This is a genomic window from Kitasatospora sp. RG8, from assembly GCF_017813315.1.
GTDB lineage: Bacteria > Actinomycetota > Actinomycetes > Streptomycetales > Streptomycetaceae > Kitasatospora.
This window is the reverse complement of sequence record NZ_JAGIYX010000022.1, coordinates 56,393-113,641: the sequence shown is the minus strand read 5'-3', so window position 1 is coordinate 113,641 and position 57,249 is coordinate 56,393. Positions and strand designations below refer to the sequence as shown.

The 57,249-nt window shown below is 73.7% G+C and carries 50 protein-coding genes (1 of these 50 running past the window's edge); 14 read left to right on the top strand and 36 right to left on the bottom strand.

The annotated features are described in order from the left end of the window. Positions 1–44: 44 nt before the first annotated feature. Positions 45–965, top strand: a complete 921-nt coding sequence (locus J5Y04_RS28075; protein WP_209415198.1) for a lytic polysaccharide monooxygenase — start codon at positions 45–47, stop codon at positions 963–965. Positions 966–1,138: 173 nt separating this feature from the next. Here the strand turns inward: J5Y04_RS28075 and J5Y04_RS28070 are convergent, their stop codons facing one another. From J5Y04_RS28070 to J5Y04_RS28055, 4 genes are all read right to left on the bottom strand, one after another. Continuing rightward, a complete protein-coding gene (locus tag J5Y04_RS28070) occupies positions 1,139–2,293 on the bottom strand; it encodes a DUF2510 domain-containing protein (protein ID WP_209415197.1) in 1,155 nt (384 codons plus the stop codon). A 293-nt stretch (positions 2,294–2,586) separates the two neighbouring features. Then, positions 2,587–3,393, bottom strand: a complete 807-nt coding sequence (locus J5Y04_RS28065; protein WP_148647652.1) for a 3-oxoacyl-ACP reductase — start codon at positions 3,391–3,393, stop codon at positions 2,587–2,589. Between the two features lie 8 nt (positions 3,394–3,401). Next, positions 3,402–4,784: an aldehyde dehydrogenase family protein gene (locus J5Y04_RS28060; protein WP_209415244.1), complete on the bottom strand. Its 1,383-nt coding sequence runs from the start codon at positions 4,782–4,784 to the stop codon at positions 3,402–3,404. Between the two features lie 5 nt (positions 4,785–4,789). Then, positions 4,790–6,196, bottom strand: coding sequence for a glutamine synthetase family protein (locus J5Y04_RS28055; RefSeq protein WP_209415196.1), 1,407 nt, complete (start codon positions 6,194–6,196; stop codon positions 4,790–4,792). A 155-nt stretch (positions 6,197–6,351) separates the two neighbouring features. Here J5Y04_RS28055 and J5Y04_RS28050 point away from each other — a divergent pair, with 155 nt between their 5' ends. Then, positions 6,352–7,101, top strand: a complete 750-nt coding sequence (locus J5Y04_RS28050) for a gamma-glutamyl-gamma-aminobutyrate hydrolase family protein (protein ID WP_209415195.1) — start codon at positions 6,352–6,354, stop codon at positions 7,099–7,101. Between the two features lie 79 nt (positions 7,102–7,180). Here the strand turns inward: J5Y04_RS28050 and J5Y04_RS28045 are convergent, their stop codons facing one another. From J5Y04_RS28045 to J5Y04_RS28015, 7 genes are all read right to left on the bottom strand, one after another. Next, on the bottom strand, positions 7,181–8,050 hold the full coding sequence (locus tag J5Y04_RS28045) for a GDSL-type esterase/lipase family protein (protein WP_209415194.1): 870 nt from the start codon (positions 8,048–8,050) through the stop codon (positions 7,181–7,183). 96 nt (positions 8,051–8,146) lie between these two features. After that, positions 8,147–9,370 (bottom strand): beta-ketoacyl synthase, encoded by a 1,224-nt coding sequence (locus J5Y04_RS28040; protein WP_209415193.1) that lies wholly within the window; start codon positions 9,368–9,370, stop codon positions 8,147–8,149. Continuing rightward, positions 9,367–9,609, bottom strand: coding sequence for an acyl carrier protein (locus J5Y04_RS28035; protein WP_209415192.1), 243 nt, complete (start codon positions 9,607–9,609; stop codon positions 9,367–9,369). The genes J5Y04_RS28040 and J5Y04_RS28035 overlap by 4 nt, the downstream gene beginning before the upstream one ends. Before the next feature lie 14 nt (positions 9,610–9,623). Next, on the bottom strand, positions 9,624–11,087 hold the full coding sequence (locus J5Y04_RS28030) for an MFS transporter (RefSeq protein WP_209415191.1): 1,464 nt from the start codon (positions 11,085–11,087) through the stop codon (positions 9,624–9,626). A 10-nt stretch (positions 11,088–11,097) separates the two neighbouring features. Next, on the bottom strand, positions 11,098–12,000 hold the full coding sequence (locus tag J5Y04_RS28025) for a cyclopropane-fatty-acyl-phospholipid synthase family protein (protein ID WP_209415190.1): 903 nt from the start codon (positions 11,998–12,000) through the stop codon (positions 11,098–11,100). Positions 12,001–12,034: 34 nt separating this feature from the next. Next, positions 12,035–13,018: an acyl-ACP desaturase gene (locus tag J5Y04_RS28020; RefSeq protein ID WP_307853332.1), complete on the bottom strand. Its 984-nt coding sequence runs from the start codon at positions 13,016–13,018 to the stop codon at positions 12,035–12,037. 140 nt (positions 13,019–13,158) lie between these two features. Then, on the bottom strand, positions 13,159–14,400 hold the full coding sequence (locus tag J5Y04_RS28015; protein ID WP_209415189.1) for a chromate transporter: 1,242 nt from the start codon (positions 14,398–14,400) through the stop codon (positions 13,159–13,161). A gap of 173 nt (positions 14,401–14,573) precedes the next feature. Here J5Y04_RS28015 and J5Y04_RS28010 point away from each other — a divergent pair, with 173 nt between their 5' ends. Then, the gene (locus J5Y04_RS28010; RefSeq protein ID WP_209415188.1) at positions 14,574–15,617 is read left to right on the top strand and encodes a cation diffusion facilitator family transporter; all 1,044 of its coding nucleotides are present in this window, start codon (positions 14,574–14,576) and stop codon (positions 15,615–15,617) included. A 65-nt stretch (positions 15,618–15,682) separates the two neighbouring features. Continuing rightward, entirely contained in the window at positions 15,683–16,585 is a 903-nt protein-coding gene (locus tag J5Y04_RS28005) for a 5'-3' exonuclease (protein ID WP_209415242.1), read from the top strand. A 664-nt stretch (positions 16,586–17,249) separates the two neighbouring features. Here J5Y04_RS28005 and J5Y04_RS28000 read toward each other — a convergent pair. From J5Y04_RS28000 to J5Y04_RS27990, 3 genes are all read right to left on the bottom strand, one after another. Further along, positions 17,250–19,319 (bottom strand): hypothetical protein, encoded by a 2,070-nt coding sequence (locus tag J5Y04_RS28000; RefSeq protein WP_209415187.1) that lies wholly within the window; start codon positions 19,317–19,319, stop codon positions 17,250–17,252. Between the two features lie 25 nt (positions 19,320–19,344). Then, positions 19,345–19,701: a hypothetical protein gene (locus tag J5Y04_RS27995; RefSeq protein WP_209415186.1), complete on the bottom strand. Its 357-nt coding sequence runs from the start codon at positions 19,699–19,701 to the stop codon at positions 19,345–19,347. A 148-nt stretch (positions 19,702–19,849) separates the two neighbouring features. Then, the gene (locus tag J5Y04_RS27990) at positions 19,850–22,705 is read right to left on the bottom strand and encodes an RNA helicase (RefSeq protein WP_209415241.1); all 2,856 of its coding nucleotides are present in this window, start codon (positions 22,703–22,705) and stop codon (positions 19,850–19,852) included. A gap of 269 nt (positions 22,706–22,974) precedes the next feature. On the opposite strand from J5Y04_RS27990, the gene J5Y04_RS27985 reads away from it, so the two are divergent. Together J5Y04_RS27985 and J5Y04_RS27980 are read left to right on the top strand one after the other, a co-directional pair. Next, positions 22,975–23,349: a hypothetical protein gene (locus J5Y04_RS27985; RefSeq protein WP_148647657.1), complete on the top strand. Its 375-nt coding sequence runs from the start codon at positions 22,975–22,977 to the stop codon at positions 23,347–23,349. A 29-nt stretch (positions 23,350–23,378) separates the two neighbouring features. Beyond that, positions 23,379–23,708 (top strand): metalloregulator ArsR/SmtB family transcription factor, encoded by a 330-nt coding sequence (locus J5Y04_RS27980; protein WP_148647658.1) that lies wholly within the window; start codon positions 23,379–23,381, stop codon positions 23,706–23,708. Positions 23,709–23,764: 56 nt separating this feature from the next. Here J5Y04_RS27980 and J5Y04_RS43285 read toward each other — a convergent pair whose 3' ends face one another. Continuing rightward, entirely contained in the window at positions 23,765–24,943 is a 1,179-nt protein-coding gene (locus J5Y04_RS43285) for an aminotransferase class V-fold PLP-dependent enzyme (RefSeq protein ID WP_209415185.1), read from the bottom strand. A gap of 105 nt (positions 24,944–25,048) precedes the next feature. Between J5Y04_RS43285 and J5Y04_RS27970 the strand changes: the two genes are divergently transcribed. The 3 genes from J5Y04_RS27970 to J5Y04_RS27960 all read left to right on the top strand — a co-directional run bounded on the left by J5Y04_RS27970 (position 25,049) and on the right by J5Y04_RS27960 (position 30,264). Continuing rightward, positions 25,049–27,115, top strand: coding sequence for a prolyl oligopeptidase family serine peptidase (locus J5Y04_RS27970; RefSeq protein ID WP_209415184.1), 2,067 nt, complete (start codon positions 25,049–25,051; stop codon positions 27,113–27,115). An 88-nt stretch (positions 27,116–27,203) separates the two neighbouring features. After that, the gene (locus J5Y04_RS27965; RefSeq protein ID WP_209415183.1) at positions 27,204–27,581 is read left to right on the top strand and encodes a YrdB family protein; all 378 of its coding nucleotides are present in this window, start codon (positions 27,204–27,206) and stop codon (positions 27,579–27,581) included. A 310-nt stretch (positions 27,582–27,891) separates the two neighbouring features. Beyond that, entirely contained in the window at positions 27,892–30,264 is a 2,373-nt protein-coding gene (locus J5Y04_RS27960) for an immune inhibitor A domain-containing protein (RefSeq protein WP_209415182.1), read from the top strand. 600 nt (positions 30,265–30,864) lie between these two features. On the opposite strand, the gene J5Y04_RS27955 is transcribed toward J5Y04_RS27960, so the two are convergent. The 5 genes from J5Y04_RS27955 to J5Y04_RS27935 are packed head-to-tail and all read right to left on the bottom strand — an operon-like array spanning position 30,865 to position 36,602. Next, positions 30,865–31,899 (bottom strand): ABC transporter ATP-binding protein, encoded by a 1,035-nt coding sequence (locus J5Y04_RS27955; protein WP_209415181.1) that lies wholly within the window; start codon positions 31,897–31,899, stop codon positions 30,865–30,867. Next, complete coding sequence (locus tag J5Y04_RS27950) at positions 31,896–32,894, bottom strand: ABC transporter ATP-binding protein (RefSeq protein WP_209415180.1); 999 nt, start codon at positions 32,892–32,894, stop codon at positions 31,896–31,898. Before J5Y04_RS27950 ends, J5Y04_RS27955 begins: the two co-directional genes overlap by 4 nt. Further along, complete coding sequence (locus tag J5Y04_RS27945) at positions 32,894–33,880, bottom strand: ABC transporter permease (protein ID WP_209415179.1); 987 nt, start codon at positions 33,878–33,880, stop codon at positions 32,894–32,896. Before J5Y04_RS27945 ends, J5Y04_RS27950 begins: the two co-directional genes overlap by 1 nt. Beyond that, positions 33,877–34,836, bottom strand: coding sequence for an ABC transporter permease (locus J5Y04_RS27940; protein ID WP_209415178.1), 960 nt, complete (start codon positions 34,834–34,836; stop codon positions 33,877–33,879). Before J5Y04_RS27940 ends, J5Y04_RS27945 begins: the two co-directional genes overlap by 4 nt. A gap of 14 nt (positions 34,837–34,850) precedes the next feature. Next, on the bottom strand, positions 34,851–36,602 hold the full coding sequence (locus tag J5Y04_RS27935; protein WP_209415177.1) for an ABC transporter substrate-binding protein: 1,752 nt from the start codon (positions 36,600–36,602) through the stop codon (positions 34,851–34,853). A gap of 212 nt (positions 36,603–36,814) precedes the next feature. On the opposite strand from J5Y04_RS27935, the gene J5Y04_RS27930 reads away from it, so the two are divergent. Next, the gene (locus J5Y04_RS27930) at positions 36,815–38,290 is read left to right on the top strand and encodes an aminopeptidase P family protein (RefSeq protein WP_307853331.1); all 1,476 of its coding nucleotides are present in this window, start codon (positions 36,815–36,817) and stop codon (positions 38,288–38,290) included. A gap of 93 nt (positions 38,291–38,383) precedes the next feature. On the opposite strand, the gene J5Y04_RS27925 is transcribed toward J5Y04_RS27930, so the two are convergent. The 3 genes from J5Y04_RS27925 to J5Y04_RS27915 form a co-directional block, all read right to left on the bottom strand. Next, positions 38,384–39,430 (bottom strand): nitronate monooxygenase, encoded by a 1,047-nt coding sequence (locus J5Y04_RS27925; RefSeq protein ID WP_307853330.1) that lies wholly within the window; start codon positions 39,428–39,430, stop codon positions 38,384–38,386. Between the two features lie 113 nt (positions 39,431–39,543). Continuing rightward, positions 39,544–40,194 (bottom strand): response regulator transcription factor, encoded by a 651-nt coding sequence (locus tag J5Y04_RS27920; protein WP_148647669.1) that lies wholly within the window; start codon positions 40,192–40,194, stop codon positions 39,544–39,546. A gap of 139 nt (positions 40,195–40,333) precedes the next feature. Then, positions 40,334–41,554: a sensor histidine kinase gene (locus J5Y04_RS27915; RefSeq protein WP_209415176.1), complete on the bottom strand. Its 1,221-nt coding sequence runs from the start codon at positions 41,552–41,554 to the stop codon at positions 40,334–40,336. Positions 41,555–41,719: 165 nt separating this feature from the next. On the opposite strand from J5Y04_RS27915, the gene J5Y04_RS27910 reads away from it, so the two are divergent. Further along, complete coding sequence (locus J5Y04_RS27910; RefSeq protein WP_209415175.1) at positions 41,720–42,796, top strand: ABC transporter permease; 1,077 nt, start codon at positions 41,720–41,722, stop codon at positions 42,794–42,796. Next, the gene (locus tag J5Y04_RS27905) at positions 42,793–43,473 is read left to right on the top strand and encodes an ABC transporter ATP-binding protein (protein ID WP_209415174.1); all 681 of its coding nucleotides are present in this window, start codon (positions 42,793–42,795) and stop codon (positions 43,471–43,473) included. The genes J5Y04_RS27910 and J5Y04_RS27905 overlap by 4 nt, the downstream gene beginning before the upstream one ends. 1 nt (position 43,474) lies before the next feature. On the opposite strand, the gene J5Y04_RS27900 is transcribed toward J5Y04_RS27905, so the two are convergent. From J5Y04_RS27900 to J5Y04_RS27890, 3 genes are all read right to left on the bottom strand, one after another. Then, complete coding sequence (locus tag J5Y04_RS27900; RefSeq protein ID WP_209415173.1) at positions 43,475–44,071, bottom strand: Uma2 family endonuclease; 597 nt, start codon at positions 44,069–44,071, stop codon at positions 43,475–43,477. A gap of 100 nt (positions 44,072–44,171) precedes the next feature. After that, the gene (locus J5Y04_RS27895; RefSeq protein WP_209415172.1) at positions 44,172–44,882 is read right to left on the bottom strand and encodes a GntR family transcriptional regulator; all 711 of its coding nucleotides are present in this window, start codon (positions 44,880–44,882) and stop codon (positions 44,172–44,174) included. 190 nt (positions 44,883–45,072) lie between these two features. After that, positions 45,073–45,957 (bottom strand): NAD(P)-dependent oxidoreductase, encoded by an 885-nt coding sequence (locus tag J5Y04_RS27890; protein ID WP_209415171.1) that lies wholly within the window; start codon positions 45,955–45,957, stop codon positions 45,073–45,075. 99 nt (positions 45,958–46,056) lie between these two features. Here J5Y04_RS27890 and J5Y04_RS27885 point away from each other — a divergent pair, with 99 nt between their 5' ends. Together J5Y04_RS27885 and J5Y04_RS27880 are read left to right on the top strand one after the other, a co-directional pair. Continuing rightward, positions 46,057–46,635 (top strand): TetR/AcrR family transcriptional regulator, encoded by a 579-nt coding sequence (locus tag J5Y04_RS27885; protein WP_209415170.1) that lies wholly within the window; start codon positions 46,057–46,059, stop codon positions 46,633–46,635. 265 nt (positions 46,636–46,900) lie between these two features. Further along, the gene (locus J5Y04_RS27880) at positions 46,901–47,233 is read left to right on the top strand and encodes a hypothetical protein (protein ID WP_209415169.1); all 333 of its coding nucleotides are present in this window, start codon (positions 46,901–46,903) and stop codon (positions 47,231–47,233) included. Positions 47,234–47,240: 7 nt separating this feature from the next. Here the strand turns inward: J5Y04_RS27880 and J5Y04_RS27875 are convergent, their stop codons facing one another. The 10 genes from J5Y04_RS27875 to tatA form a co-directional block, all read right to left on the bottom strand. Next, complete coding sequence (locus tag J5Y04_RS27875; RefSeq protein WP_245205564.1) at positions 47,241–48,110, bottom strand: ornithine cyclodeaminase family protein; 870 nt, start codon at positions 48,108–48,110, stop codon at positions 47,241–47,243. Between the two features lie 179 nt (positions 48,111–48,289). After that, a complete protein-coding gene (locus J5Y04_RS27870; protein ID WP_209415168.1) occupies positions 48,290–49,318 on the bottom strand; it encodes a proline racemase family protein in 1,029 nt (342 codons plus the stop codon). Continuing rightward, positions 49,318–50,682 (bottom strand): aldehyde dehydrogenase family protein, encoded by a 1,365-nt coding sequence (locus tag J5Y04_RS27865; protein WP_307853329.1) that lies wholly within the window; start codon positions 50,680–50,682, stop codon positions 49,318–49,320. Before J5Y04_RS27865 ends, J5Y04_RS27870 begins: the two co-directional genes overlap by 1 nt. 45 nt (positions 50,683–50,727) lie before the next feature. After that, positions 50,728–51,732: a proline racemase family protein gene (locus tag J5Y04_RS27860; RefSeq protein ID WP_148647680.1), complete on the bottom strand. Its 1,005-nt coding sequence runs from the start codon at positions 51,730–51,732 to the stop codon at positions 50,728–50,730. Positions 51,733–51,814: 82 nt separating this feature from the next. After that, positions 51,815–52,678, bottom strand: a complete 864-nt coding sequence (locus J5Y04_RS27855; protein ID WP_245205562.1) for a dihydrodipicolinate synthase family protein — start codon at positions 52,676–52,678, stop codon at positions 51,815–51,817. A 123-nt stretch (positions 52,679–52,801) separates the two neighbouring features. Further along, on the bottom strand, positions 52,802–54,319 hold the full coding sequence (locus tag J5Y04_RS27850; RefSeq protein WP_209415166.1) for an NAD(P)/FAD-dependent oxidoreductase: 1,518 nt from the start codon (positions 54,317–54,319) through the stop codon (positions 52,802–52,804). Further along, on the bottom strand, positions 54,300–54,614 hold the full coding sequence (locus J5Y04_RS27845; protein WP_148647683.1) for a (2Fe-2S)-binding protein: 315 nt from the start codon (positions 54,612–54,614) through the stop codon (positions 54,300–54,302). Before J5Y04_RS27845 ends, J5Y04_RS27850 begins: the two co-directional genes overlap by 20 nt. A 119-nt stretch (positions 54,615–54,733) precedes the next feature. Next, a complete protein-coding gene (locus J5Y04_RS27840; RefSeq protein WP_209415165.1) occupies positions 54,734–55,903 on the bottom strand; it encodes an FAD-binding oxidoreductase in 1,170 nt (389 codons plus the stop codon). Positions 55,904–56,043: 140 nt separating this feature from the next. Further along, positions 56,044–56,934 carry a twin-arginine translocase subunit TatC gene (tatC, locus tag J5Y04_RS27835; RefSeq protein WP_209415236.1) on the bottom strand — a complete coding sequence of 297 codons (891 nt, stop codon included), beginning with the start codon at positions 56,932–56,934 and terminating at the stop codon, positions 56,044–56,046. 144 nt (positions 56,935–57,078) lie between these two features. After that, positions 57,079–57,249: the 3' portion of a Sec-independent protein translocase subunit TatA gene (tatA, locus tag J5Y04_RS27830; protein ID WP_209415164.1), read on the bottom strand. Its footprint extends 129 nt past the window's final position; only the last 171 of its 300 coding nucleotides appear in the window; its start codon lies off the right edge, out of view; it ends in the stop codon at positions 57,079–57,081.

Sequence of the window (57,249 nt, the reverse complement as noted above, 5' to 3'; positions counted from 1 at the left end):
CCCCCACGCATCGGCCCGGAACACGGTCAAGGAGTCCCCACCCCATGTCCATCAAGCGAACTGCCCTGTCCGTCGGCGTGATCGGCGCCGCGGTCCTCGCCGTGTCGGCCACCACCGCCGGCACCGCCGGCGCCCACGGCACGATGACCGGACCGGTCAGCCGGGTCGCCGCCTGCTACGCCGAAGGCCCGGAGACCCCCAAGTCCCAGATCTGCAAGGACCTCGTGGCAATGAGCGGCACCCAGCCGCTCTACGACTGGAACGAGGTCAACATCGCCAACGCGGACGGCCACCACCAGGCGCTGATCCCGGACGGCAAGCTCTGCTCGGCCAACCGGGACAAGTACAAGGCGCTCGACCTGCCGCGCGCCGACTGGCCCGCCACCCCGGTGAGCGCCGGCAGCCTCGCCTTCAAGTTCCGCGTCACCGCGCCGCACCAGGGCAACCAGACCGTCTACATCACCAAGCAGAGCTGGGACCCGACCCAGCCGCTGAAGTGGTCCGACCTGGACCCGACCCCGGTCGCGGTGGTGCCGACCAGCCGGACCTCCGACAACGGCTACTACAACTACACCGGCACGCTGCCGCAGCGCACCGGCCGCCAGCTGCTGTACACGGTCTGGCAGCGCACCGACAGCCCCGAGGCCTTCTACAGCTGCTCCGACATCGACTTCGGCAAGGCCGCCACCGCCGGGCAGCCGGTCTCCGCCCTGGCCGCGCAGGCTCCGGCCGCGCCGAGCGAGGACCAGATCACCGCGGGCCTCGCCAAGTCGACCGTCTCCCACCACGGGCACGGCGGCAACGCCAACGAGCCGGCCGGCGCGGTCGTCCCGACCGCCAGCGCCGCCGTCGGCGGCTCGGCCACCGGCCCGCTGCTGCTCGCCGGCGCCGCCGCCATCGGCGTCGGCTGGGCCGGCATGGTGCTCCGGCGCCGTCGCTTCGAGGCTGTTCGACGCGACGCCTGACCGCCGGAACCGGGGCCGGACCGCCCACCGACCCCCGTGCGGTCCGGGCCCGGTGACCCACCCCTGCGCAGAAGGGCGGTCCCGTCCCGCCGGACGGGACGGGACCGCCCGACACGACGGCGGCCCACCCGGACGTTCCGGGTGGGCCGCCGTGCGTGAGCGGAGCAGCGCGGTCAGGTGTTGCCGGACCCGTCCGGGCCGGAGCCACCCCCGCCGCCCGGGAAGGGGGGCACCTTGCCGGTGTAGTCGGCGATGCCCTTGACGATGGTGTCCATCACGGCGACGTCCGGCGCCTTGTCGGCGATGTCGAAGCCCAGGTGGACGGAGACCAGCGCCTTGCCGTCCGCGGACGGGAAGACCACGGTCTGCACGTAGCCGTCGTTGCCCTTCGCCGCGTCGACCTTCCAGCGGACCAGGTAGCCGTCCCGGCCGTCGACCTTTATCGCCTCCGACTTCAGCTCCTCGTGCGAGTTGAGGTCGTTGTACGAGTCCTTGGCCGCCTTCTCGATGTCGGCCTTGGCCGCCGCCCGGACGTCGGTGCCACCGCCGTCGATCACACCGGTGTTGGCGCCGCCGAGCGAACAGGAGCCGCCGCCGTCGCAGGTGTACGCGCCCACGCTCAGCGCCGCGAAGCCCTCCTTGGTGGTGCCGCCCTCCCAGCCGGCCGGGACGGGCAGGGTGATCCGGTTCACCAGGTCGGCGGCGGTGCCGGCCTTGCCGTTCCCCTTGCCCTTCCCGGTGCCGTTGCCGTTGCCGTTGCCGTTGCCGCCGCCCTTGCCGTCCCCGCTGCCGCCGTTGCCGCCCGGGCCGCCGAGGTCGGGCAGATCGCCCCAGGGGGCGTCCTGGCCGTACGGCGCGGGCCGGGCGGTGCGGTGCGAGGCCCGCGTCTCCCCGTGGCCGTCCATCGCCAGGTAGGTGACGCCGGAGCCGACGGCCAGCCCGAGCACCGCCGCCACGGCGGTCGCGGCCACCAGCTTCGACGGCTTGCGGCGCCGCTTCGGCGACGGTGGTGCGGGCGTGCCGTAGGCGGTGCCGAAGGGGGGCGGCTCGGGGTAGCGGACCGTCGGCCCGCTCCCCAGCACCTCCCCCTCCAGCACCGGGGTCTCGGCGGTCGCGTCCGGCCCCGGGGCCTGCGCCACCGCGGGCTCCGGCGCCGGGGGCTCCGACGGCGGGGGCTCCGACGGCGGGGGCTCCGACGGCGGGGCGTCCGAGGGTGCGGGCCGGGTGCTGGCCGTCCAGCCGGTGCCGTCCCACCAGCGCTGTGGCCTCGGATCGCTGGTGATGTCCTTCGGGTCCGGGTACCACCCGGCAGGGATCTGCTCACTCACGACAGAGAATCTAAAGGCAGCCGGATAAACGCGATATCAGCGGGACGCCCAATTCCCGGCATTTTCCATGAGATTCCGGTGAGAAGCCGCGGCCCCGCCCTCAGCACCCCTCCCGCCCGGCCGGCGGGGGCGTCCGGTGCCAGGCCCCTCCGGGTCGTCGTACGCCGCGAGGTAGTCGGCCGAGGCGACGGCCACCCCCTCGAAGGACTCCTCCGGCACGGCGAACGCCTCCACCAGGGCCCCGGCGTGCAGGCCGGCCGCAGCCCCGGCCCCGGCCCCCGGACCGGGCGGGCCTAGAGGGGCGTCACATAGGCCCCCGTGATGCCACCGTCGACCAGGAACTCGCTCGCCGTGATGAACGAGGAGTCGTCGCTGGCCAGGAAGGCGACCGCGGCGGCGATCTCCTCCGGGCGGGCGAAGCGGCCGAGCGGGACGTGCACCAGCCGCCGGGCCGCCCGTTCCGGGTCCTTGGCGAAGAGCTCCCGCAGCAGCGGCGTGTCCACCGGCCCGGGCGAGAGCGCGTTGACCCGGATGCCCTCGCGGGCGAACTGCACGCCCAGCTCCCGCGACATCGCCAGCACCCCGCCCTTGGACGCGGTGTAGGAGATCTGCGAGGTCGCCGCGCCCATCCGGGCCGTGAAGCTGGCGGTGTTGATGATCGAGCCGCGCCCGTGCCGTCGCATGTAGGGCAGCGCCGCCCTGCAGCAGAGGTACACGGAGGTCAGGTTGGCCTCCTGGACCTTCCGCCAGGCGTCCAGCCCGGTGGTCAGGATGGAGTCGTCCTCCGGCGGCGAGATCCCCGCGTTGTTGAACGCGACGTCGACACTGCCGTACGTCTCGTAGGCCTCGTCGAAGAGCGCCTCGACCATGTACGGGTCGGTGACGTCGGTGTGCACGAAGAGGCCGCCGGTCTCCTTCGCGGCGGCCCGGCCCGTCACCTCGTCGATGTCGGCGCAGACCACCTTCGCGCCCTCGGTGGCGAGCCTGCGGGCGGCGGCCAGGCCGATGCCGCTGCCCGCGCCGGTGATCACGGCGGTGCGGCCGGCCAGGCGCCGGCAGACCGGGCCGCCCTGCTCCGGCTTCGGGGCCTTCTCGGTCATGCCGGCTCCTACTCCTCGCTCTGGATGAAGACGTTCTTGGTCTCGGTGAAGTGCGCCAGCGCGTCCGGCCCCAGCTCCCGGCCGATCCCGGACTCGCCGAAGCCCCCGAAGGGCGTCCAGTAGCGCACCGAGGAGTGCGAGTTGACCGACAGGTTGCCCGCCGCGACGCCGCGGGCCATGCGCAGGGCCCGGCCGACGTCCCTGGTCCAGATGGAGCCGGAGAGGCCGTAGCGGGTGGCGTTGGCGAGGCGCAGCGCGTCGGCCTCGCCGTCGAAGGGCAGGACCACGGCGACGGGGCCGAAGATCTCCTCGGTGACGACGGGCGCGTCGGCCTGCGCGGGCGCCAGCACCGTGGGCGGGTACCAGAAGCCGGGGCCGTCGGGCACCGCGGCGCGGGCCAGCACCGGCAGGTCGGGGGTGACGTAGGAGGCGACCCGGCGGACCTGGGCGGCGGAGATCAGCGGGCCGAGCTGCGTCCGCGGGTCGGCCGGGTCGCCGGTGCGGACGGCCTCGACGGCGGGCAGCAGGTGGGCCAGGAAGTCGTCGTAGACCTCGCGCTGGACCAGGATGCGGCTGCGGGCGCAGCAGTCCTGGCCGCTGTTGTCGAGGAAGGACATCGGGTCGGCGGCGCGGGAGAGGTCGGCGTCGGCGAAGACGATGTTCGGGCTCTTGCCGCCGAGTTCGAGGGTGACCCGCTTGGCGCGGGCGGCGCAGCGGGCGGCCACCTCCTTGCCGACCACGGTGGAGCCGGTGAAGACGATCTTGCGGACCGCCGGGTGGTCCACCAGTGCCCGGCCGGTGGTGCCGCCGGCGCCGGGGACGACCTGGAGGAGCCCCTCCGGCAGCCCGGCGGCCAGGGCGAGTTCGGCCAGCCGCAGCGCGGTCAGCGGGGTCGCCTCGGCGGGTTTGAGCAGCACCGCGTTGCCCGCGGCGAGGGCGGGGGCGAAGCCCCAGGCGGCGATCGGCATCGGGAAGTTCCACGGGGCGATGACGCCGACCACCCCGACCGGCTCGTGGAAGGTGACGTCCAGACCGCCGGCCACCGGGATCTGCCGGCCGGTCAGCCGCTCGACTCCCCCGGCGGCGTACTCCAGCAGGTCGCGGACGTTGCCGGCCTCCCAGCGGGCGTTGCCGACGGTGTGGCCGGCCTCGGTCACCTCCAGGGCGGCCAGCTCCGGGACGTGCACGTCGACCTGGTCGGCGAACCGCCGCAGCAGCCGGGCCCGTTCACCCGGGGCGAGGGCGGCCCAGCCCTGCTGGGCCTTGACGGCGCGCTGGACAGCGGCGTCGAGCCGCTCGGGCGTGGTGTCCGGGACGTCGGCGACCGGCTCGCCGGTGGCGGGGTTGCGGACGGTGCTGGTGCCGGGCTCACCGGTGCCGGTCGCGTTCACGGTGCTCACATCCGTTCGAAGGATCGGTAGCGCTCCCAGTCGGTCACGGCGTCGTCGTAGGCGGCCTGCTCGACCCGGGCCATGTGCAGGTAGTGCTCGACCACGTCGGCGCCGAAGGCGGTCCGGGCCAGCTCGCTCTCGGCCCAGAGGTCGGCGGCCTCGCGCAGCGAGCCGGGCACCCGGGCGTACTCGTCGGCCGAGTAGGCGTTGCCGAGGCAGGGCGCGGGCAGGTCGAGCTTGTGCTGGAGGCCGTACAGACCGGCCGCGATCATGCCGGCCACCGCGAGGTACGGGTTGACGTCGCCGCCGGGCACCCGGTTCTCCATCCGCAGGCCGGGACCGCGCCCCACCACCCGGTAGGCGCAGGTGCGGTTGTCGCGACCCCAGGCGACGGCGGTGGGGGCGAACGAGCCCGGGCGGTAGCGCTTGTAGGAGTTGATGTTGGGCGCGTAGAGCAGGCTGAACTCGCGCAGGGCGGTGAGCTGCCCGGCGAGGAAGTGCCGCATCGTGTCGGTCATCCGCCCGTCGCGGTCGGCGAAGGCCGGGACGCCGCGCGGGCCGGCCGAGGAGTCCCGCAGGTCGCGCAGCGAGAGGTGGATGTGGCAGCTGTTGCCCTCGCGCTCGTTGTACTTGGCCATGAAGGTGAGCGCGCAGCCCTGTTGGGCGGCGATCTCCTTGGCGCCCGTCTTGTAGACGCTGTGCTGGTCGCAGGTGGTGAGGGCGTCGGCGTAGCGGAAGGCGATCTCGTGCTGGCCGAGGTTGGCCTCGCCCTTGGCCGACTCCACGACCAGGCCGGCGCCGGCCATCTCGATGCGGATCCGGGAGAGCAGCGGCTCGACGCGGGCGGTGCCGAGCATCGAGTAGTCGACGTTGTACTGGTTGGCCGGGGTCAGGCCGCGGTAACCGCCGGACCAGGCCTGTTCGTAGGTGTCGCGGAAGACCAGGAACTCCAGCTCGGTGCCGATGTCGGCGGCCAGCCCGTACTCGGCGAGCCGCTCGATCTGGCGGCGCAGCAGCTGCCGCGGTGCGGCGTCGACCGGCCGGCCGCCGTGCCGGGCGAGGTCGGCGGTGACCTGTGCGGTGCCGGGCTGCCACGGGGTGAGCCGGAGGGTGGAGAGGTCGGGGCGCATCGCGAAGTCGCCGTAGCCGGTCTCCCAGGAGGAGAGGGCGTAGCCGTCCACGGTGTTGAGGTCGACGTCGACGGCCAGCAGGTAGTCGCAGGCCTCGGCGCCGTGCTCGGCGACCTCGTCGAGGAAGAACCGGGCGGCGAAGCGTTTGCCCTGCAACCGGCCCTGCATGTCGGTGAAGGCGAGCGCGACGGTGTGGATCTCGCCGGCGTCGACCAGGGCGCGCAGCTCGTCCAGCGTGAGCGGCGCACGCCGGGGTGCGTCCGCGGTGGCGTTGTCGGGCATGCCGGAAGCCTCCTCCTCGATCACTCAGCGAGAGCGGGCGGTCACAGCGAACCGTACGGCCTGGCACGGACGGCGCGGAAGAGGGCGGACGGGTGTGGCGCGCCGAGAGTCGGGATTGACGGGTTATCAGGAGTGACGGGAGGAGAATGCCCGCCATGGATCGCAGGCCTTTCATCGGCGTCAGCACCTATCTGGTGGACGCGAGTTGGAGCGACTGGCGGAGCCGCCGGGTGGCGCTGGTGCCCGAGCGGTACACCGCGTACGTACGGGACTCGGGCGGGATCGCGGTGCTGCTGCCGCCGGACGCCCCCGAGCGGGCGCCGGAGGTGCTGGCCCGGCTGGACGCCCTCGTCATCGCCGGCGGGCCGGACATCGACCCGGCCTACTACGGGCAGACCCGGCACCCGCTGACCGACGTGGACTCGCCGGAGCGCGACGTCTGGGAGACGGCGCTGGTCCGGGCGGCACTGGCGGCCGGCATGCCGATGCTGGGGATCTGCCGGGGCATGCAGGTGCTGAACGTGGTCTGCGGCGGCACGCTGGTGCAGCACCTGCCGGACGTGGTCAGCCCGGACGTCCACGCCGGCTCGCCCGGCAGGTACGGCGCGCACAGCGTCCGGCCGGTGCCCGGCACGCTGCTCGGCGGGCTGCTGCCGGAGAGCGAGCTGGTCGTGCCGACCTTCCACCACCAGGCCGTCGACCGGCTCGGCGACGGACTGCGGGTGAGCGCGCACGCGCCCGACGGCACCGTGGAGGCGGTCGAGGGGCCCGGGTTCGCGCTGGGTGTGCAGTGGCACCCCGAACAGGGCGAGGACCTGCGGGTGATGCAGGCGCTCGTCCGGGCGGCGACGGCGGCCCGCACGGTGCCGTTGGAGGCCGTTCCGCTGGAGGCCGTGTCGGGGTGACCCGGGCCGGGGCCCGGCCCCGGGCGCCGGGCCCTGCGCGGGGGCCCTGCGCCGGGCCCGTACGGCCGCCGGAGGCGTCCTACGCCTGCACGGGCTCGGCGTCGGCGAGCAGGCCGGCCGCCGTGAGGACGGCCGGCAGCATCCGCTGGGCGTACTCGGCGTAGCCCTGCGGCGACGGGTGGACGCCGTCCGGGCTGAGGAGTTCGTCCGCCCGCTCCCGGAAGTAGCCGCCGGAGGAGGGCGCCAGCACCGCGCCCACGCGCTGGGCGGCCCGGATGTGCAGCCGGGCCAGGCGCCGGGCGCGGCGGCCGCCCGCCCAGCGGGCCGGGGCGCGGAAGCCGGGTCCGTGGGCGGGGTCGGGACAGGGCACCACGACCGGCTGCCAGCCGGCCTCGCGCAACGCCCGCACCAGGTGCGCGAACCCGCGGGCGGAGCGGCCGAGGGGCAGCGGGAGCAGCATGTCGTTGCTGCCGACGATCAGGACCGCGATCCCCGGCCCCAGTCGGGCGGCCCGGGTGGCCTGCCGCCGGGCGCCGGTCGTGGTGGCGCCCGCCCGTGCGAGGACGCGCAGGTCCACCGGCCGGCCGAGCTGCTCCCCGAGGGCCTGGGCGAGCCGGGCGCCGAGCGTCTCCTCGGCGTGGCCGGCGCCGAGGCTCTGGGCGAGCGAGTCGCCGAGCATCAGCAGGGCGAGCGGCCGGTCGTCGGCGGGGGCGGGAGGTCCGTACCGGCCGTCGGCGCGCGGGACGGACCAGTCGGCGGGCGGGCGTCGCATCAGCAGGCGGCTGTAGAGCCGGGCGGCGGCGGGCCTGGCCCGGCCGAGCAGGCCGGCGGGGCGGCGCGGACGGGCGGACGGACCGGTGGGGCGGGCCTCGGGTGGGGCGCTCGGGGCGGGGGTGGCGGGGGTGGCGCTCGGGGTGGGAGGGGCGCTCGGGGCGGGGCCGGCGGGCATGGCGGGACTCCGGGGCGGATCGGGGGCGGCGAGGGGGCGAGCACGGCAGGGGCGGGCGGACGAGGGCGGGAGCCGTCGGCTGCCGTCGGGCGGTGGTCAGGCGGCGGTCAGTACGACGGCCGCGTTCTGTCCGCCGAAACCGCAGGAGACCGAGACCGCCGCCGGAACGGCGAGCGGCCGGGGCACCTTGGTGACCACGTCCAGCTCGATCCGCTCGTCCATCCGGTCGAGGTTGGCGGTCGGCGGGATCAGCCGGTTCTGGAGCGCCAGGACGGTCAGCGCCGCCTCGATCGCGCCGGCCGCGCCCATGGTGTGCCCGATCACGCTCTTGTTGGCGGTGACCGGCGGCGGGCGGAGGAAGACCTGCCGCAGCGCCGCCGCCTCCGCCACGTCGTTCAGCGCGGTGCCGGTGCCGTGCGCGTTGACGTGCCCGATCTCGTACGGCGCCAGCCCGGCGTCGGCGAGCGCGGTGCCGAGCGCGCGGGCGAGGCCCGCACCGTCCGGGTGGGGGGCGGTGAAGTGGTACCCGTCGGCGGCGGAGCCGTGCCCCGCCAGGTGGGCGCGCGGGCGGACCCCGCGCGCCCGGGCGTGCTCCGCCCGTTCCAGGACCAGCACACCGGCGCCCTCGCCGAGCACGAAGCCGTCCCGGTCGGCGTCGAACGGGCGGGAGGCGCCGGCCGGGTCGTGCCCGCGGCGCGAGAGCGCGCCCAGCCGGTCGAAGGCCGTCGCCACCATCGGGAACCGCGGGCTGTCGGTGCCGCCGGCCAGCACCAGGTCGCAGGTGCCGGCCCGGACGAGGTCGCAGGCCAGCGCGAGGGCGGTGGTGCCGGACGCGCAGGCGGTGCTGGTGACCAGGCTGGGCCCGAGGGCCCCGAGGTCCAGGCTGACCTCGCCGGCCGCCATGTTGGGGATGCTGCGCGGGAGCATCAGCGGGGAGACCTGGTCGGCCCGGCCCTGCTCCAGCCTGGCGTACTCGGCCCGGTAGCTCTGCACGCTGTTGGCGCTCACCCCGAGGACGACGCCGACCCGGGTGCCGTCCCACTGCGCCGGGTCGAGCCGGGCGTCGGCGACGGCCTCGCGGGCGGCCAGGACGGCGAGTTGGGCGAAGCGGTCGAGCCGGCGGGCCAGCCGGCCGCCGAGCAGCCCGGCGGCGTCGTACTCGTCCACCGGGCAGGAGAAGTCGACGTTCAGCCCGGCCAGCCAGGGGTCGGGCCGGGCGGTCGGCCCGCCGCCCAGGAAGTGCTCCCAGGTGGCCGCCGCCCCGAACCCGGCCGGGGTGACCAGGCCGAGCCCGGTGACGGCCACCGCGCGTCCGCTCAACTGACCGCACCCGCGGCCAGGCCGGCGTCCGCGAACGCGGCGAGCTCGCCGAGGGTGCCGTCCGGCCGGATGTCGGTGACGGTGACGCCGATCCGCTCCTCGACCATCAGCGAGAGCTCGACGAGCGCGAGGCTGTCGAGCTCCAGCGAGGCGAGGGTGGCGTCGGGGCCGACGCGGTCGGCGGCGACGTCGAACTCCTCGACCAGGCAGTCGCGGAGGATCTCGTAGGACTGGGACATGGCGGTGGGACCTTTCATCGGCCGAGCAGGCTCGGTGGCGGGGACGCCCGGTCGAGCTCCGGGACGGGAACGGGGGCCTGCGCCGGGCGCCGCCCGGGCAGGCGGTACCAGGCGAGGACGGCGGCGAGCAGGGCGACGCCGGCGCCCACCCGGGAGGCGGCGGCGAGGCCGTCGGTGAACGCGGCCGCGCCGGCCACCGGGGCACCGGCGGCCACGGTGGCCAGGACGGAGCCGAGCACGGCCACACCGAGGGTCGAACCGACCTGCCGGGTGGCGTCGTTGAGCGCGGAGCCGACGCCGGCCATCGCCGCCGGCACCGCGCTCATCACCAGTTCGGTGGCGACGGGCGCCAGCAGGCCCGCACCGAACCCGCAGACGCCTTCGAAGAGCAGCACCGGCGCGTCCCCCGAACCGGCCGTCAGCCGGCCCAGCTGGGCGAAGCCGGCGACGATCAGCAGCAGCCCGCCGGCCACCGGGACGCGGGCGCCCAGCCGGCGCGCCACCACCGGGCCGAGCACCGCGCCGGCCGCCAGCCCGAGCGAGAGCGGGACCATCCGCTGCCCCGCCGCCCACGCGGAGAGGCCGCGCACCTGCTGGAGGTAGAGGGTGAGCAGGAACATCGCGCCGAACATGGCGAAGGACATCAGCGCCAGGCAGAGCGTGGCCGGCCAGACCGGTCCCCCGCGCAGCAGCCGGACCGGCACCATCGGTGCGGCGCAGCGCAGTTGCCACAGCGTGAAGCCGGTGAGCAGCAGCGCCGCCGCCCCGAAGGCGGCGAGCACCCCGGCGCTGGTCCAGCCGCGCCCGGGCGCCTCGATGACGCCCCAGACCAGCGCCAGCAGTCCGCCGCAGGAGAGCAGCGCACCGGGGTGGTCCAGCCGCCGCGGGTCGGGGTCGCGGGACTCCGGCAGCACCGGAACCGCCGCCAGGATCGCTGCCGCCACCGGGACGTTGAGCCAGAACGCGGCCTGCCAGCCGTACCGCTCGACCAGCCAGCCGCCGGCGACCGGGCCGAACAGTGCGCCGACGCCGGCCACCGCCGCCCAGACGCCGATCGCCCGCCGCCGGTCGGCCCGTCCGGGCAGGACGTGCACGATGGTGGAGAGCGTGGCGGGCATGAAGAGCGCCGCGCCCAGCCCCATCGCGCACCGGGCGGCGACCAGCCGGGCGGGCCCGTCGCCGGTGGCGCCGGCCACCGAGGCGAGCGCGCAGAGCGCGAGGCCCGCGGCGAACGCCCGGCGGCGGCCGTGGCGGTCGCCGAGGGCGCCCGCGGCCAGCACGCAGCCGCCGAGCGCGAGCGCGTAGCCGTCGACGATCCACTGGGTCTCGGCCAGGGTCGGGCCGAGCTCGGCCCGCAGGCCGGGGACCGCCACGTTGAGGACGGTGAAGTCCAGTCCGAGCAGGAACAGCGCGGCGCAGACGACGGCCACCGCCGCCCACGCCCGCCGCCTGGTCACCGGTGCGCTTGCGAGCTCCACGCGCCCGGCCTCAGACCGGCAGCCGCAGCGGCTCGTCACGCCGCACGAAGCCGAACCGGTACAGGGTGGCCGCGCCGCGCAGGAAGGTCACCTCGCAGGCCCGGAGGTAGCGGCGGTAGCGGCGGAAGCCGTCCTCGCCGACCAGCGCCCGCGCCTCGGCGCGGGCCCGCAGCAGCCGGGCCGACCAGGCGCCCAGGGTGCGGGCGTAGTCCTCGGCCGAGGCACGGAGCACGGCGACGGAGAAGTACGGGTCGCAGGCGGTGGCGATCTCGTCCAGCCGGGGCAGCACGGCGCCGGGGAAGACGTCGGCGGCCACGAAGGAGCCGACCGGGCCGTCCCCGCCGGCGACGCCGTCGTACGCGATGGTCTGCAGGGACATCCGGGCGCCGGGGCGCAGCCAGCCGTGGCAGTGCTCGAAGTAGGCCCGGTAGGCGGCCACCCGTTCGGGGCGGCTGAGGCCGGCGGTGGCGAAGTGCTCGAAGGCGCCGACCGAGACGATGGCGTCGTACGGCCGCTCGGGGCGGTGGGCCTCCCAGCTCTCCAGCCGGACCTCGACGCCGGGCAGGCCGAGGCCTGTGACGTGGGCGTGCTGGGCCCGGGAGAGGGTGAGCCCGGTGGCCTCGGCCACCCTCCGCCCGGCGACCGCGTGCGCCAGCAGCCCGCCCCAGCCGCAGCCGACGTCCAGTAGGCGCAGGCCCGCGCCGGGGGCGGCGCCGGCCAGGTCGAGGTGGAGGGCGAGCTTGGCCCGCTGGGCCCGGGGCAGTGCGGTGGTGTCGGGTTCGTCGCGGGCGATGCCGTCCCAGACCGCCGCCGAGTAGCTCAGCGTCTCGTCCAGCCAGAGGGCGTAGAAGTCGTTGCCGAGGTCGTAGTGGAACTCGATGTCGGCGGCGGGGGTGCCGGTGGTGGTGGTCATGCTGCTCCTGTGGTCGGCCGGTCGGGTGGGCGGCTCACGCGGTCTCGGGGGCGGCGCCGTCCGTGCCCGCCGGGTCGTGCCCGGCCCGGCCGGCGCGGGCGGCGAGGGCCCGGGCGCGGCGTTCGACGAACCGGGTGGCCCTGGCGTCCACCTGTGCGAGGTGGTCCGCGAGCCGGTCGCGGGCCTGTTCTCCGGCCGGGCCGAGGCCGGTCAGCTCGAAGACCCTCAGCGAGCGCAGCAGCGGCACCAGCACCTCGTCGTGGTGGACCCGCAGGTCGTAGACGCCGGCCACCGCGACCTCGGCCGCCATCCGGGCGAAGCCGGGCATGCCCTGGCCGGGCATGGCGAAGTCGCGGACGGCGGCGTCGAGCACGGTGAGGACGGGGTCGGGGTCGATCTCCAGGGCGGCGCGCAGCAGTTCGCGATAGAAGACCATGTGCAGGTTCTCGTCCTGGGCGACCCGGGCGAGGAGCCGCTCGCAGACCGGGTCGCCGCTGAGCCGCCCGGTGTTGCGGTGGCTCACCCGGGTGGCCAGCTCCTGCACGGAGACGTAGGCGACCAGGTCGATCACGCCGAGGGGCTCCGGGACGGCGCCGGTGCCGACCTGCGCCATCCTGGCGCGCTCCAGCGCGACCGGGTCGACGGCGCGGGCGGCGTGCAGGTAGGCGCGGATGGAGGCGGCGTGCCGGTCCTCCTCGGCGGTCCAGCGGTGCAGCCAGGCGCCCCAGGCGCCGTCGCGGGAGGTCCGTGAGGCGATCGTCCAGTGGTAGCCGGGCAGGTTGTCCTCGGTGAGCAGGTTGACCACCAGGGCCGAGCGCACGGCGGGGCTCAGCGCGGACTGCTCCGGCCGCCACGGCTCCCCGCCGAGCGGGCCGTCGAAGTCCCGGCCGAGACTCCACGGCACGTACTGGTGGGGGAACCACTCGCGCGCCGCGCCGAGATGACGGTTCATCAAGTCTTCGGCGACCGGCTCAAGTTCGGCGAGCCAGCGGACGACCTCCGCCGTGTCGATCTTCACGGACGGTGATCATGGCGGGACCGTGAGCGATCCTGCAAGCCGGTGTCACCCGATCGGGGCGGGCGCTCCTCCGGACGCCACCGCCGCTCACCCGGCCGGCGGCGGCGCCCGCCCGGCGGCAGCCCGGCGCCGGACCGGCCTCAGGCCGGCGGCAGGCCCGCGGCGACGGCGAGGACCCCGGCCGCCCCGGCCGCGAGCAGGGCGGGCACCACACCCCGGCGGGCGACGGCCAGCCAGAGCAGCGCCGCCGCCAGCACCACCCACTGCCAGCCGTAACCGAGCGCGGTGGCCAGCGGCACCGCCGAGCCGGCGATGGCGCCGATCACGGCCGGCCCGGCGCCGGTGAGGAAGTCCTGCACCCGCCGGTCGGCCCGGAGCCGGTCGAAGTGCCGGCCGCCGAGGATCACGAAGAGGAAGGACGGCGTGAAGGCGACGGCCGCCGCCAGCAGTCCGCCACCGATCCCGGCGGCCGCGTAGCCGACGACCGCCACGGTGTGCACGACCGGACCGGGGGTGACCTGGCCGAGGGCGACGGCGTTGAGGAACTGTCCGTCCGTCATCCAGTGGTGGCGGCCGACGGCGTCCTCCTGCATCAGCGGGATGATCACGAAGCCACCCCCGTAGGAGAGCGCACCCACCTTGAACGCCACCCAGGCCAGTGCGCCGAGCCCGCCGAGTGCGGGCAGCACGGCGGCCACCGGCAGCGAGACGCGGCGGTCCCGGCCGGGGCGCTCCCGGCCGGGGTTGCGGTCGGGGCCGGGGCCGGGGCCGGGGTTGCGGTCGCGGTCGCGGTCGGGACCGGGGTCGCGCGGTCGGGGCCGGGCGCGGACGGCTGCCTCGGTCAGCCCGGAGGCGACCACCACCAGGACCAGCCACGGGCCGGTGAGGACCGCGGCGGCCGCGCCGGCCAGCGCGTACCCCGTCCAGCGGGCCCGGGCCGCGCGCCCCCGGCCGGCCCGGGTGAGACTGCCGGGGACCAGCGAGGTGGCGGCCTGCACGGCCACCGCCGGGACGGCCGCGCCCGCGCCGGCCGCGGCACCGAGCACCCACAGGGGCGGGTCGCCGGCCAGGAAGAGCACCGACAGGGCGAGGATCAGCAATAGCCCGGGCGCGATGAAGCAGAATCCGCCGACCAGCGCCCCCGGGGTGCCGCGCAGGCGCCAGGCGGTGAGGATCGCCAGCTGGGTGGAGGCCGGGCCGGGCAGCAGGTTGGTGGCCGCGATGCCGTCCTCGAACTCGTCCGGCGTCAGCCACCCGCGCCGCTCCACGCAGAGCCGGCGCAGCAGCAGGATGTGCGCGGGCGGTCCGCCGAAGCCGAGCACCCCGATCCGGCCCCACTCCCCGGCGATCGTCGCGAGGCCGACCCGCCCGGACCGTTCCATGCTGTTTCTCCCCTGCTCAGTGGCGGCGCGACGATACCGGACGGGGGTTACGCGTCGGCAATGACAACGGTCTCCAGTGCAGCCTTTGGATCTTCGTTCGATCTGCGGTTCACTTCGGGTGCAGGGCAGTTGCGCCCATCCCCCTACCCCCGTACGTCCAGGAGAGGACTTCGATGGCCGGGCACGAGCACTCCCACGATGATCATGCACATGATCATGGGCACTCCCACCGGGGCGGCGGCCACGGCGGCCACTCGCACGGCGTCGCCGCCGACGCCGACCGCCGCTGGCTGGTGAGCGCGCTCGCGCTGATCGTGGTGTTCATGGCCGGCGAGGTCGTGGTCGGCTTCGCCGCCCAGTCGCTTGCCCTGATCTCCGACGCCGCGCACATGCTCACCGACGCCGCGTCGATCGTGCTCGCCCTGGTCGCGATGCGGCTGGCCGCCCGGCCGGCCCGCGGCGGGTACACCTACGGGCTCAAGCGGGCCGAGATCCTCTCCGCGCAGGCCAACGGCGTCACGTTGCTGGTGCTGTCGGCCTGGCTCGGCTACGAGTCGGTCACCCGGCTGCTCGAACCGCCGGAGGTGGCCGGCTCGCTCGTGCTGGTCACCGCACTGGTCGGGATCGTCGTCAACCTGGCCGCCGCCTGGTGCATGTCCAGGGCCAACCGCAGCTCGCTCAACGTCGAGGGCGCCTTCCAGCACGTCGTCACCGACCTGTACGCGTTCATCGCCACCGCCGTCGCCGGCGTGGTCATGCTGACCACCGGCTTCGTGCAGGCCGACGCGATCGCCTCGCTGATCGTGGTGGCGCTGATGCTGAAGGCCGGCATCGGCCTGGTCCGCGACTCCGGGCGGATCTTCCTGGAGGCCGCCCCGGCCGGCATCGACCCGGACGCGGTGGCGGACCAGCTGGTCGCCCAGCCCCTGGTGGAGGAGATCCACGACCTGCACATCTGGGAGATCACCTCCGGCCAGCCGGCCCTGTCGGCGCACATCCTGGTGACCCCGGGCGGCGACTGCCACGCCGTGCGCCGCAAGCTCCAGCGCCGGCTGGCCGGCGAGTACGGGATCACCCACAGCACCCTCCAGGTCGACCACGTCGGCGAGGACGAGGCGGGAGCGCTGCTCCAGATCACCACCCCGGGGGACCTCTCCCCCGAGCACTGCGCCGACGCGCACGGCCCGGTCCACCGCGCCGGACCGCACGAGCACTGAGCCCCGTGCGGCGCCCGGGTGTCGGCCCGGTACGGCATGATCGGAGGGTGACCGCACCGCGACTGATGCTGCTCGACTCCGCCAGCCTGTACTTCCGGGCCTACTACGGCGTACCGGACTCCCTGCGCTCCCCGCAGGGCGAGCCGGTCAACGCCGTCCGGGGCCTGCTGGACTTCATCGCCCGGCTGGTCCAGGACCACCGGCCCGACCAGTTGGTCGCCTGCATGGACGCCGACTGGCGCCCGCAGTGGCGGGTGGACCTCATCCCCACCTACAAGACGCACCGGGTCGCCGAGGCGGCCGTGGACGGCGAGGAGGAGGTGCCGGACACGCTGGCACCGCAGGTGCCGGTGATCGAGCAGGTGCTGGACGCGCTCGGCATCGCCCGGGTCGGTTCCCCCGGCTACGAGGCGGACGACGTGATCGGCACCCTCACCGCGCGGGCGAAGGGCCCGGTGCAGATCGTCACCGGGGACCGCGACCTCTTCCAGCTGGTCGACGACGCCCGCGCGATCACCGTGCTCTACCCCGTCAAGGGCATGGGGAACCTCCAGGCCACCGACGACGCCGTGCTGCTGGAGAAGTACGGCGTCCGCGGCGCGCAGTACGCCGACATGGCCGCCCTGCGCGGGGACCCGAGCGACGGCCTGCCCGGCGTCAAGGGCATCGGCGAGAAGACCGCCGCCCAGCTGATCAACGAGTACGGGGACCTCGCGGGCATCCGCGCCGCCGCGCTGGACATCGGCTCGAAGCTCACCCCGGCCCGCCGGCGCAACATCGTCGAGGGCGCGGCCTACCTGGACGTGGCGCCGACGGTGGTGCGGGTCGCCCCCGACGCGCCGCTGCCGGACTTCGACCCGGCGCTGCCGCACGAGCCGCTGGACCCGATGACCCTGGAGGAGCTCTCCACCCGCTGGGGCCTGGGGACGTCACTGGACCGGGTGCTGGCCGTCCTGGCCACCCGCTGAACAGCGGACGGGGGCCGGCCGCGGTGAACGCGGCCGGCCCCCGTCCTCCGTGCGCAGCAGTTGCGTTCGTAGGCCTTGTGATCCTTCATCCCCGTCAAGGTCTTGCCCGAGTGTGATGCCACCAGCCAGTGCGCCGTCTCACCGAATAGCCGGTCACGTTGGGTGCAGCCTTCCGGTCACCGAGCAAATCGAAGCCCGGCGCTGCCCCTACCGTGCTATCCGGCCATGACAGCACGGACGTGCAACTCGTCATCGATGCCCTCCACGCCGTCTGGCCCTTAGCAGCGCTGAACCGGGTGCGCTGCAACTCCCCGACGCCCTGCTGCACAACACCGGTGTCGGCTGTGCAAAGGAGGCTCTCGTCAACACTCGCGCCACGATCCTGGTCTTCCCCAACGTCGAGCACATCCGCCTCAAGGCCGTCGCCGAGCACTCGATACTCCAGTCGAGTACCAGACGACCGAGGCGTACACCCGCTACGAGGGATGAACAACCACATCAACCAGGACCTCGCATCCTCCGCTGCAAGGGTCGCGGTCTCGCGCCAGACCGAACCCACCAAGCACGCGGCAACCGCAGAAGAGACGCTCTCCGAGCAAGGATCACGCATGGCCGCAAGAGTTTGCATGGCAAGCCGTGGCGATAATTCGACTGCCGGGGCCCATCAGTCAAAGCGCATCGTCCAAATAGCCATCAGTGCCTCGGCGACGTCATTGGTCAGGTCGGTGAGAAACTGCCGATCCACGCCCGCCCGCTCGCCTTCCATAACGAGCGGATCACCAGTCACCGCGATCAGCCATTCCAACAGGTATTCCTTGGTCAGCCGCTCGGGACCCTGCGCGCCGGAGAGAAAAATGAGCACCAACCCGGCACAGTTCTCAAGGTCCGCACCCGCCGTGAGGTACCAGGGCCAGCTCGGGTGGCGCTTCGCCATCTCCCGGAGGTACGTCGTGACGGCGTCGACGCGCCAGAGTTCCATCCCGTGCGCCTGATACGAGTCAAAACGCAGGTCAACGCTGCGCACATTGTCGAGCGGGGCAGCCCGAAGGGCCGCAAAGAAATCGTCGATTCTGGCAAAGTCCAGGCGTTCGACCTCCTCACGTCGAACGATAAAGACCTCGCGCTCCCTGCGGATCAGGGGTTTTACGATATCCCGGGCTACCGGTGACACCGGCGGGGTCTCTTCGTCGTCACCAAACCCGATTGCCCGGCTGCCGAACTCAGGTAGCCCCGTCGTGGCCTCCAACCCCCCTAGAACCTGCTTCTGGAAGCCTTCGTGTCGGAGCAGCTCCAACGGAAGTACCGCTGGCAAATCAATCGTGCCGGAGGTGACCACCGCCTCCTTCATGCAATGGAGCACGCTCTTCTCTATGACAAAGGACGCAGCTGCAGCCTCCGACAAGACGCCCCAAGAAAAGTCGTCCCCGGTCCACTGCATTGGCGTTGTGGCAACCAGGGAAAACTCCCCGATTATCGCGGACAAAACATCTCTGCCATCAAAAGCAATATAGTTCAGCGAGGGCATCGCCCAATGAAGTGGATTCGTGCGTCGAAACTCATCAAAAGACTCCATAACCCAGATCAGATAGTCGAAGTACGAGAGCTTCTCGAGGATCGGATCGCCGGACTCCACCGATTTGAAGAACGGGGCGGAGAATCTATCATGCTGGAAACTCCGACGGTCCGAGTGTCCGATCACCAATTCCGCCTGCCCACAGACGCGATCCCGATAGTCCGCATATGAGGCGTTTCCGGGAAACTCGTCCAACAGCCCCACCTGCCCTACTGCCTCCACCGCAGCCATGAACCGATGTGGCGGGTAGAGTTCCTCCCAGCTTATTGCCGAGGGCACGCAGAGGGGGAGCACCGGCGGATTGAGTGCAATATCGAAGCAGCAAGCCAAGGCAGGGAGCGCCCTGGCAAAGTGCCCGGCCGTGTCACATTCAGACTGGCCTCTAAACCGGTCCTGCCATCGATCGAAGGCAAAGTCAAAGCAGAGCCGGTACAGCTGCGTCAGCGCTCCGAAAGCGTCCATGAGGATGTATCGGCTCTCTACCGACAGTCCCTGGTACCGCGCCCCCGACACCGGGGGCCCCTCACCCCAACCGCCTGCGGCCAACAGCGACCACTGATTGAGAAAGGCGCCCGCCTCCATGACATGACGCGTGGTCAGCTCTCGCTCTCCGACCAGGGAAGCCTTCGGATCCAGCAATCCGCGACGGTGAGCTGTTCGGGCTGCCCAGGGGCCCCAGTGGCGGCGACCGCCGGTGTGGATGGCGTAGGTGTGATCGGCAGTCACCAATGCGTCCGCCAACAGCTCACCGGGTGGACGGGGCAACTGCGAGCGTCGCACTGAGTCGGTGAGAAGCAGCCGGGACAGACGCAGTTCCGTGAAAGTGTCGACCAAATTGCGAATCTGATGGGGCACAACCCCGGCCCTCGCTCGTAACGCCTTATTCCGGCGTAGGCATTCCTGCACATGCGCCACAGCGGCAGCTTCCAAGTCGCCCTCGGTGAACCAGCGCAGAAGGGTGATCTCCTCAGCACGATGCAAGGTCAGCAACACCGCGCCGACGGTCGAGCCGGCGAACTGGAACCAGTGCGCCCGCTCGTGATGGAGAGATAGCTGACCTGCCAGGAGAAGGTTCTCCCGAGAATAAGGCGGACGCCGCTGGATCAGCATTGCGGGGTTGAATTCGTAAGCACCGTTGAACGATTGAAAAAAATCGCCCATCACTAGCTCCTGAGGTGCACCACTATCAGTTCTCCAGCTCTCCCGGGTCAACTTCGTCCTGGCCGCGCGCCACCTCGTCGTCCGCCTCCTCAGGTGCCGACAATTCAACCCTGGAGATCAGCATATGACGCCGCTCCGCGCGGTAGCGGCGGAACCGGTCGGCCACTATGTCGTAGGCGGCATTGGTGCCGAGACCAGTGGCAATGCTCACCAGCAAATCAATGATCTCCCCGGCGCCGAACGGCCTGTCCGTAAGGGGATCCTCAGGCCCGACGATCACGGCCCTGGAGATGACCCTCACGTCAGCCTCGTACTCCAGGCTGCGCAGAAAGCCACCCAGCTCAGCCTCCGTGCCAGTGATTTGCACACTCAGATTCGGCATCCGCGCGAGCCTCTCCAGTCGTGGTGATGACTAGGCGATCCAGTTGACAGTCATCGTATGGGCGGAGCGGCGACAGCACAGTCGAATTCGGCGATCCGGCCCCGGCCGTTTAGTGGCCAGGGCCGGTAACACTCACCCTCAGAACGCGTCAGCCCACCGAGGAGTAGGCGATGATGCCGCGGCGCAGGCCGTCGACCGCCTTGCGGGCGGTCTTGCGGAGCTCGGCGTCCTCGCCGGCGGCGTCCTGGATCTGGCCGAGCACGTCGATCAGCTGCTTCGTCCACCGGACGAAGTCGCCGGCCGGCATGTCGGCGTCGCGCAGCACCTGGTCCAGGCTGTGGCCGAGCGCCCAGCGGTACGCGGCCCAGGCGAAGCCGAGGTCGGGCTCGCGCTGGCCGACGCCCTCGGCGGTGTTGATCCGGTGCTGCTCCTCCAGGGCGTCCAGGTGGCCCCAGATCCGGACCATCTGGCCGAGCGCCTCCTTGGCCGCGCCCTCGGGGACCCGGGGGGCGGCGGCGTCGTCGGACTGCCGGGCCTCGTAGACCAGCGCCGAGGCGCAGGCGGCGAGCTCGGCGGCGGCCAGGCCGCTCCAGACGCCCTCGCGGATGCACTCGGAGGCGAGCAGGTCCAGCTCGCCGTAGAGCCGGCCGAGCCGCTTGCCGTCGGCGGTGACGGTGTCGCCGCTGAGGTAGCCGAGGTCGGCGAGCAGGCCGCAGACCCGGTCGAAGGTGCGGGCGATGGTGTGGGTGCGGGAGCGCATCCGGCGCTCCAGCTGCTCGGTGTCGCGGTGCAGCCGGTGGTAGCGCTCGGACCAGCGGGCGTGGTCCTCGCGCTCGTCGCAGCCGTGGCAGGGGTGCTGGCGCAGGACGGCGCGCAGCCGGGTGATCTCGGGGTCGTCGGCGGCGGCCGCGCGGCCCTTGCGGAACCGCTCGGGCTCCAGGTGGCCCGCCTTGGTGCGCAGCGCCGAGGCCAGGTCGCGCCGGGACTGCGGGCTGCGCGGGTTGAAGGACTTGGGGATGCGCAGCCGCTCGACGGCGGTGACCGGGTGCGGGAAGTCGATCATGGCGAGCCGCTTGACCTGCCGCTCGGCGGTGAGCACCACCGGGCGCGGGCCGTCCTGGTAGTCCGGGTGGCGGGTGGCGCCCCGGCCGTTGCGGCTGACCGGGGGCAGGCCCGGGTCGAGGACGAGGGCGAGGCCGGCGAACTTGCCGGTGGGGACGTGGATGACGTCGCCCGGCTTGAGCTGCTCGATGGACTCGACGGCGGCGGCCCGGCGCTGGCTGGTGCCCTCGCGGGCGAGCTCGTTCTCGCGGTCCTTGAGCTCGCGGCGCAGGTTCATGTACTCGTCGAAGTCGCCGAGGTGGCAGGTCATCGACTCGCGGTAGCCCTCCAGCCCCTCCTCGTTGCGCTGGACCTGCCGGGCGATGCCGACCACCGAGCGGTCGGCCTGGAACTGCGCGAACGACGTCTCCAGCAGCTCGCGCGAGCGGTGCCGGCCGAACTGGGAGACCAGGTTGACGGCCATGTTGTAGGACGGCCGGAACGAGGACTTCAGCGGGTAGGTGCGGGTGCCGGCGAGGCCGGCCAGTGCCTCCGGGTCGAGGCCGCGCTGCCAGAGCACCACGGCGTGGCCCTCGACGTCGATGCCGCGCCGCCCGGCCCGGCCGGTGAGCTGGGTGTACTCGCCGGGGGTGATGTCGGCGTGCGTCTCGCCGTTCCACTTGACCAGCTTCTCCATGACCACCGAGCGGGCGGGCATGTTGATGCCGAGCGCCAGGGTCTCGGTCGCGAAGACGGCCTTGACCAGGCCCTTCACGAAGAGCTCCTCGACCACCTCCTTGAACCGGGGCAGCATCCCCGCGTGGTGGGCGGCGATGCCGCGCTCCAGCCCGTCCAGCCACTCGAAGTAGCCGAGGACGTGGAGGTCCTCGTCGGGGATGTCGGCGCAGCGCTCCTGGACGATGTCGCGGACCAGGGCGCGGTCGGCCTCCTTGTTGAGCCGCAGGCCGGAGGAGAGGCACTGCTGGACGGCGGCCTCGCAGCCGGCCCGGCTGAAGATGAAGGTGATCGCGGGCAGCAGGCCCTCGGCGTCGAGGCGGTCGATGACGTCGACGCGGCCCGGCGTCCAGACCCGGCCGGGGCGCCCGTTGGGCATGGAGCGGCCGCGGCCGCGGCCGAACTTGTCCCGCGGGTTGCGGTCCAGCTCGGAGCGGGCGAGGCGGACCAGCTCGGGGTTGACCGCCTTGGCCGGGTTGCGCGGGGCGTCCTTGGGGCGGCCGTCGCGGTCCGGGTTGGCGAAGAGGTCGTACATCCGGTTGCCGGCCATCACGTGCTGCCAGAGCGGGACGGGCCGGTTCTCGGAGACGATCACGCGGGTACCGCCGCGCACGGTGTCCAGCCAGTCGCCGAACTCCTCGGCGTTGGAGACGGTGGCCGAGAGCGAGACCAGGGTGACGGACTCGGGGAGGTGGATGATGACCTCCTCCCAGACGGCGCCGCGGAACCGGTCGGCGAGGTAGTGCACCTCGTCCATGACCACGTAGCCGAGGCCGTCCAGGGTGCTGGAGCCCGCGTAGAGCATGTTGCGCAGCACCTCGGTGGTCATCACCACCACGGGCGCGTCGCCGTTGACCGTGTTGTCGCCGGTGAGCAGGCCGACCTTGGCGGCGCCGTAGCGCTTGACCAGGTCCCCGTACTTCTGGTTGGAGAGCGCCTTGATCGGCGTGGTGTAGAAGCACTTCCGCCCGCCCTGGAGGGCGAGGTGGACGGCGAACTCGCCGACGATCGTCTTGCCGGAGCCGGTGGGCGCGGCGACCAGGACGCCTTCGCCGGACTCCAGCGCACGGCAGGCCTCCAGCTGGAAGTCGTCCAGCGGGAAGTCGTAGAGCTGCTGGAAGCCGTGGAGGGCCGTGGCCTGTTCCTTGGCCCGGCGGCGGAAGGCCGCGTACGCCTCGGCGGGGTTGAGCTCCCGGTCCTCGGGCTGCTCGGGCAGAGGGGTGTTCATCGCCGTCCGGGTGTGGTTGGTGTGATCTCGCATCTCAGCGAGAGGTTACCCGGGAGGACTGACATCGATAGCACCGTTTTTTCGCGGGCCCGGATCAGTTCTCTCTCACATCCATAGTTGCAAATGTCTTCAAGTAGCTGCGAAGCGGTCAGAGAGCGACCTGATTCGAACGTCTCCGGTCATCTCCGGTGGGATCCCGCCCGGCCTCCCTACATTCGGTCCCACAGCCAGCACGCACGGGATACTCCCGGTGACAGAAGGAGAAGACGATGGCGAACCTGGAGACCTCGCTCAAGGAGGCCATGGCGATCGAGGGCGCGATCGGCATCGCCCTGGTCGACTACGGCAGCGGCATGGCGCTCGGCACCCTCGGCGAGAGCAGCGAGCTGGACCTCAACGTCGCCGCCGCCGGCAACACCGACGTGGTCCGGGCCAAGATGCGGGCCATGGAGCTGCTCAACCTCCACGACAACGAGATCGAGGACATCCTGGTCAGCCTGACCAGCCAGTACCACCTGCTCCGGCCGCTCACCATGCCGAACGGCCGCGGGCTCTTCCTCTTCCTCGCGCTCAACCGCACCCGCTCCAACCTCGCGATGGCCCGGCACCAGCTGAAGCGGATCGAGGTCGCGCTGGAGATCTGAACGGACCGGGCACCAGGGAAGGGGGCGCTGTGGGGGTCGCGCTGTACCAGGCCAAGGCCGAGTTCTTCCGGATGCTCGGGCACCCGATCCGGATCCGGGTCCTGGAGCTGCTGCAGGCCGGACCGACGCCCGTCCGGGACCTGCTGGCCGAGCTGGACATCGAACCGTCCAGCCTCTCCCAGCAGCTCGCCGTCCTGCGCCGGTCCGGCATCGTCACCGCCAGCCGCGAGGGCACCACGGTGGTGTACGCACTGGCCGGCGCCGAGGTCGCCGACCTGCTCCGGACGGCCCGGCGGATCCTCACCGGGCTGATCGACGACCGGAACGTGCTGCTCGCCGAACTGCGCGCCGCCGAGTAGCCCCGGCCGCCCGCCCCGCCCCGCCGCGTCAGCCCCACCGCGTCAACCCTGCCGCGTCAGCCCCGCTCCGCCAGCAGCTCCGCCAGGCCCTCCGCCAGCGCGCGGTAGTCCTGCGGCCGGTTGTACAGCTGCGCGCTGACCCGCAGCACCCCGCCGCCCGGCCAGGGGCGCACCACCGTCCGGACGGCGCGGCGCCGCCACAGGTCGGCCATCATCGCCACCGCCTCCGCGTCCGTCTCGCCCCGCCCCGGGGGCAGCCGCAGCGCGCGCATCGCCACGCCCGGCGTGGCGGGCAGCGGTTCCAGTCCGAGCCGGCCGGCCAGCACCGCCTGGCCGTGGGCGGCGAGCAGCTCGTTGTGCCGGCGCACCCGTTCCGCGCCGAGCTCGTTCAGCAGCCGGAAGCCGGCCGGGGCCGCCAGCCAGGGCGTGTAGTCGCAGGTGCCGCGCCACTCGACGTTGGCGGGAAAGCCGTGGTGGTGCTCCCAGGACACGGCCAGCGGGCGGACCCTCCCGGTCCACTCGGGGCGGACGGCGAGGACACCGGTGGCGCGCGGGGCGAAGGCCCACTTGTGCAGGTTGCCGAACCAGAAGTCGGCGTCCGGTCCGACCGGCGCGGCCAGCATGCCGGGGGCGTGGGCGCCGTCCACCACGGTGGTGACGCCGCGGGCGCGCAGGGCGGCGAGCAGCTCGGGGCCGGCGACCAGGCGGGCGGTGGGCGAGGTCAGCTGATCGAGCACGGCGAGCACGGTGCGCCCGGTGGTCCCGGCGAGGACGGCGTCGCGGACGGCGTCCTCGTCCGGGGCGTCCAGCGGCAGGCGGACGGTGTCCACCTCGGCGCCGGCCTCCTCCGCGCGCCGCAGGACGGCCCGGGTGACGGCGCCGTAGCCGTGGTCGGTGACCAGGATCCGGTCGCCGGGCGCGAGCGGGACGCTGTCGAGGGCGACCGAGACGGCCTCGGTGACGTTGGCGACCAGGGCGAGCCGGGCCGGGTCGGCGCCCAGCTCCGCGGCGAGCCCGGCGCGGGCCTCGCCGACCCGCCGGGGCAGGTCGGCGAAGAAGCCGTCCGGGTCGCGCTCCTGCTCGATCCGGAGCCGCTCCTGCTCCTGCTGCACGGGGACGGGCACCGTGCCGTAGGAGCCGTGGTTGAGGTGGACCACGGCCGGGTCCAGGGTGAACAGCCGGTCCGTGCCGGGCAGCGGCGCCGGGGGTTCGGCGGTCCGCAGGTCCTCGATCACTTCGCCTCCAGGGTGGGGTCGCAGGGCAGTATGTCATTGGTGATGTGTGACATTTCACATGTCTTACTACTGGTCCAGCACGCGCCGCAGGGCGAACATCGGGCGGTGACCATCACCGACCCCTTCCTCTCCCTCAGCGCCCGTACGGGCCGCTTCGGCTTCGGCGCTCCGCGTGCGACCGTCCTCAGCGAGGACGGTACCCGGCTGCTGCTGCTCCGCTCCACCGGCGCCGAGGACCAGGTCGACCGGCTCCACCTGCTCGACCTGGCCACCGGGGAGGAGCGCCTCGTCGCCGATCCCGCCGCGCTCGCCCCCCACCGCACCGGCGACCCCGCCGACCTGCCCGCCGTCGAACGCCGGCTGCGCGAACGGATCCGGCTCACCGCCGCCGGGATCGGCTCCTACGCCGCCACCGCCGACCTCGCCGTCGCCGCGTTCGTCCTGGACGGGCGGCTCTACCGCGCCGACACCACCGCCGGCACCTGCGCCGAGCTCCCCGTCGCCGGGCCCGCCTTCGACCCGCGCCCCGACCCGGCGGGCCACCGCGTCGCGTACGTCGCCGGCGACGCCCTGTACGCCACGCCCGACCTCCTGCCGCTCAGCCCCGCCGACGGCGCCCGCTGGGGCGTCGCCGAGTTCGCCGCCGCCGAGGAGCTGGGCCGATCCCGCGGCCACTGGTGGCGCCCGGACGGCGGCGCCCTGCTGGCCGCCCGGGTCGACGAGTCCGACCTGCCCCGGCGCCACTTCGCCGACCCGGCCCGCCCGGACGAGCAGCCGGAGGACTTCGCCTACCCGCAGGCCGGCGGCCCCAACGCGGACGTCCAGCTCTGGGTGCTCGGCCTCGACGGCGCCCGCGTCCGGCTCCGCTGGGACGACACGGAGTTCCCCTACCTCTGCGCCGCCGAGTGGGCGGGCACCGACGAGATCCTGCTCACCGTCGCCGACCGGCTCCAGCAGAACGTCCTGCTGCTCTCCGCCGACCCGGCCACCGGCGCCAGCAGCGAACTCTCCCGCACCACCGACGCGTTCTGGGTCGACGACCTGCCGGGCACGCCCGCCCGGCTGGACGACGGGCGGCTGCTCACCGTCCACGACACCCCCGACGCGCGCGGCCTGGCCCTGGACGGCAAGCCTCTGGACACCACCGGGCTGCAGATCCGCCGCGTGGTCGGCCGGCTGCACGGGCGGCTGCTCTGCGAGACCGGCGAGGGCGACCCGTTCGACCAGCACGTCCACCTCGTCGACCCGGACGGCGGCCCGGCCGAGCGGCTCAGCGACGGCCCCGGCGTCCACGCCGCGCTCGCCGCCGGCGGGACGCTGCTGCTCACCTCCGCCGGACCGGACGGCGTCCGCCGCCGTGCCACCGGCCCCGCCGGCACGGCGCAGCTCACCGACCTCTCCGCCGCGCTGCCCTACGTGGTCCGGCCGCAGCTCGCCCGGGTCACCGAACTCGCCCTGCCCACCGCCGTGGTGTACCCGCGCGACCACGCGCCCGGCCGGCGGCTGCCCGTCCTGCTGGACGTCTACGGCGGGCCCGGCTACCAGGCGGTCGCCAACGAGCCGCGCCGCTGGCAGCTCCGCCAGTGGTGGGCCGACCAGGGCTTCGCCGTGGTCACCACCGACAACCGGGGCACCCCGTTCGTCTCGCCCACCTTCACCCGGGCGATCTTCCGCCGGTTCTCGCAGGTCGCCCTGGACGACCAGGTGGCGGCCCTGCAGGCGCTCGCCGTCGACCACCCCGACCTCGACCTCGGCCGGGTCGGCGTCCGTGGCTGGTCCTACGGCGGCTACTTCGCGGCGCTGGCCGTGCTGCGCCGCCCGGACGTCTTCCACGCCGCGTGCGCGGGCGCCCCGCCCACCGACTTCCGCCGGTACGACACGGCCTACACCGAGCGCTACCTGGACCTGCCGCAGCAGAACCCCGGCGGGTACGCGGCGGACGACCTCATCCCCGACGCACCGTCACTCACCCGTCCGCTGCTGCTGATCCACGGCCTGGCCGACGACAACGTGCACCCCTCGCACACCCTGCTGCTCTCCCAGGCGCTCACCCGGGCCGGCCGCGCGCACAGCGTGCTGCCGCTGCCCGGCGTCACCCACATGACCCCGGGCGGTGTGCAGGAGCAGGTCACCCAGGCCGAACTGGCCTTCCTGCGCTCTTCCTTGGGGTGATCCGTTGTGGCGGGCGGCGACGCCTGCCAGACTCCCGCCGTGACCGGTGCCCGCCCGGGCGCCGCACCCGACGGGGAGGAACAGACGGATGAGGATCAGCAGACCGGGCCCGGTCTCGCAGCGGCAGTGGACCCCGGTGACCGTCGTCAACGGCGGGCTCGCCTTCGCACTGGAGCTGGGGCTGCTCGCGGCCCTCTGCTACTGGGGCTTCAGGACGGGCTCCAGTACGGTCACCCGGGTCCTGCTCGGGCTGGGCGCACCCGCACTGGCGGCGGTCGTCTGGGGGCTTTTCCTCGCTGCGGGCGGCCCGACGTTCCGGCTGCCGCTCGCCGCGGAGATCGCCCTCAAGCTGGCGGTCTTCGCGGCCGGCGGGCTGGCCCTGAACGCCGCCGGCCGCCCCACCCTGGGGCTGGTGTTCGGCGCGCTGGCACTGGTGAGCGTGACCGTGGAGTACACCCTGGGCTGACCCGCCGCCGGCCCGCCCGCGCCGCACGACCGCACCGGTCGTGCGGCGCTTCACGTTCCGCCCCCGTGCGACGCGGTCCGCCCCGGCGACGCGTTCGGGCCCGCGCGACGCGTTCAGCCCTCCTGTGGGACGCGTTCCGTCGCGGTCCGCCCGCCGTTCGCCGTGGTTCACCACCGTTCGCAGCCGTCCGGCACCGTCCGGCGTCTTCCGTGTGACCCATGACATGTGAAATATTACCTGCGCTCCATGACCGTTGGCCTTCCCCCGACCGTCACCCCCGACCACCCACCGTCCGGAAAGGACCGGTCAGTTGCGCAGACTGTCCGCGGCATTCGCGGCCGCGCTCACCACGAGCGCGATAGCGGCCACCCTCCTCGGCTCACCCGCCCAGGCCGCCACCCCCTCCCCCGCCACCACCAACGCCGTCACGGCCCAGGCCGCCGAGGACGGCGGTGCCGAGGCCCCGCCCGGCCCGCTCGCCCCGCAGGAGCGCGAGCGCCAGTCGCTGCGCACCAAGGCGCTGGAGCAGCTCAACAAGGGCGCCGTGGCGAAGACCGCCGACAAGCGGGCCCCCGGCAAGGTGAAGATCGGCAACGACTACGTCCAGCTCGCGCAGCAGCGCAAGGACAAGGTCTTCGTCATCCTCGCCCAGTTCGGCGACGAGGTGGACAACACCACCCAGTACAACGGCCAGCCCCGCTACGGCGGAACGCCCGGCCCGCGGCACAACACCATCCCCCAGCCCGGCAGGAGCGACAACCACACGCTCTGGAACGCCGACTTCGGGCGCGACTACTACCAGAAGATGTTCTTCGACGACGCGCCCGGCGCGGTCTCGATGCGCAACTACTACCGCACCCAGTCCTCCGGCCGGTACGACGTCGAGGGCACCGTCAGCGACTGGGTCACCGTGCCGTACAACGAGGCCCGTTACGGCAGCAACAAGGGCCCGCAGGGGTCCGGCGCCTGGACGCAGGCCCAGGAGTTCGTCCGGGACGCGGTCAAGGCCTGGTACGACGGCGAGATCGCCAAGGGCCGGACGGCCGCCGACGTGAAGGCCGAGCTGGCCCAGTACGACGTCTACGACCGCTACGACCACGACAAGAACGGCGAGTTCAACCAGCCCGACGGCTACCTGGACAACGTCGTCGTGGTGCACGCCGGCGTCGACGAGACCTGGGGCGGCGGCGCGCAGGGCGCCGACGCGCTGTGGGCGCACCGCAGTTGGGCGTTCCCCGACGCCTCCGGCCAGACCGGCCCGGCGGGCAACAAGATCGGCGGCGCCCCGGTCGGCGACACCGGCCTGTACGTGTACGACTACGTGCAGGGCGGCGAGAACAGCGGAGTCGGCCTGTTCTCCCACGAGTTCGGCCACAACCTCGGCCTGCCCGACCTGTACAGCACCAGCGGCGGCGACAACAGCGTCAACTTCTGGTCGCTGATGTCCTCCGGCTCGTACCTGGGCAAGGGGAAGAACACCACCGGCGGCTACCCCGGTGACCTCGACGCCTGGAGCAAGCTGCAGTTCGGCTGGCTCAACTACGACGAGGCGCAGGCCGCCACCCGCTCCAGCCACGCCCTCGGCGTCAGCGGCTACAACACCGACCAGGCCCAGGCCGTGCTGGTGCACCTGCCGGACAGCACCACCAGCACCGACCTCGCCGACCCGTACCAGGGCGGCCGGCAGTGGTGGAGCGACACCGGCGACAACATGGACAACGCGCTGGCCCGCACCGTCGACCTGCGGGCGGTGAGCGGCCCGGTCACGCTGACCGCCGCCACCTGGTACGACATCGAGCAGGACTACGACTTCCTGTCCGTCGAGGCCTCCACCGACGAGGGCAAGACCTGGAAGGCGCTGGGCGGCACCGTCGACGGCGCGCCGATCGGCAACACCACCGCCAACACGCCCGGCCTGACCGGCACTTCGGGCGCGTACCGGCAGCTGTCGATCCCGCTGGACGGGTACGCGGGGCAGCAGGTCCGACTGCGGTTCCACGTCACCTCGGACAACAACACGCACGGCCACGGCGTCCTGGTCGACGCCGTCCGGATCGCCGCCGGCTCCACCGAGCTGTTCGCCGACGGCGCGGAGGACGGCGTCAACGGCTGGACGGCCACCGGGTTCACCGTCATCACCGGCCGCGCCGCCGTCAAGCAGCACCCGCGCGCCTACCTGGTGGAGAACCGCCGGTACACCGGCTACGGCGCCTTCCTGAAGACCGGCCCGTACAACTTCGGGTACAGCGGCGTCGACGGCAAGAAGGACATCGTCGACAACTACCCGTACCAGGAGGGCGTGCTGGTCTGGCTCTGGGACACCGCCTACGGCGACAACAACACCAAGGACCACCCGGGCGGCGGCCTGATCCTGCCGATCGACGCGCACCCGACGCCGATCCGGTTCGCCGACGGCTCGCTGGTCAACGGCCGCGCGCAGACCTTCGACGCGACCTTCTCGCTGAAGCCGACCACCGCCTTCACCCTGCACAAGGGCGGCGTCCCGGTGCGGATCGGCTCCGAGCCGGCCGTCCCGGCGTTCAACGACCGCACCGGCGTCTACTCCGACCCGGCCACCCCGCAGCTCGGGGTGAAGGTCCCGGACACCAACACCAAGATCGAGGTGGTCCGCGAGGCCCAGGGCGGCCGCGTCACCACCGTCCGGGTGGGCCCGGCCTCCTGAGGCCCGCTCCTCCCTCCCGGCAGCACACGGGCCGTGGCCCCCGGATCCGTCCGGGGGCCACGGCCTTCGGTCTTCCCCGGCACCACCCCCGGGGCCGGCCCGCTCCACGCGGCTGGGCGCACGCGGCTCGGGTCACGCGGGGGGCGTTCACGCGGGGGCCGGTCACGCGGGGGGCGTTGACGCGGAGGCCGTTCACGCGGCTCGACCCACACAACTCGGCACACGTAGTTCGGTCCACGCGCTTCGGTTCACGCGCTTCGGTTCACGCCGCCCGACGTGCTCCACGCGGGCCGGGCAACGATCACCGCAGCCGTCACGGTAACCGCGCCGACCGCGGCGACCGCGGCAACCACGGAAGGCCCGCACCCTTCTTCTCGGGTGCGGGCCTTCGACATGCTGGAGCCCGGCCGGGCGCGGCCCTCAAGAGGTTCCCCGCCGCGCCCGACCGGGGGTCGGTGTGAGGGCCCGTCGTCCGGACCCCCGGGTTGCGGGGGTCCGTCGTCCGAGCCCCCCTGAGTGCGGGGCCCGTCGTCCGGGTCCCCGGGTTGGAGCCGTACCGCCCGCCGTGGGGGAGGCTGAGCGGTACGGCGCTCGGGGAGGTCAGGCCTCCGGGAAGTGGCACGCCGCCTGCCGGGCACCCGGCCCGGCGATCTGCAGCAGCGGCCGTTCCGTCCGGCAGACGTCCTGCGCCTTCGGGCAACGCGGGTGGAATGAGCAGCCGGACGGCGGGTTGGCCGGGCTCGGCGGGTCGCCGAGCAGCACGATCCGCTCGCGCGCCCGCTCCGCCGCCGGGTCCGGCAGCGGTACGGCGGAGAGCAGCGCCCGGGTGTAGGGGTGGGCGGGGTTGCCGTACACCTCCTCCTTGGCGCCGATCTCGACGATCCGGCCGAGGTACATCACCGCGACCCGGTCGCAGACCCGCTTGACCACCGAGAGGTCGTGCGCGATGAACACGTACGCCAGCCCCAGCTCGTCCTGGAGCCGCTCCATCAGGTTGACCACCTGGGCCTGGATCGAGACGTCCAGTGCGGAGACCGGCTCGTCGGCGATCACCAGCCGGGGCGAGGTGGCCAGCGAGCGGGCGATGCCGATGCGCTGCGCCTGGCCGCCGGAGAACTCGTGCGGGTAGCGGTCGATGTGTTCGGGGATCAGCCCGACGAGCTCCATCAGCTCGGCGGCGCGCTTGCGCGCGTCCGCCGCGCTCGACCCCTGGATCAGCAGCGGTTCGGAGATGATCCGGGCCACCGTCTGCCGGGGGTTGAGCGAGGAGTACGGGTCCTGGAAGACCATCTGGAGGTCGCGGCGGTGCGGCCGCAGCTGGGCCTGGGAGAGACCGCCGATCTCGGTGCCGTCGAAGGTGACAGTGCCCGAGGTCGGGTCGAGCAGCCGGACGATCATCCGTCCGGTGGTGGACTTGCCGCAGCCGGACTCGCCGACCAGGCCGAGCGTCTCGCCCTTGCCGACGTCGAAGCTGACGCCGTCCACGGCCCGGACCGCGGATCCCGCCCGGCCGTTGCGGCCGCGCTTGCCGGGGAAGGTCTTGACCAGGTCCCGCACGGAGAGCAGCGGTTCGGCATCCGAGGGGACCCGGGCGGCCGGCAGCGCCTGGGCTGCCGGGGACGCGTGAGCGGTCATGAACGGGCTCCTTGCGGCACCAGCGGCAGGTGGCAGGCGGCCTGGTGGCCGGGGGCGAGCGGACCGAGCGCGGGGCGCTCGGCCAGGCAGCGGGCGTGCTCCTCGGCGGTGGCCGCGGTGGTGCGGGCGCAGCGCGGGGCGAAGGAGCAGCCGGGGGCGGGGGCGATCAGCGACGGCGGGCTGCCGGGGATGGCCCGCAGCGGGGCGTCGTCGGTGTCGTCGAGGCGGGGCAGCGAGTCGAGCAGCCCGCGGGTGTACGGGTGCGCGGGGGCGCTGAACAGCCCGTCCACGGGGGCCTGTTCGGCGGCCCGTCCGCCGTACATGACCAGGACCTCGTGGGCGACCCGGGCGACCACGCCGAGGTCGTGGGTGATCATGACGACGCCGAGGCCGCGCTCCTGCTGGATCCGGGCGATCAGGTCGAGGATCTGGGCCTGGACGGTGACGTCGAGAGCGGTGGTGGGCTCGTCGGCGATCAGCAGGTCGGGTTCGCAGGCGAGCGCCATGGCGATCATCACGCGCTGGCGCATGCCGCCGGAGAACTGGTGCGGGTACTCGTCGATCCGGCGGGCGGGTTCGGGGATGCCGACCTCGCCGAGCATCTCCAGGGCCCGCGCGCGGCCGGCCTTGCGGGAGGCCTTGAAGTGCACCCGGTAGTGCTCGGCGATCTGCTCGCCGACGGTGTAGAAGGGGTGCAGGCTGGACAGCGGGTCCTGGAAGATCATGGCGATCCGCCGGCCCCGGATGGTGCCCAACTGCCGCTCCCCCAGGCCGATCAGCTCCTGCCCGGCCAGCCGGATCGAGCCGTTGACGGCGGCGCCGCGGTGCAGGCCCATCACGGCCAGCGAGGTGACGGACTTGCCGCTGCCGGACTCCCCGACCAGACCGAGGGTCTGCCCGGCCTCGACGGTGAAGGAGATGCCGTCGACGGCCCGGACGGTACCGCGCGGGGTGTCGAAGGAGACTGTGAGATCTTCGACCTCCAACAGTGCCATCAGTACCTCACTCTCGGGTCGACCACCGCGTAGAGCAGGTCGACCAGCAGGTTCGCCGCGACGATGAAGAAGGCCGCGAGCAGGGTGACGCCGAGGATGACCGGCTGGTCGGAGCGGGTCAGCCCGTCGTAGAAGAGCCGGCCGACCCCGGGCAGGCCGAAGATGGACTCGGTGATGACGGCGCCCGCGAGCAGGCCGCCGAGGTCGATGCCGAAGATGGTCAGGATGGGTGTCATCCCGGAGCGCAGCCCGTGCTTGACCGTCACGGTCAGCGCGGGCAGGCCCTTGGCCCGGGCGGTACGGATGTACGGCTCGGCCATCGTCTCGATCATCGAGTTGCGGCTCTGCCGGGCGTACGTGGCCGCGTACAGCAGGGCCAGTGCGATCCAGGGGAGCAACAGGTTGGATGCCCAGCCGAACGGGTCCTCGGTGAAGGGGTGGTACGACGGGTAGGGCAGCAGGCCGGCGGATCGCACGACGCCCCAGATCAGCATGATCGAGGTGAAGTAGACCGGCAGCGAGGCGGCGCCGACCGAGAGGACCGTCAGGATCCGGTCGGTGATGCTGCCCTTGCGCAGGGCCGAGGTGACGCCGGCGCCGAGCCCGAGGACCAGCCAGAGCACCGCCGCGCCGAACGCGAGCGAGATGGAGACCGGCAGGCGGTCGGTGAGCAGGTCCCAGACGGGCAGCCCGTACTCGTACGAGTAGCCGAGGCACGGGAAACCGCAGTGCACGGCGCTGGGGCCGCTGCCGTAGTCGCGGCCGACGAAGATGCCGGCCAGGTAGCTGCCGAACTGGCTCCAGATCGGCTGGTCCAGGCCCATCGCCTCCTTGACGGCGGCGAGTCGCTCGGGGCTGCACGTCTTGCCGCAGGCGGCTGCGGCCGGGTCGTTGGGCAGCAGGTAGAAGATGGTGAAGGTGATGGCGCAGATGGCGAGCAGGATGCCCGCGACACCGATCAGCCGGCGGCCGAGGTAGATGATCACGACCGGCCTCCCCGGGGGTCGAGGATGTCCCGCAGCGCGTCGCCGAGCAGGGTGAAGGCGAGCACCGCGACGAAGAGGAAGACCGTCGGGATGAGGAAGTACGTCGGATCGGTCTCGTAGTGGACGATGCTCTCGGAGATCATCTGCCCCCAGGACGCGGTGGGCGGGCGGACGCCGACGCCGAGGTAGCCGAGCGCGGCCTCGGTGGCGATCATGCCGGGGATCAGCAGCGTGGTGTAGGCGATGATCGGGCCGGAGACGTTCGGCAGGATCTCCCGGGTGAGGATGCGCCAGGAGCGGGCCCCGCCGACCTTGGCGGCCTCGACGTACTCACGGTGCTTGAGCGAGAGCGTCTGGCCGCGGACCACCCGGGCGATGCCGGGCCAGCCGAACAGGCCGATCACCAGGGTCATCAGCAGGATCCGGTTGACGTCCTTGGCCACCGACATCATGGCGATCATGAAGATCAGCGAGGGGAAGGACATCGTGAGGTCCATCAGCCGGGAGAGCGCCGCGTCGATGCGGCCGCCGAAGTAGCCGGCCGCGATGCCGGCCAGGGTGCCGACGATCACGACGAGGGCGGTCGCGGTGAACGCGATCAGCAGCGAGACCTGCCCGCCGTGCAGGACGCGGGCGAACAGGTCGCGGCCCGAGCCGGGTTCGACGCCGAGCCAGTGCCGGCTGCCGATCCCGCCGAAGTCGCCGATCGGGACACCGCCCATGTAGGGGTCGACGGCGCGCTTGTCGAACTCTTCGGGGGTCCAGCCGCCGAGGGAGCTCAACGGGCCGGCCAGGGCGGCCGACAGCACCAGCACGGCGACGGTGATCAGGCCGAAGCGGGCCGAGCCCTTGGCCCACAGCTGGTCCCAGACCAGCCGCCAGGGCCCGCGCCCGGTGGCCTTCGCGGGGCCCGCCGCCGTGTTCTCCACGGCGGCGGGCTCAGTGGTTGTACTCATCGGATGACGGTCCCTCAGCCCTGGCTCTTCGCAGGGTCCTTGAGGCCGACCACGGCCATGTCGAGCATGCCCGCGTAGCCGGAGTTGCCGAAGGCGCCGGCCACGTTGGTGCCAACCAGCAGCGGGCGGCGCTGCCACATCAGCGGGACGGCCGGGGCCTTCTTCAGCAGCTCCTCGTCGAGCTGCTTCCAGGCGGCGTTGGCCTGGGCCAGGTCGGTCATGGCCGCGATCTGGTCCATCCGGTCCATCGTGGCCTGGTCGCGGAACTGGCTGTAGTTGCCCTGGTTGCCCTTCTCCTTGATGGTGCGGCCGTCGAAGAGGAAGGGCAGGAAGGTGGCGCCGGACGGGTAGTCCGGGCACCAGCCGTTGATGTACAGGTCGGGGGCGTTCTTGATGTCGCCGACGGCGTCGGCGATGGCGGAGGCGTCCATGGTGTTGACGGTGACCTGGATGCCGGCCTTGGCCAGCGACTGCTGGAGCGCCTCACCGCGGCTCTTGTCCCCGATGGAGACGGTGAGCGAGACCTTGAGGTCGGTCTTGCCGGCCGCCTTCAGCAGCTCCTTGGCCTTCTCCGGGTCACCGGCGGCCGGGATCTTCAGCGGGTCGGCCTTGGCGCCGCCGGTGAGCGCGGGCGGCAGGTAGGAGGTGGCGACATCGGCCAGCGCGGGACCGCCGAACGCGGTGACCTGGGCCTCGCGGTCAACCGCGTACATCATCGCCTCGCGGACCTTCGGGTCGTCGAAGGGCGCCTTGGCGTTGTTCAGGTACAGCATGTCGGTACAGCCGGTCTGCTCGGCCACCATGCGGCCCTTGACGTCCGCCTTGGGCAGCACCTTGGAGACGGACTCGTGCTGCATCCACGGCATCTCGATGGTGGAGGCGTCGGCGCCGTCACTGGCGATGATCCGGTCGTCGACCTGGCCGCCCTTGAGGCCCTGGGTGACCACGATCTTGTCCGGGTAGGCCTTGCGGACCGAGTCGGAGGCCTGGTCCCAGTTGGTGTTGCGGACCAGCACGAGCTGCTTGCCGCGGTCGTAGGAGGCGATCTTGTACGGCCCGGAGGAGAACGGCCGTGAGTCGTACTGCGTGCCCTTCTCCTGCGACTGCGGCACCGGGGAGAAGGTCGGCAGGGTGGCCGTGTACGAGAACTCGGCGACCGGGCGCTTGAGGCGGAAGACGATCGTCTTGTCGTCCGGCGTCTCGATGCTCGACAGGTGCTCGCCGGTCAGCGGGCCCTTGTAGTTCTCGCCGCCGGCCAGGTACTGGACGGCGTAGTCGGGGCCACCGGTGAGGTCCGGGGAGAAGGACCGCTCGACGTTGTACTTGATGTCGGCGGACTTGATCGGGCTGCCGTCCTCGTACTTCAGACCGTCACGCAGGGTGAAGGTCCAGGTCTTGCCCCCGTCGGAGGACTTGCCGAGGTCGGTGGCGAGGTCCGGCACGATCTCGCTGCCGGCGGCGCCCGGCTCGGCCTTGAAGGTGACCAGGGTGCGGTAGATCAGCCGGGTGCCGAAGTCCATGTGCGGCAGCACCCAGTTGCGGGCCGGGTCGAGGTGGGCGAAGTCCTGGTTGGTCAGCACGGTCAGGGTGCCGCCCTTGACCGGCGTGCCGCCGACGATCTCGCCGGACGCCGCACCCGGCGCCTTGGTGCTGCCGGCGGCGGCGTCGCCGCTGTCGCTCTTGTCCTTGTCACCACAGGCCCCGAGGCCGAGGGTCAGTGTGGCTGCGATAACCGCCGCGAGGGCGGCGTGGGTGCGCCTGGTCATGTGCAACTCCGCAGTGGGGGCCCGAAGCGAGGGCCGTGCTCCGACCCCGGCGCTGATCCGGGGCCCGGCCGGGAGAGCGACCTCAGGGGGTCTAGCCGCTCCACGGTGTGACCCGTAACATAGTAATGTGAAATTGCACTGCACAAGAGGTGACGCATCCCGTTACCGAGCTGTGTCCGTGCGGACCTCCAGCCCCACTTAGGAGAATCACGGTGACCCTCCGTCAGACCGGCCTCAACACCGGCAGCCACGACCTCCCCGTCTCGCCCGCCCTCAACGCCTTCATGGGCACCTCCTGGGCCCCCACGCCCCTGCCCGCCGAGGACCGGGTCCCCGGGTACACCGTGCTGCCCGGACGACGCAGCCGGCTCTCCGCGGCCTTCCCCGGCGAGCGCCTGATCGTCCCGGCCGGCCGGCTCAAGGTGCGCAGCAACGACGTCGACTACCGCTTCCGCCCGCACAGCGCCTATGCCTGGCTCACCGGCCTCACCGGCGAGGACCAGGTCGGCCACGTCCTGGTCCTCGAACCCTCGGGGCCCGAGGGCCACGAGCCCGTGCTCTACCTGCGCCCCCGCTCCCCGCGCGGCGGCGACCCGGTCCGCGGCGCCGAGTTCTTCCGCGACCGCCGCTACGGCGAGTTCTGGGTCGGCCGCCGCCCCGACCTCGACGAGGCCGCCCGGCTCACCGGCGTGCGCGTCGAGCACCTCGACGAGCTGGACAAGCTCCTCACCGGCCCGCAGCCGGCCACCCGCGTCCTCGCCGACGTCGACCCCGAGCTCGACGCCGCCACCGGCCGCCCCGGCTCCCCCGGGATCGCCCAGGCCGACGGCACCCTCGCCGCCGTCCTGTCCGAGCTGCGCCTGGTCAAGGACGCCTGGGAGGTCGAGCAGCTCCAGCTCTCCGTCGACCACACCGTGCTGGGCTTCGAGGACGTCGTCCGCGCCCTGCCCGCCGCGTTCCGCCACCACCGCGGCGAGCGCTGGATCGAGGGCGTCTTCAACCTGCGCGCCCGCGCCGAGGGCAACGGCATCGGCTACGAGACCATCGCCGCCAGCGGCGCCCACGCCTGCGTCCTGCACTGGATCCGCAACGACGGCGCCCTCGACCCGAACACCCTGCTGCTGCTCGACGCCGGCGTGGAGACCGACACCCTCTACACCGCCGACATCACCCGGACCCTCCCGCTGAACGGCACCTTCAGCCCGGTCCAGCGCCAGGCCTACGAGCTGGTCCTCGCCGCCCAGCAGGCCGGCATCGACACCCTGCGCCCCGGCGCCCGCTTCCGCGACTTCCACGCCGCCGCCGCCCGGGTCATCGCCGAGGGCCTGGCCGACTGGGGCATCCTGCCGGTCTCCGCCGAGGAGGCCCTCGCCGACGACAGCGGCCTCTACCGCCGCTACACGCTCTGCGGCACCGGCCACATGCTCGGCCTCGACGTCCACGACTGCGCCAAGGCCCGCGCCGAGACCTACCTCGACGGCGTCCTCGAGGAGGGCCACGTCCTCACCGTCGAGCCCGGCCTCTACCTCCAGCCCGACGACGAGACCCTCCCCCTCGAACTCCGCGGCCTCGGCATCCGCATCGAGGACGACCTCGTCATCACCGCCGACGGCGCCCGCCTGATGTCCGGCGCCCTCCCCCGCACCGTCCCGGCCATCGAGTCCTGGATGGCCGAGCTCCTCGGCTGAGGCTCACGCCGCGGGGGGCCGGGCGACCAGGGTCACCCGGCCCCCCGCGGCAGCGCCACGTCCCGGCGGGGACCCGCCACCACCGCGCCGCGCTCAGCGACAGGCCTGCTTCCACAGCTCCTTGACGATCTCCGCGGCCGGCCCGCCGCGGGCCGCCCGGTGGCCGGTGCCCGCCCACAGGTGCATCGCCGACGTGTCCGCCCGCGCGGCCGCCGCAGCGCGCAGCGGCTGGGTGAGGTGGTGCACCTCGGGGTAGGCGGCCGGCGCGTACGGGCCGAACCGCTCGATGAACGCGTTGCGCAGACCGCGCGCCGGACGGCCGGTGAAGGCCCGGGTCACCACCGTGCCGGGGAGTTCGGCCAGGGCCGCCCGGTGCGCCGCCGACGCGCCGGACTCGTCGGCCCGCAGCAGCGCCGTCCCCAGCTGGACCGCCACCGCACCGGCCCGCAGCGCGGCCGCGATCCCCGCACCGTCGGCCAGGCCGCCCGCCGCGACGAGCGGCAGCGCCGTCACCGCCCTTACCGCGGCCAGCAGTTCGAGCAACGGAACGTCCCCCGGCCGGTCCGCGACCCGGTGGGTGGCCCGGTGCCCGCCCGCCTCCGGGCCCTGGACGCAGAGCGCGTCCATCCCGGCCGCCTCGGCGCACCGCGCCTCCTCGGGCGTGGTGACCGTGCCGACCTGGTAGGTGCCGGCCGCCCGCAGGGCCCGCGCCTCCTCGGGCGAGGGCAGGCCGAAGGTGTACGACACCACGGGGACGGGCACCGGCCGGGCCAGCAGCGCGGCGATCTTGGCGTCCCAGTCGTCGCGGTCCGGCGCGATCGCCACGGGCAGCCGGACACCCCGGCGGTCGGCCTCCGGGAGCAGGCGCTCCCGGTACGCGGCGACGGCCAGCGGGTCGCCGGGCCCGGCGGGGACGAAGAGGTTCACGCCGAACGGACGGTCCGTCAGCCCGGCCGTCCGCTCGATCTGTTCGACCATCGCACCGGCGCTCCGGTACCCGCCGGCGAGCATGCCGAGCCCGCCGGCCGCGTTGACCGCGGCCACCAGCTCCGGCGTGGACGCCCCGCCCGCCATGGGCGCGGCGATGACGGGGACGGCGAGCTCGCCGGGGCTGACGGCGGCCGTACGGGGTGCCTCCACGCGGGTCCTCCACTCCACGGAACGGTTCGGACCCGACCAACCCTACGCCCGGCCCCGCGCCGCACGGCGCCCCGCCGTCGCCGCCTCCCCCGGCCGTCACCCCTCCCCGGCCGTCACACCCCCCGCCGGATGAGCCCCCGCCCGCGCGCCTCCCGGACCGCCGCCGTGCGCGAGTCGACGCCCAGCTTGGTGTAGATGTGGACCAGGTGCGACTTTACCGTCGCCTGGCTCAGGTGCAGCCGCTGGCTGATCTGCTGGTTGGTCAGCCCGTCCGCGACCAGGCCCAGCACCTCGGTCTCCCGCGCGCTGAGGGCGGCCGACGGCGTCCGCATCCGTTCCAGCAGCCGGTCGGCCACCGTGGCGGCCAGCGCCGTGCGCCCGGCCGCCGCCGAGCGGACCGCCCGGGCGAGCTCCTCGGGCGGCGCGTCCTTGAGCAGGTAGCCGGTGGCGCCGGCCTCCAGCGCCGGGAGGGTGTCGGCGTCGGTGTCGTAGGTGGTGACGACGAGCACCCGCGGAGCCCCGGCCCCACGGGCGGTGATCGCCGCGGTGGCCTGGGCGCCGTTCATCGCCGAGCCCGGCCCGAACTGGAGGTCCATCAGCACCACGTCGACCTCCACCTCCGCCGCCAGCTGGACGGCCCGTTCGGCGGTGGCGGCCTCGGCGACGATGGCGAAGTCCGGTTCGCTCTCCAGCACGGCCCGCAGGCCGGCCCGGACCACCGGGTGGTCGTCGGCGAGCAGCAGTCGGATCACCTGATCACTCACGAACGCTCCTCGGTCCCGTAGATCGGCAGGGTCGGACAGGTCGGACAGGTCGGACGGGCCCCGCAGACCGCGCGGGCCGCCCGGGATCCACGGGCCGCGCCGACTGCACGCGCCGCACCGACCGGGCAGGCCGCGCGGCTCATGCCGGGTCCTCGTGCACGGCGGCGGGCACCGGCAGCAGCACGGCGAGCGCCGTCCCCTCCCCCGGCGCGGACTCCACGGTGAACGTACCGCCGAGCGCCCGCGCCCTGGCCCGCATCGACGGCAGGCCGAAGCCGCCGTCCCCGCCGGCGCCGCCCGCCCCCGCGGCGACCGCCGCGGGGTCGAACCCGGTCCCGTCGTCGAACACGTCCAGCGCCACCTCGCCCTCCATGTAGCTGAGCGTCACCTCGGCGTGCGAGGCCTTGGCGTGCCGCACCGCGTTGCCGAGCGCGGACTGCGCGATCCGCAGCAGCGCGACCTCCTGCGGCACCGGCAGCTGCACCCGGTCCCCCGAGACGTGCAGGCGGACGGGCAGGCCGCTGTGCGCCGTGGTGGTGGCGCAGAGCCGCTCCAGGGCGACCGGCAGCGAGCTGCCCTCCAGGTCGGCCGGGGCGAGCGCACGGACGAAGCGCCGGGCCTCGGCGAGGTTGTCCTGGGCGGCCTGCCGGGCCTGCTCGACGTAGTCGGCGGCGGCCTCGGTCCGCTCGGGCAGCGCCCGCTGGGCGGCGCGCAGCAGCAGCTGGATGCTGGAGAGGCTCTGCGCGAGGGTGTCGTGGATCTCCCGGGCGAGCCGTTCGCGCTCGGCGAGCACACCGGCCGCGTGGTGGGCGGCGGCGGCGTCGGCGCGGGCGGCGGTCAGCTCGTCGATGAGCCGGCGCCGCTCCTCGCTCTCCCGGTAGAGCGCCTGGTAGCCGAGGACGGTGGCGGTGGCGACGGCCGCGCCGAGCGCGGGCCCGATGGCGGCGGCCAGGCTGAACGCGTGCTGGTGCCAGGACCAGGCCGTGATCGCCGCGGCCGCCGTGAGTGCGACCGCCACGAGCCCGCCCCGGCGGCCGAGCAGGTGCAGCTCCAGGAAGTACAGCGGGAAGGCCAGCCAGACCCCGTCCTGGGTGGCGACCAGCACGCCCACCCAGGTGACGCCGAGCAGTGCCAGCCAGAGCGCGGCGGCCCGCCGGGACCGCCGGACGGCCCCGACCAGCGGCCCGGCCGCGTAGACGGCGGCCATCGCGGTGGCGGCCGCGGTGACGGCCGCCGGGTCGCCGTCGCGGCCCGCCAGGGCCCGGGCGACGGCGAGCGCCAGCAGGCCCGCCACCAACAGGTGCAGGCAGACCTGGAGCACGCGGGCGACGGGGGTGGTGCGAAGTCGTTCGGTCGCCATCCGTCCAGCCTAGGATCCGCGCCGCCCTCCAGGCATCAATCAAAAGGTTGAACTCCGCTTCTTCCCTTTGATGCCAGGGATCCAATCCCCCGGGCGATGCCCGCCGACTCCCTCCTCCGCGACCGTGGTCAGTGTTGCCGGAGCAGTCGAGCAGAGAGGCCGGACGTGTTTGTCGCCTGGAGGGACCTGGGGTTCGCCAAGGGGCGGTTCGCCCTGATGGGAACCGTCATCGTGCTGATCACCGTGCTGGTCGGCCTGCTCTCGGGCCTGACGGCCGGGCTGGGCCGGCAGAACATCTCGGCGATCACCGGCCTGCCCGCCGACCGGCTGGTCTTCTCGAAACCGGCCGACGGCCAGCAGCTGTCCTTCACCGACTCCCAGGTCACACCGGAGCAGTGGCAGGGCTGGGCGCAGCAGCCGGGCGTCACGTCCGCGCAGCCGCTCGGCATCACCACCACCAAGGCCGGCGCCGGGCAGCGCACCGCCGCGCTCTCGGCCTTCGGCGTGCCGGACGGCTCCGGGCTCGCCCCGCAGGGCTCCCTGGTCGCCCCCGGCCGGGCCGTGCTCTCCGAGACCGCCGCCGAGGACCTCGGGGGTCTGCGCCCCGGCGCGGCCTTCACCCTGGCGGGCCACCCGCTCCAGGTGGCCGCGGTGTCGGGTGACGCCTCCTACAGCCACACCCCGGTCGTCTGGACCAGCCTCACCGACTGGCAGCAGTTCGCGCCGGGCGGCGCCGGGCACGCCACCGTGATCGCCCTGATCACGACCTCCGGCGCCGACCCTGCCGCCGGTGACGCCCGCTTCGGCACCGAGACCAGGAGCCGCGACGACGCGCTGGCCGCCATCGGCTCCTACACCTCCGAGAACGGCTCGCTCCAGCTGATGCGCGGCTTCCTGTTCGCCATCTCGGCGCTGGTCATCGGTGCCTTCTTCACCGTCTGGACGATCCAGCGCAGCGGCGACGTCGCCGTCCTGAAGGCGCTCGGCGCCTCGACCCGCTACCTGCTGAGGGACGCGCTCGGCCAGGCCGTGCTGCTGCTGGTGCTCGGCACGGCCGTCGGCACCGCCATCGCGGCCGGCGCGGGGGCGCTGATCGGCTCCGCGGTCCCGTTCGTCCTGGACGCCCCGACCGTCCTCCTGCCGGCCGCCGTGATGATCGCGCTCGGCGCGGTCGGCGCCGCCCTGTCCATCCGCCGGATCACCTCCGTCGACCCGCTGACCGCCCTGGGGAGCGCCCGATGACCCTCGCACTCGACCGCATCACGCTCACCTACCCGGACGGCGACGGCCGGCTGACCGCCCTGGACGAGGTGTCGCTCACCGTCCCCAAGGGCTCGATCACCGCGGTGGTGGGCCCGTCCGGCTCCGGCAAGTCCAGCCTGCTGGCGGTCGCCGCGACCCTGATCGCCCCGGACACCGGCCGGGTCGTGGTGGACGGCGTCGAGACCACCGGCCTGAACCGCGCCGAGCTCACCGCCCTGCGCCGGCACCGGATCGGCATCGTCTTCCAGCAGGCCAACCTGCTGCCCTCGCTCACCGCGGCCGAGCAGCTCCAGGTGATGGCCCACCTCGACGGCCGCTCCCCACGCGCCGCCCTCCCCCGGGCCCTCGAACTCCTGGACGCCGTGGGCCTGCGCGACCAGGCCGGCCGCCGCCCGCACCAGCTCTCCGGCGGTCAGCGCCAGCGCGTCAACATCGCCCGCGCGCTGATGAACGACCCGACCGTCCTGCTGATCGACGAGCCGACCAGCGCCCTCGACCACGACCGCGGCGCCGCCGTGATCGACCTCATCACCGACCTCACCCACCGCCGCGCCACGGCCACGGTGCTGGTCACCCACGACCGCACCCACCTCACCGCGGTCGACCAGGTCGCCGAGGTCCAGGACGGCAGGCTGACCGTCCCGGCGGCGGCCTGAGCTACTTCTTCGCCGCGAGCACGTCGTCCACCGCGAGCGTCACGGACGCCCCGATCGACTCGGGCAGCGTGAAGCTCTGTCCGGGGTGGTGGACGGCGTGCAGGCGGTACTCGCCGTCCTGCGGCTCGGTCAGCACCATGACACGCTGATTGGTCCGGTCCACGATCACGTAGACGGGGACCCCGGCGGAGGCGTAGGCAGCGGGCTTCTTCTTGAGGTCGTCACTGTGGTTGGAGGAGGTCACCTCCAGCACGAGACGGAAGACCGCGGGGTCGTAGCAGTTGTACTCGATCAGATGGTCATCGCTGTCCGCATCGAGAACGGCCAGGTCAGGGACGGCATAATCCGATGGCCCGTCAGGCAGCCAGATGCCGATGTTCTGGAAGACCTCCGTCTCACCGTCATCGAGGCCGGCCTCGAAGAGGGCGCGCATGAGCCTGGTCAGCGAGCGACCGTGTCGCATGTTCGGCGGCGGCGTCACGGTGATCTGGCTCCCGATGATCTCGACCCGGTAGCCGGGGAGCTGGTTGGAGATCAGCTCGGCGGCTTCGAGCAGCGTCGGCTGCTCCATGGGCTCTTCCACTGCTGCGGCGGACACGGAATTCCTCCTGGCTGCCGATGTCGAGAGCATCATCGTAGAGCCGGGCCACGTTCGGGCACCCGATCGTCCGCATTCACCCGAACGGGCGGTTTGGCTCCTACCGGGCCCGCAGCTTCAGGGCCGGACGGGGCTCCTCCGGCTCGGCCTGGCCCTCGGCCCAGAGCGAGCGGACGTGGCCGAGGTGGCGGGTCATGCAGGCCTCGGCGGCCGCCGCGTCGCCGGAGATCATGAGGTCGAGCAGCTCCAGGTGCTCCTCCGCGGAGGTGACCAGCTCGCCGCGCTCGTCGAGGCGGTTGAGGCCGTAGAGGCGGGAGCGCTTGCGCAGGTCGCCGACGACCTCGACCAGGTGGGCGTTGCCGGCGAGGCCGAGCAGGTCCAGGTGGAACTGGCGGTCGGCCTCCAGGTAGCCGATCAGGTCGTGCTTGCGGGCGGCGGCGACGATGGCCTCGGCCTGCGGGCGCAGCGCCTCCAGCTGTTCGGCGGTGGCGGTGCCGGTCACCCGCCCGATGGTGGGGATCTCGATCAGGGCGCGGATCTCGGTGTACTCGTCGAGGTCGCGCTCGTTGAGCTCGGTGACGCGGAAGCCCTTGTTGCGGACGGCCTCGACCAGGCCCTCGCGGGCGAGGTCGAGCATCGCCTCGCGGACGGGGGTGGCGGAGACGCCGAAGTCGGCGGCGAGGGCGGGCGCGGAGTAGACCACGCCCGGGCGCAGCTCACCGGAGATCAGGGCGGCGCGCAGCGCGTGGGCGACCTGGTCGCGCAGCCGCTCCTGGACGGAGATCAGGGTGCGGGGTTTCAGGTCGGACATGGTGTTCCTCCGGTGGTTGCAGAACACCAGCGTACAATGTCACGTTACGTTGAGTGTGCAACATTTCGTGATTCGGGTGATCCGTCGCCGGACCACGGCCGCGGCGGGGACCGGCCGTGACCGGGACCATCGTCGCAGCGGCCGCCGGCCGTGACAACGGCCGGCGGCCCGCTCCGCCGCAACGATCCCGCTACACGTCCCTGAACTGGCTGATCACACTGGTCACGCTGGACGCCCCGTGCCCGGCGGCGACCCCGCGCCGGAAGACGTCGGCCACCAGCGCCGGCAGCGCGTCGTCCACCCCGGAGGCCGCCGCCGTGTGCCGGACGTGCTCCACACTGGCGAGGCCCATGGCGAGCCGGTCCACGTCGCCCGCATGGTGGCCGGCTGCGATCCGGGGCGCGTAGAACGCGAGGAAGCCGGGTATGGAGGCGGCCGTCGAGGCGGCGTGGGGCAGGAACTCGTCGGCCGGGATGCCGTTGGCCTCGGCGACCGCGGTGGCGTGCAGGTAGCCGGCCATCGAGGTCCAGAAGAGGTCCATCTGGAGCTGGTAGTACAGCTGGGCCAGCCCGGGGTCGTCGCCGCGGTAGTCGGCGCCGGTCATGACCTCCAGGGTGGCCCGGTGCCGCCTGAACAGCCCGACCGGCCCGCTGTAGAAGGTGAACGACCCCTCCTTGCCGATGCCCGAGGGCGGCACCTGCACCCCTCCCGTGAGGTGGCCAGCGCCGAGCGCGGCGAGTCGGCGGGCGGCCTCACGGGCCCGCTCCGGGGTGTCCGAGCTGAGGTTGACGACCACCTTCCCGGCGAGCACGCCCTCGGCGGCGGAGAGGACGGCGAAGACCGCGTCGTAGTCGGTCAGGCTGAGCACCACCAGCTCGTTGGCGGCGACGGCGGCCTCGGCACTGGGTGCGAGGACGGCGCCACGGGCGACCAGGCCGGCGGCCCGGGCGGCGGTCCGGTTCCAGACCGTGACGGCGTGACCGGCGTCCAGGTAGGCGCCGGCCATCGCCTGCCCCATCGGGCCGAGGCCGATCACGGTGACGGGCTTCCTGGACTCCTGCTGCGGGACGGACATGGGACTCCCCCTCCACTAGAACGATCGCTCTATCCAGGGACGAAGCTAGCACGGATCTGGAACGAACGCTCTATTCAGAACGTCGGCTAGACTCACGCCGTGAAGACGACGACCACCGGCACCCGCGAGCGGATCGTCCGCGCCACCTCCCGGTTGCTGCAGCGCCAGGGGTACGAGGGCACCGGGATCAAGCAGATCTCGCGCGAGGCGGAGGCCACCCTCGGCTCCGTCTACCACTTCTTCCCGGGCGGGAAGCAGGAGTTGGCCGCAGCGGCGATCCGCCACGGCGACCGGGAGTTCGCGGGCATGCTGCGCGAAGGGCTGGGATCGTCGGAGGACCCGGCCGAGGCGGTCACCGCCTGCACCCGGCTGCTCGCCGTGGCCCTGCGCGAATCCGGCTGGCAGGACGGCTGCCCGATCACCAGTACCGCACTGGAGACGGTCGGCCGCGCCCCGGTGATCGAGCAGGCCGTCGTCGAGGCCTTCGCCAACTGGCGCGCCGTCGTCGAGGAGAAGCTGCTCGCGGCCGGTCTCGGCGCCGACGACTCGCGTGAACTGGCCGCCACCGTCATCAGCACCCTGGAGGGCGCCGAGCTCGCCGCCCAGGTCGCCCGCAGCGAGGAGCCGCTGCACGTCACCGGCAAGCACCTGGCCCGCCTGATCGGCACCTACCGGTAGGACGCGCGGCGCCGGACCGGACGACGGGGCGCAGCCACAACGGACCGCTGCGCCAACGGACCGGGCCGGACGACGGGCCACATCGACAACGGACCGTAACGCCCGGCACGCCGCAGCGACAACGGACCGGACCGTGCCGGGCCGGACGACGGGCCGGGAAAACGGAAAAGCGGCCGGCGCGGCAGGGGATCCCTTCCCCGCCACGCCGGCCGCAGCTTGCGGCCCACCCACTCACGACGCCCGACCAGAGCCCGGGGAAACGGACTTGGGAATCGAACTCGCCCTCTACGACCGCCGCCCTCCCGGACACCGGAAGCGGCCCGCCGTCGAGCTGCACCTCTCACTCGGCCACGGCGACGCGCTGGCGGCCGCCCTCGCCGCCCACGCCCACCCCACCGGCCACCGCCTCGGCCGGGTCGACCCCTACGGCGACACCCTGTTCAACGAGCAGGACGCCGCCGCCGCACTGGCCGAGACGGCCGCCCTGCTGGACCGGTGCACCACCGAGGCCCAGCGGGCGGCCGTCCGCGACCTCGCCGAGGTGCTCGCCACGTGTGCCGGCACCCCCGGCAGTTGGCTCTGCTTCCTCGGCGACTGAGAGTCCCTCAGCAGTCGCGCCGGTGCATCTGCGCCGCGACCGCGAGGTCCTCCCATGCCATGCCGACGCTCTTGAAGAACCGCGGCCGGTCACCCGGCACCGGCACCTCGCCGCGCACCAGCTCGGCCAGGTTCCAGAGCGCGTCCGCGCCGGTGACACCCGCCATCAGCAGGTCCCCGGCCTCCCGCAGCGCGACGGCCCGCGCCTCGACGTAGAGCTCCGCCCGGCCGACCAGGGTCGCGTCCACCTCGCGGGCCTGCGGCTCGTGCGAGCCGACCGCCGCCACGACGGCGTGGTCCGGCACCAGCGCGCCGTCGAACAGCGGGGTGCGCGCGGTGGTGCAGCAGACCACCAGGTCGGCCCCGGCCACCGCGTCCGGCGTCCCCACCCCGGCCGACAGCCCGAGCCGGCGCGCGTACGCGGCCAGCGCCTCGGCGGGCACCTCGCTGCGGGCCACCACCGTGACCCGGGTCAGCGGCCGGACGGCGAGCAGTGCGTCCAGGTGCCCGTACGCCTGCGGCCCGGCGCCGAACAGCACCAGATGCGCGGCGTCCGGCGCGGCCAGCCGGCGCAGCGCGACGGCGGTGACGGCTGGCGTGCGGAGTGCGGTGAGCGCGGCGCCGTCCATGAGGGCGACGGGCTGCAGCGTCGGACCGTCCAGCAGCAGGTAGCTGCCGGTGATCCGGGGCAGGCCGATCCCGGGGTTGGCGGGGGCCACCCCGGCGATCTTCACCCCGACGTACTCGGCGGAGGCCGCGGGCATCAGCAGCAGTTCCCCGGCCGGCACCGGCACCGCCGAGCGGGCGGGCGCGGTCTCGGGGTCCAGCCCCTCCAGCAGCACGCGCTCGATCGCGTCGGCCGCCTCCACCGGGGTCAGCCCGGCGGCGTCCGGGCCGGCGCCCGGCGCGGCGTGCTGGAGCGGCTCAGCAGCCGCGCCGGGCAGCGTGAGGGCGGGCGTTCCCGCGGCGCCGGCCAGGCCGCCGGCCCGGTCACCGGTCAGGCCTCCGGCCCGGTCACCGGTCGAGCCTCCGGTCAGGTCACGGGCCAGGCCGCCGGTCACAGCAGGAACCCCGTTCCCAGCTCGTCGCCGGCCTCCAGCACGAAGGAGTGCTCGCCGGTCCGGTGGGCGGTGCCGGTGACCTCTGTGACCACGCCCCCGTCGAACGGGTCGCCGCCCGGGAGCACCCGGCCGCCGAACACCGTCCCGACCAGCGACTCGTGCCGCAGCTCCTCGCCCGGGGCCAGCCGGCCCTCGGCGGCGAGGACGGCGAGCCGGGCCGAGGTCCCGGAGCCGCACGGCGAGCGGTCGATCTGGCCGTCCGCGAAGACGGTGACGTTGCGCTGGCTCAGCCCCCCGTCCGCGGTGGGCACTTCGTCGTACAGGATGACGCCGTAGACGCCCGAGAGCAGCGGGTCCACGGGGTGCTCGACGGCCGGCGAGCCGGCCAGGGCGGCCCTGATCTCCCGCCCGGCGGCGGTGAGTTCGGCCAACTGGGCGGGTTCGACGGCCAGGCCGAGGGCGGCGGCCGGGACCGAGACGTAGCAGGCGCCCGCGTGCGCGACCGACACCTCCACCAGGCCCCGCGGGGTGTCCACGGCGAGCTTGAGCGCGGTGACGACGGTCGGCACGTTGCGGAAGGTCACCCCGGTGGTCCGGCCGCCCCGGCGGTGGACCAGGGCGGTGACCCGCCCGGAGGGGACGTCGATCCGCACCCGGGCCACCCCGTCGTCCGGCGCCGCGACCAGCCCGGAGTCCACCGCCCAGGCGCCGAGCGCGATGGTGCCGTGGCCGCAGGCGGTCGAGTAGCCGTCCTTGTGCCAGAAGAGCACGCCGAGGTGCGCCTCGTCGTCGTCCGGCGGCACGAGGAAGCCGCCGTACATCCCGGCGTGGCCGCGCGGCTCACGGGTGAGCAGCTGCCGCACCTCGTCGAGGGCGCTCGGCCGGGGCGCGGTGGCGGTGCCGCCGGCGCCGAGCGCGATGGCCCGGCGCTCGGCGACGCTGTCACCGGGGATGCCCGGCACACCGTCGAGGACGATCCGGAACGGCTCCCCGGCCGTGTGGTAGTCCACGGTCCGGACGTGCATCACGCACCACCGGCCGGCAGCAGGGTGACGGTGCGGCCCTGGGTGTAGAAGTCCAGCGCGGCCTGGCCCTGCTCCCGGGCGCCGTGGCTGGCGCCCTTGGCGCCGCCGAACGGCAGGTGGAAGTCGACGCCGCTGGACGGCGCGTTGACCCGGATCATGCCGGCGTCGAGCCGGTCGGCCACGGCGAGCGCGACGTCCAGGCTGCGGGTGTGCACCGAGGCGGACAGCGTGTACGGGGTGTCGTTGGCGAGCGCGATCGCCTCGTCCAGGTCGGCCGCGGCGTGGAGCACGGCGATCGGGCCGAAAAACTCCTCGCGCCGCAGCGGGTGGTCGTCCGGCACCTCGGCGACCAGGGTCGGGTCGAGGTACCAGCCGGTCCGGTCCGGCACGTCGCCGCCGGCCAGCACCTCGGCGCCGGCCTCCCGGGCCGAGGCGACGGCCGCGGTGATCTCGTCCCTGGTGGCGGAGCTGATGACCGGCCCGCAGGCCGAGTCGTCGACCTTCGCGAGGGCCTTGACCAGCGCCTCGCTCAGCGGCTCGTAGGCCTCGCCGACGGCGATCACCCGGCTGGTGGCGGTGCACTTCTGCCCGGCGTAGCCGGCGATCGCGGAGGCCAGGTGGGCGGCGGCCTGGTCCATGTCGGCGTCCGGGAGGACCAGCGCCGCGTTCAGCCCGCCGAGCTCGGCCTGGACCGGGATGCCGCGCTCGGTGGCGGTGCGGACCACCTGGCGGCCGACCCCGGTGGAGCCGGTGAACGAGACCACGTCCGCGGCGCCGACCAGCTCCCCGCCCTCCGCGCCGCCGCCCGGCAGCACGGTGAACACGTCCTGCGGCAGCCCGGCCCCGGCCACCAGCTCGGCCAGCCGCAGCGCGCAGCCGATCGCCTCGGAGGAGGGCTTGAGCACCACGGAGTTGCCGACGGCCAGCGCCGGGGCGGCCTTCCACGTCGGGATCGCCAACGGGAAGTTCCAGGGCGTGATCAGCCCGGCCACCCCGTACGGGCGGCGGCGGGTGAGCAGCAGGCCCTCGCCGGCGGCCGTCTCGTGGACGGCGCCGGACGCCGCGAACGGCGCCTGCGCGTAGTAGCGCCAGATGGCGGCCGTACGGGCGACCTCGCCGCGCGCCTCGGCGAGCGGCTTGCCGACCTCGCGGACGACCAGCGCGGCCAGCTCCTCGGCGTGCGCCTCGACCGCCTCGGCGATCCGGGTGAGCGCCGCGGAGCGGGCGCCGGCACCGGCGGCGAGCCATCCGGGCTGCGCGGTCCGGGCGCGGACGACGGTCGCCCGGACGGCTTCGGCACCGGGCTTGGGGGCCTCGGCGACGAGGTCCGCGGGGTCGGCGGGGTTGTACGAACGGATCGTCACGGCAAGCAGTCCTTCGGGGGGGTGGTTCGGCGGGGAGCGGCGGGCTCAGAGCAGGAAGCCGGCCGGGAACGGGTCGCTCGGGTCGAGGAAGTACTGGGCGGTGCCGGTGATCCAGGCCCGCCCGGTCACGGTGGGGACGACGGCGGGCCGCCCGGCCACCTCGGTCTCCTCGACCAGGCGGCCGGTGAAGGTCGTCCCGATGAAGGAGTCGTTGCGGAAGTCCCGCCCCAGCGGAAGCTCGCCGCGCGCGTGCAGCTGGGCCATCCGCGCGGAGGTGCCGGTGCCGCACGGCGAGCGGTCGAACCAGCCGGGGTGGATGGCCATCGCGTGCCGGGAGTGCTCGGCGGTGGAGCCCGGGGCCAGCAGCTGGACGTGGTGGCAGCTGTGGATGGACGGGTTCTCCGGGTGCACCGGCCGGTCCGGGCCCGCGTTGATGGCGTCCATCAGGGCCAGCCCGGCGTCCAGGATCTCCTGCTTGCGCTCGCGCTCGAACGGCAGCCCGAACTCGGCGAGCGGCAGGATGGCGTAGAAGTTGCCGCCGTAGGCGAGGTCGTAGCCGACCGTGCCGTAACCGGGCACCTCGATCTTGCGGTCCAGCGCCACCGAGTACGAGGGCACGTTGCGGATGGTCACCGCCTTGGCGGCGCCGTCCTCGACGTGCACCTCGGCGATCACCAGCCCGGCGGGGGTGTCCAGCCGGACGGTGGTGACCGGCTCGACCACCGGCACCATGCCGGTCTCGACCAGCACGGTGGCCACGCCGATGGTGCCGTGGCCGCACATCGGCAGCAGCCCGGACACCTCGATGTAGAGCACGCCGAAGTCGGCGTCCGGCCGGGTCGGCGGCTGGAGGATCGCCCCGCTCATCGCGGCGTGGCCCCGGGGCTCGTACATCAGCAGGGTCCGGAACTGGTCCAGGTGCTGCTGGAAGTGGACCCGGCGCTCGGCCATGGTGGCGCCGGGGATGACGCCGAACCCGCCGGTGACGACCCGGGTGGGCATGCCCTCGGTGTGCGAGTCGACGGCGTGGAACACGTGGCGGCTGCGCATCTGGTTGCGGCTCCCGTCGGGTTGTGGTTCGGGGGCGGGCCGGCTGCCCCCGCAGCCGGCCGTACCCGGGGACTTCGTGCGACTACGCGAGGCCTTCGGCCAGCGCCTTCTCGGTGGCCGCGCGGACGGCCGCCTCGATCTCCGGGGTGAGCGGCTGGCGCGGCGCGCGGACCGGGCCGCCGGGACGGCCGGCGATGTCCATGGAGAGCTTGATCGCCTGCACGAACTCGGTCTTGGAGTCCCAGCGCAGCAGGGAGTGCAGCGCCTTGTAGAGCGGCAGCGCGGTCTCCAGCTCCTGGGCGACGGCGGCCTTGTAGAGCGCGACGCTGGCCTCCGGCAGCGCGTTCGGGTAGCCGGCGATCCAGCCGACGGCGCCGGCCAGGGCCAGCTCCAGCAGCACGTCGTCGGCGCCGATCAGCAGGTCCAGGCCCGGGGCCAGCTCGGCGATCTCGTACGCCCGGCGGACGTCGCCGCTGAACTCCTTGACGGCGACGATCGAGCCCTCGCCGTGGAGCTGCGCGAGCAGCGGGGGGACGAGGTCGACCTTGGTGTCGATCGGGTTGTTGTAGGCGACGATCGGCAGGCCGGCCTTGGCCACCTCGGCGTAGTGGGCGCGGACGGCGGCGTGGTCGGCGCGGTAGGCGTTCGGCGGCAGCAGCAGGACGGAGCCGGCGCCGGCCTCGGCGGCCTGCTCGGTCCAGCGGCGGGACTCGGCGCTGCCGTAGGCGGCGACGCCGGGCATGACGCGCGAGCCGTCGCCGGCGGCCTCGACGGCGACCTCGACGATCCGGGCGCGCTCTTCGGCGGTGAGGGTCTGGTACTCCCCCAGCGAGCCGTTGGGGACGACGCCGTCGCAGCCCGAGGCGATCAGCCAGCGGACGTGCTCGGCGTAGGCGTCGTAGTCGACGGAGAGGTCCGGGCGCAGCGGGATCGTGGTGGCGACCATGATGCCGCGCCAGGGCCGGGTGGTGTCGTGCTGGGTGTTGGACACGGTGACTCCTTGGTGAGGTGTGACATTTTATTAGATGGCGCGCGGTGGAGACAAGAGTCCCCGCCGTGCAGGTTCGGTTCAGTCGCGCGATTCGCCGGCGCCGGGCCGACCGGCGTGCGGGCCCGCCGCGAGCTGCGAGAGCGGCACCGGGCAGGAGAGCGGACGGCTGTCGGGCCGCGCCTCGCCCTCCCCCGGGCCCGAGCCCGACTCCGCATCCGAGCCCGAGCCCGAGCCCGCCGCCAGGCAGGCCACCGCCGGACCGCACATGCGGCCCTGGCACCAGCCCATCCCGGCACGGGTGAGCAGCTTCACGGTCCGCGCGTCGCCGGCGCCCAGCTCCTCCACCGCCTCGGTGATCCGGGCGGCCGGGACCTCCTCGCACCGGCAGACGTCGGTGTCCGGCCGCAGCCACTGCGACCACCCCGGGCCGGGCCGGTGCGCCGAGGCCATCAGCTCGGCGAAGGCCCGCAGACGCGCGCGGCGGCGCAGCAGGGAGGTGGCGACGGGGACGCCGGCCACCGCGTGCGCGGCCAGCTCGCCCTCGGCGATCGCCAGGTCCGCGCCGCCGACACCGCAGGTCTCGCCGGCCGCCCAGAGCCCGGGGACGGTCGTCCGGAGCCGGGCGTCCACCGCGAGCGCGACCGCGCCGTCGGCGGTGGTCCTGGTCCCGGCGCCCAGCTCGGTGGCCAGCTCGATCTGCGGCAGCAGGCCGTGGCCGACGGCGAGCGCGTCGCAGTCGATCCGCCGTTCACTGCCCGGCACCGGCCGCCAGTCGGCGTCCAGCCGGGCCACCGTGACGGCGGTGACCCGGTCGGTGCCGTGCGCCTCGACGACGGCGCTGCGGGGGCGCAGCCGGACCCCGTGGCGCAGCAGCGCCGCACCGTGCCCGGCGCCTTCGACCAGCTTGGCCGGGACGGCCGCCAGCACGCCGGGGCGCCGGGCGTACCCGAGGTAGGCGGTGGCCTCGACCACCGCGGGCACCCGGGCTCCGGCGGTGACCAGCGAGGACGCCGCCGCGAGCAGCAGCGGGCCGCTGCCGGCCACCACGATCCGCTTGCCGGGCAGCACGAGGCCCGACTTGAGCATGGCCTGCGCGCCGCCGGCGGTGACCACCCCGGGCAGCGTCCAGCCGGGGAACGGCAGCTGCCGCTCGTACGCACCGGTGGCGAGCAGCACGGCGGCGGCCCGCACGGTGGCCCGGTCACCGGTCTCCGGCCCGAGGGTGGCGTGCACCGCCCAGGCGGTGTCGCCGCCGTCCTCCCGGGTCTCCTGCACCGCGGCGCCGGGCCGCTCCAGCGCCCAGACGTGGTGGCCGGCCAGGTGGTCGACCCGGCCCACCCTCTGGTGTGCGGCGAGGCGGTCGGCCAGGCCGGTGTAGACGGACCAGCCGTGGTGCAGCCGGTCCGGCCGGGCGGCGCCGAGGCCGGGCGCGGGGTGGCGGTAGAACTGCCCGCCGGTGCGCGGGCCGGCGTCGACGAGGGCGCAGTGCAGCCCGAGGTCGGCGGCGGCGACCGCGGCGGCGAGCCCGGCCGGGCCGGCCCCGATCACCGCGAGGTCGTACGGCCGGTCGAAGGAATCAGACGGCGAGGTCGGCACGGCCGTTGCCCTCCTGGGTGGTGACGGTGGTGCCGGGCTCGGCGGGGAGCAGGCAGGTGCGCTGGTTGGGCCGCCCGTCGACGGTGGCCAGGCAGTCGAAGCAGACGCCGATCCCGCAGAACGCCCCGCGCGGACGGCCGCCCACGCGGGTGGTGCGCCAGGCCAGGACGCCGTCGGCCCAGAGTGCGGCCGCGATCGTCTGCCCGGGCAGCGCGGGGACGGGCCGGCCGTCGAACTCGATGGTGTGGGCGGGCCCTGGTTCCGCCCCGACCAGGTCGGCGGGGGTTCGGCGCATGACTGGGGTTCTCCGTTCCGGTGGTGGGGCCGGTACGACCATCGGGCCGCACCGTAGCGTGCACGCACTTTGCAAAGCGTTTCCCGCGCTTTGCAAAGTGCTCGGGCACATGGCAGAGCTCAGGAGGAGCCGCCCGCGGGAAAGCGGTCGGCCCGGAACGGCGAGAGGTCCAGCTCCGGCCGCTTGCCGGTGAGCTGCTCGCTGATGAGCAGCCCGGTCGCCGGGGCGAGCCCGATGCCGGCGCCCTCGTGGCCGCAGGCGTGGTAGAGCCCGGGCACCCGCGGGTCTGCACCAATCGCGGGCAGGTGGTCCGGCAGGTAGGGACGGAAGCCCCGGTAGGCGCGGAGCACGCTGACGTCGGCGAGCACCGGGAACAGCGCCGCCGCCTGCGCGGCGAGCCGCTGGAGCACCTCCACGGAGAGCGTCCGGTCGAAGCCGACCCGCTCCCGGCTGGCGCCGATCAGCACCGGCCCGCCCGGCGTGCCCTCGACCACCGCCGAGGTCTGGAGCGCGGCCGAGCCGCTGGCCACGTCCGCGACGTAGTCGGCGGCGTACACCTTGCGCCGCACGATCCTCGGCAGCGGCTCGGTGACCAGCACGAAGCCGCGCCGCGGCAGCACCGGCAGGTGCACCCCGGCCAGCGCGGCCAGCTCGCCGCCCCAGGTGCCGGCGGCGTTGACGACGGCGGGGGCCGCGAGCCGCCGCCGGTCGGTCACCACGCCGCGCACGGCGCCGTCCGGCCCGGCGGTCACCTCCCGCACGGCCTCGCCGGTGTACAGCACGGCGCCGTGCCGGCGGGCGGCGCGCAGCAGGTGGGCGGCGGCCAGGGCGGGCTGGACCTGGGCGTCCTGCGGGTAGAGGAAGCCGCCGGCCAGCCCGTCGGCGAGGTGCGGTTCGAGCTCGCGCAGCCGCTCGCCGGGGATCTCCTCCGCGGTGATGCCGACCGCCGCCTGTCCGGCGGCGAAGGCGCGCAGGGCGTCCTGCCGGGCGGGCGTGGAGGCGACCACGAGGCCGCCCTTGGGCTCGTACTCGACGGCCTCGCCGAGATCCTCGGCGAGGTCCTCCCAGAGCCGGGTGGAGAGCAGTGCGAGGTCGAGCTCGGGCCCGGGCTCCTTGTCGGAGACCAGGAGGTTGCCCTCACCGGCACCGGTGGTGCCGCCGGCGACGGGGCCGCGGTCCACCACGGCCACGGCGAGCCCGGCGCGGGCCGCGTAGTAGGCGCAGGCGGCTCCGACGACGCCGGCGCCGACCACGACGACGTCCAGGGAAAGTCTTTGGGACTGGGACACGTCAGTAATATGTCACATGCCATCTAGCCCTGCCAAGACCACCCCGCCGAACGGCCGAAAACCGGCAAAAGCCCCGGCCCGCCGGGGAACGGCGGGCCGGGGCTTCCGGGGCGGTGCGCGTCAAGGCGCTGGTCACCGCATCACGTGATGTCGTCCATCTGCTCGTGCCGGGCGGCCGGCACCGGTGCGCTCGCCACCGGGGCGGCCGACGCCTCGACGGCCTCGGCCCCGCTCACCGGCTGCACCGAGAGGTCCAGCTGCGAGGCCTCCTCGTCGTCCAGCGCGAGGTCCGGGTTCCGCCGGGCCCGGCGCTTGTCGTTGACCAGCGCGATGCCGACGGCGATGAAGTACAGCGCCCAGATCGGCGCGGCCAGCACCAGCATGCTGACCGGGTCGGCACTCGGCGTCGCGAAGGCGGCGAACACGGTGATGGCCATCACCATGCCGCGCCACCAGCCGAGCAGCCGCTTGCCGGTGACCATCCCGACCAGGTTGAGCATCACCAGCAGCAGCGGGAACTCGAAGGCCAGGCCGAAGACCAGCACCATCCGGGTGGCGATGTCGAAGTAGTCGTCGGGCGGCAGGATCGGGGTGGTCTTGTCCGGGCTGAACGAGATCAGGACCTCGACCGTGGTCGGCATCACCAGGAAGGCGCAGGCCACACCGGCCAGGAACAGCGGGGCGCCGCAGGCCATGAAGATGACCGTGTACTTGCGCTCGTGCTTGTGCAGGCCGGGGGCGATGAAGGCCCAGACCTGGTAGAGCCAGACCGGCACCGCCGCGACCACGCCGGCCGTCAGCGCGACCTTCAGCATCCAGTTGAAACCGGCGGTGAGGCCGACGGTGGAGACCTGCGCGCACCGGCCGTGGAACTGGGCGGCGTTCGACTCGTCGCACTGCGGGATCGGCTTCAGCAGGAGCGTCTCTAGCTGCTTGTGGTAGATCAGTGCCACGATCGTGAACACCACGATCACCAGGACCGACTTGACCACGCGGTTCCGCAGTTCCCGCAGGTGGTCGGCGAGGGCCATCCGCCCCTCAGGATCCTTGGGCGCCTTCGACGCCTTGGAGAGCTTGCTCAACCCCGGTCCTCAACTCGTGCGTCGAGGCCCGCCGGTCGACGGGCCTCCATGGTCGCGTGCGTCACCCGTTTCGCCGGGTGCGGCGCGCACCGCTCAGCGCGGCGCGCCGTCCGTCCCCGTCTGCGCGGACTGCCCGGCGACCGGCCGGGCGGTGGCGGACGCCCCCGGCGCGGCCTGGATGGTCTTCGCCGCGCCGGCGTCGGCGGCGACGGCAGGTGCGGCCTGCGGCGACGGCTCTTCGGCCTCGCCGTCGGACTTCATCGC

Coding starts and splice junctions, on each gene's coding strand:
- J5Y04_RS28075 (WP_209415198.1), top strand. CDS start 45: ATGTCCATCAAGCGAACTGCCCTGTCCGTCGGCGTGATCGGCGCCGCG.
- J5Y04_RS28065 (WP_148647652.1), bottom strand. CDS start 3,393: ATGACCGAGAAGGCCCCGAAGCCGGAGCAGGGCGGCCCGGTCTGCCGG.
- J5Y04_RS28055 (WP_209415196.1), bottom strand. CDS start 6,196: ATGCCCGACAACGCCACCGCGGACGCACCCCGGCGTGCGCCGCTCACG.
- J5Y04_RS28050 (WP_209415195.1), top strand. CDS start 6,352: ATGGATCGCAGGCCTTTCATCGGCGTCAGCACCTATCTGGTGGACGCG.
- J5Y04_RS28045 (WP_209415194.1), bottom strand. CDS start 8,050: ATGCCCGCCGGCCCCGCCCCGAGCGCCCCTCCCACCCCGAGCGCCACC.
- J5Y04_RS28035 (WP_209415192.1), bottom strand. CDS start 9,609: ATGTCCCAGTCCTACGAGATCCTCCGCGACTGCCTGGTCGAGGAGTTC.
- J5Y04_RS28025 (WP_209415190.1), bottom strand. CDS start 12,000: ATGACCACCACCACCGGCACCCCCGCCGCCGACATCGAGTTCCACTAC.
- J5Y04_RS28015 (WP_209415189.1), bottom strand. CDS start 14,400: ATGGAACGGTCCGGGCGGGTCGGCCTCGCGACGATCGCCGGGGAGTGG.
- J5Y04_RS28010 (WP_209415188.1), top strand. CDS start 14,574: ATGGCCGGGCACGAGCACTCCCACGATGATCATGCACATGATCATGGG.
- J5Y04_RS28005 (WP_209415242.1), top strand. CDS start 15,683: ATGCTGCTCGACTCCGCCAGCCTGTACTTCCGGGCCTACTACGGCGTA.
- J5Y04_RS28000 (WP_209415187.1), bottom strand. CDS start 19,319: ATGGGCGATTTTTTTCAATCGTTCAACGGTGCTTACGAATTCAACCCC.
- J5Y04_RS27995 (WP_209415186.1), bottom strand. CDS start 19,701: ATGCCGAATCTGAGTGTGCAAATCACTGGCACGGAGGCTGAGCTGGGT.
- J5Y04_RS27990 (WP_209415241.1), bottom strand. CDS start 22,705: ATGAACACCCCTCTGCCCGAGCAGCCCGAGGACCGGGAGCTCAACCCC.
- J5Y04_RS27985 (WP_148647657.1), top strand. CDS start 22,975: ATGGCGAACCTGGAGACCTCGCTCAAGGAGGCCATGGCGATCGAGGGC.
- J5Y04_RS27965 (WP_209415183.1), top strand. CDS start 27,204: ATGAGGATCAGCAGACCGGGCCCGGTCTCGCAGCGGCAGTGGACCCCG.
- J5Y04_RS27955 (WP_209415181.1), bottom strand. CDS start 31,899: ATGACCGCTCACGCGTCCCCGGCAGCCCAGGCGCTGCCGGCCGCCCGG.
- J5Y04_RS27950 (WP_209415180.1), bottom strand. CDS start 32,894: ATGGCACTGTTGGAGGTCGAAGATCTCACAGTCTCCTTCGACACCCCG.
- J5Y04_RS27940 (WP_209415178.1), bottom strand. CDS start 34,836: ATGAGTACAACCACTGAGCCCGCCGCCGTGGAGAACACGGCGGCGGGC.
- J5Y04_RS27935 (WP_209415177.1), bottom strand. CDS start 36,602: ATGACCAGGCGCACCCACGCCGCCCTCGCGGCGGTTATCGCAGCCACA.
- J5Y04_RS27915 (WP_209415176.1), bottom strand. CDS start 41,554: ATGGCGACCGAACGACTTCGCACCACCCCCGTCGCCCGCGTGCTCCAG.
- J5Y04_RS27905 (WP_209415174.1), top strand. CDS start 42,793: ATGACCCTCGCACTCGACCGCATCACGCTCACCTACCCGGACGGCGAC.
- J5Y04_RS27895 (WP_209415172.1), bottom strand. CDS start 44,882: ATGTCCGACCTGAAACCCCGCACCCTGATCTCCGTCCAGGAGCGGCTG.
- J5Y04_RS27890 (WP_209415171.1), bottom strand. CDS start 45,957: ATGTCCGTCCCGCAGCAGGAGTCCAGGAAGCCCGTCACCGTGATCGGC.
- J5Y04_RS27870 (WP_209415168.1), bottom strand. CDS start 49,318: ATGCACGTCCGGACCGTGGACTACCACACGGCCGGGGAGCCGTTCCGG.
- J5Y04_RS27860 (WP_148647680.1), bottom strand. CDS start 51,732: ATGCGCAGCCGCCACGTGTTCCACGCCGTCGACTCGCACACCGAGGGC.
- J5Y04_RS27855 (WP_245205562.1), bottom strand. CDS start 52,678: ATGGTCGCCACCACGATCCCGCTGCGCCCGGACCTCTCCGTCGACTAC.
- J5Y04_RS27845 (WP_148647683.1), bottom strand. CDS start 54,614: ATGCGCCGAACCCCCGCCGACCTGGTCGGGGCGGAACCAGGGCCCGCC.
- tatC (WP_209415236.1), bottom strand. CDS start 56,934: ATGGCCCTCGCCGACCACCTGCGGGAACTGCGGAACCGCGTGGTCAAG.